Source organism: Actinomadura sp. K4S16, assembly GCF_008327685.1.
In the GTDB taxonomy this organism is placed as follows: domain Bacteria; phylum Actinomycetota; class Actinomycetes; order Streptosporangiales; family Streptosporangiaceae; genus Spirillospora.
The window spans coordinates 1,127,592-1,183,428 of record NZ_BDDE01000010.1 but is presented as its reverse complement, the minus strand read 5'-3'; the positions used below and the strand labels follow the sequence as shown (position 1 = coordinate 1,183,428).

53 protein-coding genes (2 of these 53 only partly in view) are annotated in these 55,837 nt (G+C 73.2%); 32 read left to right on the top strand and 21 right to left on the bottom strand.

What is annotated here, in order from left to right:
- Positions 1-1,236, bottom strand: partial view of a serine/threonine-protein kinase gene (locus K4S16_RS06255; protein ID WP_149257769.1) — the 5' portion only. It extends 1,149 nt beyond the left edge of the window; 1,236 of the gene's 2,385 nt are visible here — the first part of the coding sequence; it begins with the start codon at positions 1,234-1,236; the stop codon falls past the left edge of the window.
- Complete coding sequence (locus K4S16_RS06250; protein ID WP_235036599.1) at positions 1,233-2,483, bottom strand: hypothetical protein; 1,251 nt, start codon at positions 2,481-2,483, stop codon at positions 1,233-1,235. Before K4S16_RS06250 ends, K4S16_RS06255 begins: the two co-directional genes overlap by 4 nt.
- Positions 2,484-2,685: 202 nt before the next feature.
- On the opposite strand from K4S16_RS06250, the gene K4S16_RS06245 reads away from it, so the two are divergent.
- Positions 2,686-3,192: a YafY family protein gene (locus K4S16_RS06245; protein ID WP_149257768.1), complete on the top strand. Its 507-nt coding sequence runs from the start codon at positions 2,686-2,688 to the stop codon at positions 3,190-3,192.
- A 75-nt stretch (positions 3,193-3,267) separates the two neighbouring features.
- Here the strand turns inward: K4S16_RS06245 and K4S16_RS06240 are convergent, their stop codons facing one another.
- On the bottom strand, positions 3,268-4,398 hold the full coding sequence (locus K4S16_RS06240; protein WP_149257767.1) for a glutamate--cysteine ligase: 1,131 nt from the start codon (positions 4,396-4,398) through the stop codon (positions 3,268-3,270).
- Positions 4,399-4,513: 115 nt separating this feature from the next.
- On the opposite strand from K4S16_RS06240, the gene K4S16_RS06235 reads away from it, so the two are divergent.
- Positions 4,514-5,521, top strand: a complete 1,008-nt coding sequence (locus K4S16_RS06235) for a dihydrodipicolinate reductase (protein ID WP_149257766.1) — start codon at positions 4,514-4,516, stop codon at positions 5,519-5,521.
- Here K4S16_RS06235 and K4S16_RS06230 read toward each other — a convergent pair.
- Positions 5,496-6,290, bottom strand: a complete 795-nt coding sequence (locus K4S16_RS06230) for an alpha/beta fold hydrolase (protein ID WP_149257765.1) — start codon at positions 6,288-6,290, stop codon at positions 5,496-5,498. The two genes, K4S16_RS06235 and K4S16_RS06230, sit on opposite strands and share 26 nt — an antisense overlap.
- A 41-nt stretch (positions 6,291-6,331) precedes the next feature.
- Positions 6,332-7,975: a PucR family transcriptional regulator gene (locus tag K4S16_RS06225; RefSeq protein ID WP_149257764.1), complete on the bottom strand. Its 1,644-nt coding sequence runs from the start codon at positions 7,973-7,975 to the stop codon at positions 6,332-6,334.
- Between the two features lie 139 nt (positions 7,976-8,114).
- Here K4S16_RS06225 and K4S16_RS06220 point away from each other — a divergent pair, with 139 nt between their 5' ends.
- The 5 genes from K4S16_RS06220 (at position 8,115) to K4S16_RS06195 (ending at position 14,913) form a co-directional block, all read left to right on the top strand.
- Positions 8,115-9,458, top strand: a complete 1,344-nt coding sequence (locus K4S16_RS06220; protein ID WP_149257763.1) for an aspartate aminotransferase family protein — start codon at positions 8,115-8,117, stop codon at positions 9,456-9,458.
- A complete protein-coding gene (locus tag K4S16_RS06215) occupies positions 9,455-10,954 on the top strand; it encodes a CoA-acylating methylmalonate-semialdehyde dehydrogenase (protein ID WP_149257762.1) in 1,500 nt (499 codons plus the stop codon). Before K4S16_RS06220 ends, K4S16_RS06215 begins: the two co-directional genes overlap by 4 nt.
- A gap of 226 nt (positions 10,955-11,180) precedes the next feature.
- Positions 11,181-11,546, top strand: a complete 366-nt coding sequence (locus K4S16_RS06210; protein WP_149257761.1) for a hypothetical protein — start codon at positions 11,181-11,183, stop codon at positions 11,544-11,546.
- Positions 11,547-12,012: 466 nt separating this feature from the next.
- Positions 12,013-13,218, top strand: a complete 1,206-nt coding sequence (locus K4S16_RS06205) for an ABC transporter substrate-binding protein (protein ID WP_149257760.1) — start codon at positions 12,013-12,015, stop codon at positions 13,216-13,218.
- A gap of 714 nt (positions 13,219-13,932) precedes the next feature.
- Positions 13,933-14,913, top strand: coding sequence for a cell wall metabolism sensor histidine kinase WalK (locus tag K4S16_RS06195; protein WP_160160855.1), 981 nt, complete (start codon positions 13,933-13,935; stop codon positions 14,911-14,913).
- A 1-nt stretch (position 14,914) separates the two neighbouring features.
- Here K4S16_RS06195 and K4S16_RS06190 read toward each other — a convergent pair whose 3' ends face one another.
- On the bottom strand, positions 14,915-15,763 hold the full coding sequence (locus tag K4S16_RS06190) for an NAD(P)H-binding protein (protein ID WP_149257757.1): 849 nt from the start codon (positions 15,761-15,763) through the stop codon (positions 14,915-14,917).
- A gap of 103 nt (positions 15,764-15,866) precedes the next feature.
- On the opposite strand from K4S16_RS06190, the gene K4S16_RS06185 reads away from it, so the two are divergent.
- The 11 genes from K4S16_RS06185 (at position 15,867) to K4S16_RS06135 (ending at position 30,065) form a co-directional block, all read left to right on the top strand.
- Positions 15,867-16,268, top strand: a complete 402-nt coding sequence (locus K4S16_RS06185; RefSeq protein ID WP_235036598.1) for a helix-turn-helix domain-containing protein — start codon at positions 15,867-15,869, stop codon at positions 16,266-16,268.
- A gap of 48 nt (positions 16,269-16,316) precedes the next feature.
- Positions 16,317-17,534 carry a 1-deoxy-D-xylulose-5-phosphate reductoisomerase gene (gene dxr, locus K4S16_RS06180; protein WP_149257756.1) on the top strand — a complete coding sequence of 406 codons (1,218 nt, stop codon included), beginning with the start codon at positions 16,317-16,319 and terminating at the stop codon, positions 17,532-17,534.
- Positions 17,535-17,570: 36 nt separating this feature from the next.
- Positions 17,571-18,770 (top strand): RIP metalloprotease, encoded by a 1,200-nt coding sequence (locus tag K4S16_RS06175; protein WP_149257755.1) that lies wholly within the window; start codon positions 17,571-17,573, stop codon positions 18,768-18,770.
- A gap of 115 nt (positions 18,771-18,885) precedes the next feature.
- Positions 18,886-20,079, top strand: a complete 1,194-nt coding sequence (ispG, locus tag K4S16_RS06170; RefSeq protein WP_149257754.1) for a flavodoxin-dependent (E)-4-hydroxy-3-methylbut-2-enyl-diphosphate synthase — start codon at positions 18,886-18,888, stop codon at positions 20,077-20,079.
- Between the two features lie 292 nt (positions 20,080-20,371).
- The gene (locus K4S16_RS06165) at positions 20,372-22,027 is read left to right on the top strand and encodes an alpha/beta hydrolase (protein ID WP_149257753.1); all 1,656 of its coding nucleotides are present in this window, start codon (positions 20,372-20,374) and stop codon (positions 22,025-22,027) included.
- Between the two features lie 154 nt (positions 22,028-22,181).
- Positions 22,182-23,783 carry an alpha/beta hydrolase gene (locus K4S16_RS06160; protein ID WP_235036597.1) on the top strand — a complete coding sequence of 534 codons (1,602 nt, stop codon included), beginning with the start codon at positions 22,182-22,184 and terminating at the stop codon, positions 23,781-23,783.
- A gap of 242 nt (positions 23,784-24,025) precedes the next feature.
- Positions 24,026-25,624: an alpha/beta hydrolase gene (locus K4S16_RS06155; protein WP_149257752.1), complete on the top strand. Its 1,599-nt coding sequence runs from the start codon at positions 24,026-24,028 to the stop codon at positions 25,622-25,624.
- A 126-nt stretch (positions 25,625-25,750) separates the two neighbouring features.
- On the top strand, positions 25,751-26,593 hold the full coding sequence (locus tag K4S16_RS06150; protein WP_149258069.1) for a GNAT family N-acetyltransferase: 843 nt from the start codon (positions 25,751-25,753) through the stop codon (positions 26,591-26,593).
- Between the two features lie 95 nt (positions 26,594-26,688).
- The gene (locus K4S16_RS06145) at positions 26,689-27,603 is read left to right on the top strand and encodes a helix-turn-helix domain-containing protein (protein WP_149257751.1); all 915 of its coding nucleotides are present in this window, start codon (positions 26,689-26,691) and stop codon (positions 27,601-27,603) included.
- Between the two features lie 127 nt (positions 27,604-27,730).
- Positions 27,731-28,879, top strand: a complete 1,149-nt coding sequence (locus K4S16_RS06140; RefSeq protein ID WP_149257750.1) for a S8 family peptidase — start codon at positions 27,731-27,733, stop codon at positions 28,877-28,879.
- Between the two features lie 277 nt (positions 28,880-29,156).
- Positions 29,157-30,065, top strand: a complete 909-nt coding sequence (locus K4S16_RS06135; RefSeq protein ID WP_149257749.1) for a hypothetical protein — start codon at positions 29,157-29,159, stop codon at positions 30,063-30,065.
- 24 nt (positions 30,066-30,089) lie between these two features.
- Here the strand turns inward: K4S16_RS06135 and K4S16_RS06130 are convergent, their stop codons facing one another.
- Positions 30,090-30,506 carry a DUF3037 domain-containing protein gene (locus K4S16_RS06130; protein ID WP_268843211.1) on the bottom strand — a complete coding sequence of 139 codons (417 nt, stop codon included), beginning with the start codon at positions 30,504-30,506 and terminating at the stop codon, positions 30,090-30,092.
- Positions 30,503-31,330 carry a HipA family kinase gene (locus tag K4S16_RS06125; RefSeq protein WP_149257748.1) on the bottom strand — a complete coding sequence of 276 codons (828 nt, stop codon included), beginning with the start codon at positions 31,328-31,330 and terminating at the stop codon, positions 30,503-30,505. The genes K4S16_RS06130 and K4S16_RS06125 overlap by 4 nt, the downstream gene beginning before the upstream one ends.
- Positions 31,331-31,375: 45 nt before the next feature.
- On the opposite strand from K4S16_RS06125, the gene K4S16_RS06120 reads away from it, so the two are divergent.
- Genes K4S16_RS06120 through K4S16_RS06110 form a run of 3 tightly spaced genes read left to right on the top strand, consistent with a single transcriptional unit; the run spans position 31,376 to position 33,757 of the window.
- Complete coding sequence (locus K4S16_RS06120; protein ID WP_149257747.1) at positions 31,376-32,059, top strand: cyclase family protein; 684 nt, start codon at positions 31,376-31,378, stop codon at positions 32,057-32,059.
- A 59-nt stretch (positions 32,060-32,118) separates the two neighbouring features.
- Entirely contained in the window at positions 32,119-32,868 is a 750-nt protein-coding gene (locus K4S16_RS06115; RefSeq protein WP_149257746.1) for a hypothetical protein, read from the top strand.
- Positions 32,869-32,914: 46 nt separating this feature from the next.
- Positions 32,915-33,757: an LLM class F420-dependent oxidoreductase gene (locus K4S16_RS06110; protein WP_235036596.1), complete on the top strand. Its 843-nt coding sequence runs from the start codon at positions 32,915-32,917 to the stop codon at positions 33,755-33,757.
- A gap of 1 nt (position 33,758) precedes the next feature.
- Here K4S16_RS06110 and K4S16_RS06105 read toward each other — a convergent pair whose 3' ends face one another.
- Complete coding sequence (locus K4S16_RS06105; protein ID WP_149257745.1) at positions 33,759-34,439, bottom strand: DUF4870 domain-containing protein; 681 nt, start codon at positions 34,437-34,439, stop codon at positions 33,759-33,761.
- 178 nt (positions 34,440-34,617) lie between these two features.
- On the opposite strand from K4S16_RS06105, the gene K4S16_RS06100 reads away from it, so the two are divergent.
- Positions 34,618-35,250, top strand: coding sequence for a PaaI family thioesterase (locus tag K4S16_RS06100; RefSeq protein ID WP_160160854.1), 633 nt, complete (start codon positions 34,618-34,620; stop codon positions 35,248-35,250).
- On the opposite strand, the gene K4S16_RS06095 is transcribed toward K4S16_RS06100, so the two are convergent.
- Entirely contained in the window at positions 35,234-36,565 is a 1,332-nt protein-coding gene (locus tag K4S16_RS06095; RefSeq protein ID WP_149257743.1) for an MFS transporter, read from the bottom strand. The genes K4S16_RS06100 and K4S16_RS06095 overlap by 17 nt on opposite strands.
- A 122-nt stretch (positions 36,566-36,687) precedes the next feature.
- Positions 36,688-37,209 (bottom strand): hypothetical protein, encoded by a 522-nt coding sequence (locus tag K4S16_RS06090; protein ID WP_149257742.1) that lies wholly within the window; start codon positions 37,207-37,209, stop codon positions 36,688-36,690.
- Between the two features lie 27 nt (positions 37,210-37,236).
- On the opposite strand from K4S16_RS06090, the gene K4S16_RS06085 reads away from it, so the two are divergent.
- From K4S16_RS06085 to K4S16_RS06065, 5 genes are all read left to right on the top strand, one after another.
- Complete coding sequence (locus K4S16_RS06085) at positions 37,237-37,917, top strand: response regulator transcription factor (RefSeq protein WP_200841696.1); 681 nt, start codon at positions 37,237-37,239, stop codon at positions 37,915-37,917.
- Positions 37,914-39,257: a HAMP domain-containing sensor histidine kinase gene (locus tag K4S16_RS06080; protein WP_149257741.1), complete on the top strand. Its 1,344-nt coding sequence runs from the start codon at positions 37,914-37,916 to the stop codon at positions 39,255-39,257. Before K4S16_RS06085 ends, K4S16_RS06080 begins: the two co-directional genes overlap by 4 nt.
- Before the next feature lie 494 nt (positions 39,258-39,751).
- Positions 39,752-40,819 (top strand): multicopper oxidase family protein, encoded by a 1,068-nt coding sequence (locus tag K4S16_RS06075; RefSeq protein WP_149257740.1) that lies wholly within the window; start codon positions 39,752-39,754, stop codon positions 40,817-40,819.
- A gap of 216 nt (positions 40,820-41,035) precedes the next feature.
- Complete coding sequence (locus K4S16_RS44245; RefSeq protein ID WP_160160853.1) at positions 41,036-42,349, top strand: multicopper oxidase domain-containing protein; 1,314 nt, start codon at positions 41,036-41,038, stop codon at positions 42,347-42,349.
- A 21-nt stretch (positions 42,350-42,370) separates the two neighbouring features.
- Positions 42,371-42,817 carry a hypothetical protein gene (locus K4S16_RS06065; protein WP_149257738.1) on the top strand — a complete coding sequence of 149 codons (447 nt, stop codon included), beginning with the start codon at positions 42,371-42,373 and terminating at the stop codon, positions 42,815-42,817.
- 9 nt (positions 42,818-42,826) lie between these two features.
- On the opposite strand, the gene K4S16_RS06060 is transcribed toward K4S16_RS06065, so the two are convergent.
- Positions 42,827-43,582: a metalloregulator ArsR/SmtB family transcription factor gene (locus K4S16_RS06060; protein WP_149257737.1), complete on the bottom strand. Its 756-nt coding sequence runs from the start codon at positions 43,580-43,582 to the stop codon at positions 42,827-42,829.
- A 237-nt stretch (positions 43,583-43,819) separates the two neighbouring features.
- On the opposite strand from K4S16_RS06060, the gene K4S16_RS06055 reads away from it, so the two are divergent.
- Positions 43,820-44,008, top strand: coding sequence for a hypothetical protein (locus tag K4S16_RS06055; RefSeq protein WP_149257736.1), 189 nt, complete (start codon positions 43,820-43,822; stop codon positions 44,006-44,008).
- Here the strand turns inward: K4S16_RS06055 and K4S16_RS06050 are convergent.
- The 3 genes from K4S16_RS06050 to K4S16_RS06040 all read right to left on the bottom strand — a co-directional run bounded on the left by K4S16_RS06050 (position 44,005) and on the right by K4S16_RS06040 (position 46,060).
- Complete coding sequence (locus K4S16_RS06050) at positions 44,005-44,508, bottom strand: DinB family protein (protein WP_149257735.1); 504 nt, start codon at positions 44,506-44,508, stop codon at positions 44,005-44,007. The genes K4S16_RS06055 and K4S16_RS06050 overlap by 4 nt on opposite strands.
- 68 nt (positions 44,509-44,576) lie before the next feature.
- A complete protein-coding gene (locus tag K4S16_RS06045; protein WP_149257734.1) occupies positions 44,577-45,071 on the bottom strand; it encodes an SH3 domain-containing protein in 495 nt (164 codons plus the stop codon).
- A 428-nt stretch (positions 45,072-45,499) separates the two neighbouring features.
- Positions 45,500-46,060 carry a TetR/AcrR family transcriptional regulator gene (locus tag K4S16_RS06040; protein WP_149257733.1) on the bottom strand — a complete coding sequence of 187 codons (561 nt, stop codon included), beginning with the start codon at positions 46,058-46,060 and terminating at the stop codon, positions 45,500-45,502.
- A 72-nt stretch (positions 46,061-46,132) separates the two neighbouring features.
- Between K4S16_RS06040 and K4S16_RS06035 the strand changes: the two genes are divergently transcribed.
- A complete protein-coding gene (locus K4S16_RS06035) occupies positions 46,133-47,509 on the top strand; it encodes an amidase (protein WP_149257732.1) in 1,377 nt (458 codons plus the stop codon).
- 54 nt (positions 47,510-47,563) lie between these two features.
- Here K4S16_RS06035 and K4S16_RS06030 read toward each other — a convergent pair whose 3' ends face one another.
- The 5 genes from K4S16_RS06030 to K4S16_RS06010 all read right to left on the bottom strand — a co-directional run bounded on the left by K4S16_RS06030 (position 47,564) and on the right by K4S16_RS06010 (position 52,681).
- The gene (locus K4S16_RS06030) at positions 47,564-48,325 is read right to left on the bottom strand and encodes a glucose 1-dehydrogenase (protein WP_149257731.1); all 762 of its coding nucleotides are present in this window, start codon (positions 48,323-48,325) and stop codon (positions 47,564-47,566) included.
- 70 nt (positions 48,326-48,395) lie between these two features.
- The gene (locus K4S16_RS06025; protein ID WP_200841695.1) at positions 48,396-48,965 is read right to left on the bottom strand and encodes a TetR/AcrR family transcriptional regulator; all 570 of its coding nucleotides are present in this window, start codon (positions 48,963-48,965) and stop codon (positions 48,396-48,398) included.
- Between the two features lie 86 nt (positions 48,966-49,051).
- Positions 49,052-49,747, bottom strand: a complete 696-nt coding sequence (locus K4S16_RS06020; protein WP_149257730.1) for an endonuclease V — start codon at positions 49,745-49,747, stop codon at positions 49,052-49,054.
- Positions 49,748-49,768: 21 nt separating this feature from the next.
- Entirely contained in the window at positions 49,769-50,941 is a 1,173-nt protein-coding gene (locus K4S16_RS06015) for a serine hydrolase domain-containing protein (RefSeq protein ID WP_149257729.1), read from the bottom strand.
- A 69-nt stretch (positions 50,942-51,010) separates the two neighbouring features.
- Positions 51,011-52,681: a bifunctional lysylphosphatidylglycerol flippase/synthetase MprF gene (locus tag K4S16_RS06010; RefSeq protein WP_149257728.1), complete on the bottom strand. Its 1,671-nt coding sequence runs from the start codon at positions 52,679-52,681 to the stop codon at positions 51,011-51,013.
- A 166-nt stretch (positions 52,682-52,847) separates the two neighbouring features.
- On the opposite strand from K4S16_RS06010, the gene K4S16_RS06005 reads away from it, so the two are divergent.
- Positions 52,848-53,303 (top strand): flavodoxin family protein, encoded by a 456-nt coding sequence (locus K4S16_RS06005; protein WP_149257727.1) that lies wholly within the window; start codon positions 52,848-52,850, stop codon positions 53,301-53,303.
- Positions 53,304-53,333: 30 nt separating this feature from the next.
- Positions 53,334-53,633, top strand: coding sequence for a Dabb family protein (locus K4S16_RS06000; protein WP_149257726.1), 300 nt, complete (start codon positions 53,334-53,336; stop codon positions 53,631-53,633).
- Positions 53,634-53,819: 186 nt separating this feature from the next.
- On the opposite strand, the gene K4S16_RS05995 is transcribed toward K4S16_RS06000, so the two are convergent.
- Complete coding sequence (locus K4S16_RS05995) at positions 53,820-54,050, bottom strand: hypothetical protein (RefSeq protein WP_149257725.1); 231 nt, start codon at positions 54,048-54,050, stop codon at positions 53,820-53,822.
- 274 nt (positions 54,051-54,324) lie between these two features.
- Between K4S16_RS05995 and K4S16_RS05990 the strand changes: the two genes are divergently transcribed.
- Positions 54,325-55,837, top strand: the 5' portion of a protein-coding gene (locus K4S16_RS05990; protein WP_149257724.1) for an MMPL family transporter. Its footprint extends 629 nt past the window's final position; the window shows 1,513 of its 2,142 coding nt (coding positions 1-1,513); the start codon lies at positions 54,325-54,327; its stop codon lies beyond the right edge, outside the window.

Genomic DNA, 55,837 nt, shown 5'->3' with positions numbered 1-55,837 from the left:
CTCGCACGGCGGCAGCGAGTGGACGTACGCGCGGGTGTAGCCCTTGAAGGGGAAGCTCAGCACGGCGAGGGCGCGGCCGACCGTGTACAGGTCGGAGGAGACCGACGGGCCGGCGTCGGCGATTTCGGGGGCCTGGTAGCCGACCGTGCCGTAGATCGCGCCGTCCGGGTCGTCCAGCCGCCGCACCCCGCCGAGGTCGATCAGCCTGAGCTGCTCCTCGGACTGGATCACGTTGTCCGGCTTGAAGTCGCAGTAGACGAGGCCCTGCGCGTGCAGGTACTCGAACGCCCGCAGCACCTCCAGCCCGTAGGCGATGGCCTGCGCGAGGGGCAGGTGCTTCTCGCCGGACGGGTGCGGCTGGGCGAGCAGGATGTCCTTGAGCGACTGCCCGCCCACGTACTCCATGACGATGTAGCCGTCGCCGTCGTGCTGGACGAAGTTGTAGATCTTGACGATGTTGGGGTGCTCGACCTCCGCGAGGAACGCGCGCTCGGCCGCCGCCGCGGCCATCGCGTCGGCGTCGCCGCTGTCGAGCAGGCCCTTGAGGACGACCCAGCGGTCGCTGACGTTCTTGTCCTTGGCCAGGTAGATCCAGCCGAGCCCGCCGTGGGCGAGGCAGCCCAGCACGCTGTACTGGCCGCCGACGAGGTCGCCGGGGCTGAGCTTCGGGGTGAAGGAGAAGCGGGCGCCGCACTTGGGGCAGAAGCCCTCCGACCGGCCAGGCCGGTCGCCGCGCCCGCGGCCGACGGGCTCGCCGCAGCTGCTGCAGTACCGCTTGGCCTCCGCGACCTGCGGGTCGCTCATCACCGCGCTGGACGGGTCGCGGTAGGGGACGCGCGGCACCTCGACGAGCCCGGCGCCGAGCATGCCGCGGCGGCCGGACGAGCGGGTCGACCCGGTGCGGGTGCTGCCCGTCCGGGTGCTGCCGGTCGCCGTGCTCCCCGAGGTGGCCGCGCCGCCCGACGTGCCCGCGCCGCCCGACGTGCCCGTGCCCGGCACGCGCGCGGTGTGCGCGGGAGGCGAGCCGCACACGTCGCAGTAGCCGTCCATGATCGTGCCGCCGCACCCGGCCTGCCCGCACCGGTCGGGCCGCTCGGCGGACGGGCGCGGCGCCGGGACGCTCGCCGCGGGCGCGGCGGCCGCGGGAGCCGCCGGGGCCGCCGGGGGATTGCCGCAGACGTCGCAGTAGCCGTCCGCGATCGTGCCGCCGCACCCGGGCTGCGCGCACTGGCTCATCGATCCGCTCCCTTCGCCCGCGAGGTGACGGCCCGCTGGTACGCGGTCAGCGCCACGGTGGCCTTCCGCAGATCGCAGGGGGAGGTCCACAGCAGCTCGCGTGCCTGCTCGTAGGCCAGGGCCAGTTCGGGGTCCTCGGCGTGGCCGAGCCGTGCGGCCTTCACCCGGTAGGCCTGCAGGCGGCCGCGCAGCTCCTCGCGCCGGTCCAGCAGGCCCCGGATCAGGCCGGCGGTCTCGCGGGCCCGCGCGAGCGCCGCGTCCGCCGCGCGCTCCAGGTCGGCGACGCGCTCCGCGGCCTCGCGCCAGCCGCCGCCCCGCGCGGCGGCGCCCTGCCGGGGCCGGGTGACGGACGCGAGGCGGTCGGCGAGGGCGGCGGAGGCCTCGGGCAGGTCCGGCAGCGCGGACGTGGTGATCTTGGCGAGCACCTCGTCCCGCGCGGCGCGCGCCTCCGCCTCGGCCTCGCGCAGCAGGTCCAGGACGGCGGCGACGCCGCGGAGCCGGGCGGCGAACCCGTCGCGCAGCCGCTCCGCCTCCTCCAGACTCCGCCGCACCTCGGCGAAGCCGGAGCGGACCGCGTCCAGCCGCGCGGTGTCGGCGTGGCCGTCCCGCGCCAGCGCGAGCGGGTCGGCGCGCACGACCGCGGCGACGCTCTCCAACCCGTCGCGGAGCCTTTCGAACTCGGGGTCCGCGCCGCCGAGGGACTCCAGCAGCTCCTCGGCCGCCCGCCGCTCGGCCTCCACCTCGGCGAGCCGCGACAGCAGCGTCGACCAGACGGCGTCCAGCGCGGACACCGCCCGCGCGACGTCCTCGTACAGCGGCGTCATCCGGTCGACGGCCGCCCGCAGCGTCAGCCGCTCGCCGGACGGGACGGCCAGCAGCGTCCGCCGCTCCAGCGGCACCTCCGGAGCGGGCAGCTCCACCGACGGCCCCTCCAGGAGGCGGGTGAGCTCGGCGAGCCGCGCCTGCCCGGGTCTGCCGGGGCGGGACCACAGCTCCTCGGCGGCGGAGAGCGCGCGCCCGTAGAGGTCGAACAGGAGCCACAGGGAGGCCGCCCGCGACCGCACGTCGGACTGGACGCGCAGCGTCGCGCCGCGCAGCGTCGCCCCCTCCAGCAGCTGGTAGCCCTGATGGGCCTCCAGCTCCAGCAGGGCGGTGCCGATGCGCTCCCTCTCGTCGCGGAGGCGCGCGAGCATCCTGTCCGCCTCGTCCCGGCTCATCGGGGGCCGGTCCAGGCGCGGTTCACTCAACGCCGATCCACGGCTTGACCCATGTTCGCCCCTGATTCCCCCGAATAGAGCATGTTTTCCGAGCCTCAGTTTTCACCATGCGAGGCCGCCTTCTCAAGCGCGAAGCCGATCAACGCTCCGGACCGGCCCGCGGTGCGCCGCGCGCCGCGTCCACCCGCGCCGGGACCTCCAAAATGTCAGTGTTCGAACGTATGATCGAACCATGGCGAACGTTGCGACGCACCCCCAGTCCGCGCCTACCGTGCACACCGCACCCGCGCTCACGGCGGCGGAGATCGCCGCCCTCGCGCTCTCCCTCGCGCACCTCGGCGGCGGCCCGCAGGCCACCACCGCGCGCCGCGCCCTGCACACCCTCCTCGACGCCGCTCCGCACGACGACGTGGTCACCACCACGCTCGCCACCCTCACCGCGCCCCTGGACGCCTCCACCTCCGACCGGGCCCGCGTGATCGCCGCCGCCATCACCGAGCACCGCGTCGTCCGGCTCTGCTACGGCGACGCCGGCGCCAACGTCACGATCCGCGAGGTCGAGCCGGTCACCTGCCTCGTCCACCGCGACCACTGGTACCTCGTCGGCTGGTGCCGCATGCGCCGCGGCGTGCGCGCCTTCCGCTTCGACCGCATCCTCGCGGTCGAGTCCACCGGCCTGCTCGCCCGGCACCGGCGCGCCGACCGCTACCTGCCCTTCCAGAAGCGCCGCACGGCCTGACCGCACGGCCTGACCGCACCCCGGCGCCGGGGCCGCACGACCGCGGCTCCGGCGCCGATCCGCACCCGCCCTCCCTCAGACCGACACCGTCTCCTGGACGGCGGCGGTGACCACGCTCGGCACGTCACCGGTCCGGGCGTAGACGGCGCGCTGGAACCGGGCCCCGTTCCCGCGCTCCAGCACGCCGCGGAGGAGCTTGGTGACGGTGTCGAGGTCCCCTGCGCGGTCGAGCGCGGGGGACAGGTGGTCGAGCAGCGCCTCCACGACCTCGCGGGCGGGGGCGGCGAGGTGGGTGCGGGGGTGGACGAGTTGTTCGCGCAGGCCGGAGCGTCCGGCCCGCCACATCGCCAGGCGCATCAGGTCCGCGCGCACCGGGTCGGGCGGCTCGCCCCGGTGCCACGCGTCCGCGGCGGTCTCGACGAGCGCCCGGACCAGCGCGGCCGTCAGCACGGCGTCGTCGGCCTCCAGGCACACGTCCGCGACGCGGATCTCCACGGTCGGGTAGTGCCGGGACAGCCGGGCGTCGAAGTAGATCATGCCCTCGTCCACCAGGGCGCCGGTCGCGAGCAGCGCCTTGACGGTGGCCCGGTAGGCCTCCGCCGAACCGAACAGCTCGGTCGGGCCGCTGGACGGCCAGCGGCCCCAGACCTGGTGCCGCCAGCTGTCGGAGCCCGTGTCGGCGCCCTGCCAGAACGGGGAGTTCGCGCTGAGCGCGAGCAGCGGGGGCAGCCATGGCCGGATCCGGTCGAGGACGGCGACGCCCTCCTCCGCGGACTCGATGCCGACGTGCACGTGGCAGCCGCAGGTGAGCTGCTCGTCGGCGGTGGGGCCGTAGGCGTCGGCCATCCGCAGGTAGCGGTGCGACGGGGTCAGCGACGGGCGGACGCTGACCGGCGAGGTCGCCAGCGCGGCGACGGCGGCGCCCACCCCGGCCGCCGACTGGGCCGCCGCGATCCGCGCCGACCGGACGTGGTCGGACACCTCGTCCAGCGAGACGCAGACCGGGGTGGCCGTCTCCACCTGCTCGCGCTGGAGCTCGGTCTCCAGCGCCTTGGAGCGCCGCCCGCCGGTCAGGAACAGCTCGTCATGGCGGCGGGCGTAGTGGATCACGGAGCCGGAGAGTGCCTGGGGCGCGCCCGTGTCCGGGTCGACCAGGAGCAGTTCCTCTTCCACCCCGAACGTGCGTGCACCCGTGCGAAGTGTCACCAGATGTTCCTTCCCGGCCTGCACGGATGTACGTCCCCGGGGAGGGTCGTTCTGGCCGGACCGGCGTGCCTAGAATGCGCGCGGTCAACCGAGCGCTTGGTCAAAAGGTGGTGGTATGTCCTATCTCGTCGGCCAGTGGGGCACCGGGTCCGTCGGCAGGTCGGCGCTCGGAGCGCTGCTCGGGCACCCGGACCTCGAACTGGCCGGGGTCGTCGCCACCGACCCCCGGCACGCCGGCGTCGACGCGGCCGAGCTGGCCGGAAGCGGCCGCCCCGCCGGGATCCGCGCCACCGAGGACCCGGCGGCGCTCCTGGCCCGGCGCCCCCACGTCGTCTGCCACACGGCCTCCCGCGCCCGGGACGTGGCCGGGGAGCTGTGCCGCATCCTGGAGGCGGGCACCGGCGTGGTGTCGGACGCCCTGCCCTCGCTGGTCCATCCACCCTCCGCCGATCGGGCCCTCGTGCGCCGGCTGCGGTCCGCCTGCGCGACCGGCGGCGCCGCCTGCCTCACCCTCGCGCCCGGCCCGGTGGACGACGTGCTCCCGCTGCTGCTGAGCGGCGGCTGCCGCCGCGTGCACGGCGTCACGATCACCCGGTTCACCTGCGGGGACGACCCTGAGGCCGGCGACCGGTTCGGCTTTGGCGGCCCCCTCGGGCACCGTCCGCCGATCGTCCGGCCGGGCGGCCCGCGACGGACCTGGGGGCCGGTCGTGCGCCTCCTCGCCGAGCACCTGGCGGTGCCGCTGGACGACGTGCGCGAGACCTACGAGTCGTGCCCGGCGCCCGATGACGCCGGGCGCGTCGCCAAGGGGACCCTGGCCGGGCTGCGGTTCCAGGTGTCGGGACTGCTGCGCGGCCGTCCCGTGATCACCGTCGAGCACGTCGCCCGGCTGCGCGCGGACATCGCCCCGCACTGGCCCGCGCCGCCGTCCGGCGGGACGGAGGGCCACCGCGTCGAGATCGACGGCGAGCCGCCCTGGCGGATGGACCTCGCGGGGCCCGGCGCCGCCGAGTCCGCCGCGCTGCGCATGGCCAGCGCCGTGACCGCCGTGGCCGAGGCGCCGCCGGGCCTGCACACCCCGCTGACCCTGCCGGCGTTCACCGGCCGGCGCCGCCTCCGTTGAGCCACGCGGCGAGCAGGGTGCCGGTCTCCTCCCGGCGGTCGACGTAGAGCATGTGCCCGGCCTGGATCTCGCTGATCACGAGGCCGGGGCCGAGCGCTGCGCGCAGGTCGACCACGAACTCCGGCCGGACGAAGTCGGCCTCGGTCGCGATGACCAGGTGGGTGGGCATGTCAGCGGGCGGTGCGAGGTGGGGGCGGGCCATCTCCGAGTACGCGGTCACGGCGGCCGCGGGCTCGAACCGCCACCGCAGCCGCCCGTCCGGCCCGCGCTCCAGGTGCTCGGCGACCTCCTCGTCCACGGCCTCCGGGGGCGCCGCCGGCCAGCGCGCCGCCCGGTCGGCCCGCGCCTCGGCGGCGTCGGCGAAGGACGCCGGCGACAGGTGGGCGCGCGCCTCGCGGCCGGCCACCGCCGGGTCGAGGCCGATGGCCGGGTCCAGCAGCAGGAGGCGCCGCACCCGCCGCGGGGCGGTCCGCGCCAGATGCAGCGCGATCATCCCGCCGTAGGAGTGCCCGACGAGGTCGGCCCGCGCGACCCCCTCGGCGTCCATCACCGCCAGGACGTCGGCCACATGCCGCTCGACCGTCCACGGCGGCTCGTGCGTCGACCGCCCGTGGCCGCGCAGGTCGGGGGCGAGGACCGAGCGGTCCGGCAGGTACCGCTCGGCGGTCCGCCGCCAGCGCGCCCCGTGACCGCAGACCCCGTGGAGCATGACCACCGGCGCTCCGCCCGGGTCTCCGTACCGATGAACGTGCAGTACCGCGTCCGCCATGGCCTAAAGGGTAGGCGGGGCGGGGCCGCCGCGGACGGCCTTCACCGGTCACCGGCCCCGGACCAGGACCGTTCCCAGCGGACCGACGACAGGGCCAGCAGCGCCACATGGAGGGACACGCACGACTCCACGTCGTCGAGATCGGCGTCCAGGACCCGTTCGATGCGGCGGAGCCGCTCGTAGAAGGCGGGGCGGGACAGGTGCGCCTGCTGGGCGGCGACGGCCTTGTTCCGGCCGGACTCCAGGTAGAGCTCCAGGATGCGGGTGAGGTCGCTGCCGCGCTGGGCGTCGTACTCCAGGAGCGGGCCGAGCTCGCGCTCGACGAAGGTCTGCACGCGGACGTCGTCGCGGAGGAGGTGCAGCAGCCCGCGCAGGCGCAGGTCGGGCAGGCGGTAGAAGAGGCGGGCCCCGGAGCCGCGCGCCGCGACGTCGGCGACCTGCTCGGCCTCCAGGAAGGAGCGGCGGACGTCGCGGATCGTCTCCACCACCGAGCCGGCGGCCATGACGGTGTCGCCGGACTGCTCGCGGATCCGGGTGGCGACCTCGGTGAGGGCGGTCTCCACGTCGGCGCGGGCGGGCAGGGAGGCCAGCACGCCGACGCGGGCCTGCGGGCCGCCCTCGTCCAGGACGCCGACGAGCGCGGCGAGGCGCGCGTCCTTGCAGGCGGACGCGGCCGTCTCGGCGAGCTGCGACAGCTCTCCTACGGGCGGGGCGGTCCGCGTCAGGGCGGGGCCGCGGTGCCGGAGCACCGCGCCGAGCAGCCGGCGGCCGGACAGCGGGACCCCGAGGGCGCGGGCGCGGGCCGCCGCCTCCTGCGGGTCGGAGTAGGCGTGCGCGAGGATGCGGGCGATGATCGTCCCGTGCGCCTGGCGCTCGACGCTCTCGGCGTGCCGGTCGAGGAGCCGGCCGAGGGCGAGGGTGGTGGCGGCCCGCTCGATCAGCACGGTCTCGCGCGGGGTCGGCGGCGAGCCGAGGTCGATGATGAGCCGGCCCCAGTCCTCCCCCCGCGCGCCGACCATGGTGACCAGCCAGCCGGACGCCTCGTCGTAGCCGGTGCGGCGGCCGGGCCGGACGGCCCGCGACCGGGTCTCCCACGCCGACAGCAGCTCGGCCGGGTCGGCGCCGCCGGCGTCCGCGGCGAGGACCTGGTGGGCGAGGTTCTCCAGCACCACCGGGTGCCCGCCGAGCGCCGCCACCTGCCGGACGACCTCGTCGGTGGAGGCCCCCTCGACCGACAGCTGGGTGAAGATCTCGTGCAGCTGCTCGGAGGCGCGCAGCTCGGCGAACTGCTCCTGGACGATCCGGGCGTGCACCGACTCGGTGATGTCGACGAACGCGGGCTCGTGCGCCAGCACGATCACCGGCAGGCCGAACTCCTCGGCCGCGGCGATCAGGGCGGGCGGCAGCACGCTGGCGTAGCGCCGGCCCAGCTCGATCATCAGACCGCTGACGCCGACCTCGGCGAGGTCGGCGATGTAGGCGCGCAGCCGCTCCGGCTCGTCCGGCAGCGCGATCCCGGTGGTGAGGACGAGCTCGCCGCCGTGCAGCAGGTGCGCGATGTCGGTGACCTCGGCGACGTGCACCCAGCGGACCCGGTTGCCGGTGCGGTCCGCGCCCGCGACGACGTGCGGCTGGCCGCGGCGCACCGCGTCGAGCTGGAGGACGTCGTCGACAGTGGGCAGCATCACCGGCGATGATATCCGGACAGGGTGTCAGCAGCGCTGATGCCAGGGTGTCAGCCGCCAGCAGACCGTTAAGCGGAGCCCCGCGGTCCTGACACTCTGCGGGTGGCCGCGGCCGCCCGCGGGAAACCAGACTTGGGGCATGTCGGAACACGCGAACCTGCTCCGGCGCCACCGGGCGGTCATGCCGTCCTGGATGGCGCTCAACTACCGGGACCCCATCGAGATCGTCGGCGGCAAGGGCAACCGCGTGACCGACGCCGAGGGCAACACTTACCTCGACTTCTTCATCGGCATCCTGACGAACATGCTCGGGTACGACGTGCCCGAGGTCCGGGACGCGGTCGAGCGCCAGCTCGCCACCGGCGTGGTGCACACCTCCACCGCCTACCTGCTGCGCAGCCAGATCGAGCTGGCCGAGAAGATCGCCCGCCTGTCGGGCATCCCGGACGCGAAGGTGTTCTTCACCAACTCCGGGACCGAGGCCAACGAGACGGCGCTGCTGCTGGCCGCCTACGCGCGGCGCAGCAACCAGGTCCTCGCGATGCGGCAGAGCTACCACGGCCGGTCGTTCGCCGCGACGGGCGTCACCGGGAACCGCGGCTGGACGAACCTGCCGTACTCCCCGCTGGACGTCCACTTCCTGCACGGCGCCGACCGGCGGCTCCCGCAGTTCGCCGGGATGTCGGACGAGCAGTACATCGACGCGTGCACGCAGGACCTGCGGCACGTGCTCGCCACCGCGACCGGCGGCGACGTCGCCGCGCTCATCGCCGAGCCGATCCAGGGCGTGGGCGGCTTCACGATGCCGCCGGACGGCCTGTTCGCGGCCTACAAGCGCGTCCTCGACGAGCACGGGATCCTGTTCATCTCGGACGAGGTGCAGACGGGGTGGGGGCGGACGGGCCAGGGCTTCTGGGGGATCGACAACCACGGCGTGACCCCGGACGTGATGACGTTCGCCAAGGGCCTCGGGAACGGCTTCGCGGTCGGCGGCGTCGTCGCGCGCGGCGACCTCATGGACGGCCTCCACGCGGTCGGCATCTCCACGTTCGGCGGCAACCCGGTGTCGATGGCCGCCGCGAACGCCACGCTCGACTACGTCCTCGACCACGACCTGCGGGCCAACGCGGCCCGGCAGGGAGCGAAGATCATCGGGGGCCTGTCGGCGGCGGCCGGCCGGTTCCCGATCGTCGCGGACGTGCGGGGCAAGGGGCTGATGTTCGCGGTCGAGCTCGCCGATCCGGAGACCGGGGAGCCGAGCCCGCCGCTGGCCGCCGCGCTGATGGAGGCGGCCCGCGAGCGGGGGCTGCTGGTCGGCAAGGGCGGCCTGTACGGCAACGTGGTGCGCATGGCACCGCCGCTGACCCTGACCGGTGACGAGGCCGAGGAGGGCCTCGGCATCCTGGTCGCATCGCTGGAGGACGTGAACGGGACCGCCGTCGCCGCAGGGCGCGGCTCGTCCCCTCACCGGGAGGACGCATGACCAAGCATGTGACGCACTGGATCGGCGGGAAGCCGTTCGCCGGGGAGGGCGACCGGTGGGGCGAGATCTACGAGCCCGCGTCCGGCCGCGTGGCCGGGAGGGTCGGCCTCGCCGGGGACCGGGAGGTCGACGCGGCCGTGGCCGCCGCGAAGGCCGCCTTCCCCGCATGGCGGGACGCCTCGCTCTCGCAGCGCACGAAGGTGCTGTTCCGCTTCCGCGAGCTGGTCGACGCGCACCGCGCGGAGCTGGCGCGGCTGATCTCCGCCGAGCACGGCAAGGTGGTCTCCGACGCGGCCGGCGAGGTCGCCCGCGGACTGGAGGTCGTCGAGTTCGCCTGCGGCATCCCGCACCTGCTCAAGGGCGGGTTCTCCGAGAACGTCTCCTCGCGGGTGGACGCCTACTCGATCCTCCAGCCGGTCGGCGTGGCCGCCGGGATCACCCCGTTCAACTTCCCGGCGATGGTGCCGATGTGGATGTTCCCGGTCGCGATCGCGTGCGGGAACACGTTCGTGCTCAAGCCGTCCGAGAAGGACCCGTCGGCGTCGGTCCGGCTCGCGGAGCTGTGGGCCGAGGCGGGGCTGCCGGACGGCGTGTTCAACGTCGTCCACGGTGACAAGGCGGCGGTGGATGGACTGCTGCGCCATCCGGACGTGCGGGCCGTCAGCTTCGTCGGCTCCACTCCGATCGCCCGCTACATCTACGGGACGGCGGCGGCGAACGGCAAGCGGGTGCAGGCGCTCGGCGGCGCCAAGAACCACATGCTCGTGCTGCCGGACGCCGACCTCGACCTCGCGGCGGACGCCGCGGTGTCGGCCGGCTTCGGCTCGGCGGGGGAGCGGTGCATGGCGATCTCCGTCGTGGTCGCCGTGGACCCGGTCGGGGACGAGCTGACGGCCAGGATCAGGGAGCGCGTCGCCGGCCTCAAGATCGGCCCTGGCGACCACCCCGAGGCGCAGATGGGGCCGCTCGTCACGAAGGCGCACCGGGACAAGGTGGCCTCCTACCTGGACGGCGCCGTCGCCCAGGGCGCCACGCTCGCCGTCGACGGGCGCGACCCGGAGGTCCTTGGCGGCGCCGGCGGCGGGTTCTGGCTCGGCCCGGCCGTGCTCGACCACGTCACCCCGGACATGGACGCCTACAAGGACGAGATCTTCGGGCCGGTGCTGTCGGTCGTGCGGGCCGGCTCCTACGACGCGGCCATGGAGCTGATCTCCGCCAACCCGTACGGCAACGGGACCGCGATCTTCACCAACGACGGCGGGGCCGCGCGCCGCTTCCAGAACGAGGTGGAGGTCGGCATGGTCGGCGTGAACGTGCCGATCCCCGTGCCGATGGCCTACTACTCCTTCGGCGGGTGGAAGGACTCGCTGTTCGGCGACAGCCACGCCCACGGCATGGAGGGCGTGCACTTCTACACCCGGACGAAGGCCGTCACCGCCCGCTGGCTCGACCCGTCCCACGGCGGGGTGAACCTCGGCTTCCCCACGAGCGGCTGAGGAGCGGAGCGGGAATTACCTACCGAGCGCGTTTTACCGTTGTCAATTTCCGTCCGGGACGGCCGGGTGAATAATGGCTCCACCCCATTGACGGGGTCTGTGTCCGGCGACACAATCTGACTGTCTCCATTAATTGGGGAGAATTCAAAAGTCAGGGTCGGCAGTCAGAAACCCGTGGTCTCCGGGCCGCGGGCCGGTGGAGCCGGACGTGCAGGAGAGCCGCGCTATGACCGCAGGCGACCACGCCGCCGAGGTGGACGCCCTCGGAAGGCGATTCCCGGGCTGGACCATTTGGTTCGGCCTCTTCACCGGCCATTGGTGGGCGCTGCCGCCCAAGGACCGCGACGTCGGCGACTTCCTCGAGGCCGACACCCCGCAGCGGCTCATCGCGCGGATCGAGGTGGTCGCGGGCGCCGCGCCGACACGGCGGCCGGCCGGCGGGCCGGCGCCTCCGGGCGGCCGCGCGCGGCCGCCCCGCGACACCCGGCAGGACGTGCGGCGTCCCTCGAACCTCCTCCGTCTCGAGGGCGTCACACCGCCGCCGTCAGGCCGGGTACCGGTGATCGCGTGGCCGGGCGGCACCCCACGGTGATCCGCTGTTCCCCACCCCCCGCCACGCCCACCGGTGCCGCCGCGGCCCCGGGCAGGACGCCGGCCCGCGCCATATCCTCTCCAGCAACCTCCGTGTATGGCGCGGACGCCAGCACCCGTCGTCCCCCGGGGCCCCGGTGGTCTCCCGCTCACCGGCTCGGCCGGAATACGCATTGAAGAGTGCGGAAATGGTCATGGTGTTCTCACCTTCCGGAAAGTAGACCGGTCGGCGAAAGAGTCGCGATCTTCGGTAATTCCGGCCATGGAGGCCCCGGGTCGGCGGGAAAGTTCCGCCAGAGCGCCGATCACGTCGTCCGTATCCGCGACGACGCGCGCAATGGCGGCCGGAGGCGCCGAGAGGCGGCGCGCGGCGCCGGGGCGGATGCGTCCGGCCGTGCCGGAGACGCTACGCTGCGCCGACGGGCCCGTTCACGAGGGGGAGGGCCCTGGCACGGATCGGGAGCGACATGCGGCTGACGGCCACGGCACGGGTCAAGGCGGCGACGGCCCTGGCGGCGGCCGCGGCGCTCGCCGCCGCGGCGCTCGGCGGCTGCAGCGGCGGGGACGACAAGCCCGTCGGCGTCGCCAAGGTGATGAGCACCCTCGGCCCCGGCGAGGGGGCCCTGAACCTCCTCACGCTGCCCGGCTCGGTGGAGAGCGGCGCCACCGACCCGCGCGTGGACTGGGTCACCCCCTTCCAGGAGCGCACCGGCTGCAAGATCGGGATGAAGGTCGTCAAGACGCCCGAGGAGATGGCCGACCTCATGCGCGACGGGAACCGCCGCTACGACGGCGTCGCCGCGCCGCCGGAGGTCGCCGGGCGGCTGGTCGAGGAGAACCAGGTCGTCCCGATCAACCCCGACCTCGTGGACGGCTACAAGAAGCTCGAACCGAAGCTGCGCAAGCTCCTGGAACGCGACGGCAAGCACTACGGCCTTCCGTACGTGTGGGGCTCCAACCTGCTGATGTACGACACCCGGACCGTCCCGCCGCCGGCGGGCTGGGCCGCGCTGTTCGACCCCGCCCAGGCCCGCCGCTACGCCGGGAGGATCGTCATGCGGGACAGCCCGCTCGCGATCGCCGAGGCCGCGCTCTACCTCAAGGGCAGGCAGCGCAAGCTCAAGATCCGCGACCCGTACTCGCTGACGCCGGCGCAGCTCGCCGCCGCCGGCCGGGTCCTGGCCGCGCAGCGCCCGTTCGTGGGGGAGTACTGGGACCGTCCGGCCGACGCCGTCAGCGCGTTCGCCGGAGGTCGGGCGGTGCTCGGCCAGGCGTGGCCCTACCACCTGGACGTGCTGAACCGCGCGTCCCGGCCCGTCCAGGGCGTCATCCCGGCCGAGGGCGCGACCGGATGGATGGACGCGTGGATGATCGGCGCCCGCGCGGAGCACCCCAACTGCATGTACCAGTGGCTCCAGTGGACGGCCTCGCCGGACGTCCAGCAGCAGGTCGCCGAGTGGACCGGGGTCGCGCCCGCCAACCCGCAGGCGTGCTCGGGCGACCGCCTCAAGTCAGGGTTCTGCGCCGCCTACCACGTCGGCGACCGCGGCTACCTGGGAAAGATCATCTTTGCGCACGCGCCGTCGAAGGCGTGCGGCGGCGGGTCTGACAAGAAGGACTGCACGGACTACGCCGAGTGGACGCGGACCTGGATCCAGGCCACCAAGGCCTGAGGTCCGCCGGAGAGTCTCTCCGGCGTGCCCGACCGCCCCCAGTCGGGCACGCCTGACGGGTGGTCCCGGACTTCCCCCCGAAACGCCCGGGTCACCCTCTCCCTGGAGAGATCTCCATGACAGCGGCGCCGTGCGCCGCCGTCCGCGCCGGTGGCGGCTCCTCCACCGCCGGCCCGGCGCCCGTGAGCGGCTCCCGGGGGCCCCGCCGTGCGCGGGGTACCGGCGGGGCGGGTGCGCAGTCGTCGCACGCGAACACCCCGGACGAGTCCGGCAGGCGGCCGACGCGGACGCGCGGCCGGGGCCACCTCTTGCGGCAGACGACGCAGGCGTCGCCCAGGCGCTGGGCTGTGCTCAACCCCCGCGGGTCGACGACCCGCTCGCCCGTTTGGCCCATGTCTCCATCCCCCCGGTGGGAGTCGCCATCACGTGTCTCCTTTATAGGCGGGGGAGCGTGTTGTGGCTGTTACGGAAGGTGAAAAGGGCGGCAAAGCCTTACGTGTCGCCCCGCCGTCCGCGAGCCACCGGGGCTATGCGCGGCGCCGAGGCACGCGTCGACGCCCCGGCCGCGGGGCCGCCGGCCAGGCTATGCGGACCCCGACCGGGCGCTTTGCCCGCCTTTGGAGGGTGGTTGCGTACAAAGGAGGCATGTCGGCCAGGAACGTCGATGATCGGCGAGTCCGGCCGCACAGGCCCCGCCCCCTTCGGGCGCGTGTGATGTCGGCGCCGTTCACCGCACTCGGCTCCCTGCTGGTGGCCGCGATAGCCTTGGCGGCCGCCGCCCTTCACGTGCTCGCCGGCGTCGGCCGCCCAGGGGTGCTCGCGGCCGTCATGGCCGGGCTCGCGGCGGTGGCCGTCGGGTCGGCCCGGTGGGGGGTCGCGCACTCCGCGCGCGGGTCGCTCCGCCCGGTGGAGCGGCTCCGGCGGGAGCTGGACAGGCTCACCGAGGACGGCGCGAGCGGCCGCGTCGCCGTCCCGGCGACCGGCGACGAGATCGAGCGCCTGGCCGAGCGCGTCAACGAGCTGCTCGGCCGCCTGGAACGCGCGGTCCTGCAGCGGCGCGCGTTCGTCTCCGACGCCTCGCACGAGCTGCGCACGCCGATCGCCGGGCTGCGCACCCGCATCGAACTGGCCCTCTCCGCCCCCGACGACGGCGAAGCCGCGGACACCCTGCGGCAGTCGCTCGCCGACATCGACCGGCTGCACCGCATCGTCGAGGACCTCCTCGTCCTCGCCCGCATCGACTCCGGCGACCTCCCCGTCCGGGAGCCCGTCGACCTCGGGGCGCTGGTCGAGGCGGAGGCGGCGCGCCGCACCCCGCCGGTCCCGACGGTCGTCAAGGCCGAGCCGGGCCTCGTCGTCGCGGGCGACCGGCAGCGCCTCGCCCGTGCGGTGGGCAGCCTGCTCGCCAACGCCGAGCGCTACGCCGCCGCGCAGATCGAGGTCGAGGCGCGCGCGGACGGCGACGGGGCCGTCGTCGAGGTGCACGACGACGGCCCGGGCATCCCGCCCGCCGACCGGGACCGCGTCTTCGAGCGCTTCGCCCGGCTCGACCCCGCCCGCAGCCGCGACAAGGGCGGCAGCGGCCTCGGCCTGCCGATCGCGCGGGAGATCGCCCGGGCCCACGGCGGGACCGTGCGGGTCGCCGACGGCGCCTACGGCGCCCGCCTCGTGCTCCGGCTCCCGCTGGCCCGCTGACTCACCGGAACGCGGCGACGTTCTCCTCGGCCCACCGCGCGAACGACCTGGCCGGGCGCCCGAGCACCTTCTCCACGTCGGGGCTGACGCGCCGTTCGGCCGCGGTGGGCTCGCCCAGGATGTCCAGGGTGCCGTCCACGACCGGCGCGGGCATGAACGCCAGCATCTGCTCCCGGGCCTCCTCCCGGGTCTGCTCCGCGAACGCCACCGGCTCGCCCAGCGCCTCGCCGATCGCCCGGGCCCGCTCCCGCGGCGAGACCGGGGCGGGCCCGGTGAGCTCGTAGACGCGGTCCTCGTGTCCGTCCTCCCGCAGGACGGCGGCCGCGACCTCGGCGATGTCGGCCGGGTGGACGAACGGCAGCGCGACGTCGGCGAACGGCGCGGCGGCCGCACGGTGGGCGCGGATCGGCGCCGCCCACGCGAACGCGTTGCTGTCGAAGCCGCCCGGCCGCAGGATCGTCCAGCCGAGGCCCGACTCCCGCACGGCGTCCTCGAACGCCCTGAGGTGGCTGTGGCTGTGCGCCGTCGGGCGCGTTCCGGCGCCCTGCGACGACATCAGCACGACCCGCTCCACGCCCGCGGACTTCACGACGTCCAGGACGGCGCGCGGGTCCAGGTCCTCAGGCGAGCCGAGCAGGGGCCCGGCGATGAGCAGGAAGAGCGCGTCCGCTCCGTCCAGGACGGGCCGGAGGGTCTCCGGCTCGGCGAGGTCGGCCGCGCGGTGCGCGACGCCCTCGGGCAGATCGCCGGGATCGGTGCGCGACACCGCCAGCACCCGCTCGCCCGCCTCCGCCAGCGCCCGCACGAGCGGCCGTCCGACGTTCCCCGTGGCGCCCATGACAACGATCATTGCTTTCTCCTCCTGAGCTGCACTGGCGCCGCCGGAGGGCGGCGCCGTCGCGGTGCGACCCGGCGAAGCTAGCATCCTGGATATAGTAGGTACCTAGAAGAAAGTGACTACCCGGGAGGTCGCCATGGTGGACGCCAGGACCGAGGAGGCGCTCGACCCCGAGCTGGCCTGTCCGATCGCCCCGGTGGTCGACCTCGTCTTCAGCCGCTGGACGACGCCGATCCTCTGGACGCTGCACGAGTACGGGCGCCAGCGGTTCGTGGAGCTGCAGCGCCGCATCGGCACGATCACGCCGAAGGTGCTGACCCAGCGCCTCCGGCAGATGGAGCGCGACGGGCTCGTGGTCCGCACCTACCACCCGGAGGTGCCGCCGCGCGTCGAGTACGAGATCAGCGAGCTGGGGCGCAGCCTCGCGCCGCTCTTCGCGGCGCTCGCGGAGTGGTCCGCCGAGAACATGGAGAAGGTCGAGCGGGCGCGGCGCGCCCACGACGGGGACGGCGGCTGAGCGGCCCGCGCGGTCCCGGCGCGTCCGATGCCCGACAATGGACGCGTGATGCCTTCTTCAAGCCCCGACGCGGCCGCCCGCGAGCTGGTCGTCCTCGGCTCCACCGGATCGATCGGCACCCAGGCGCTCGACGTGGTCCGCCGCAATCCCGGCCGGTTCCGGGTGGCGGGGCTCGCGGCGGGCGGCGGGCGGGTCGAGCTGCTGGCCGAGCAGGCGCTGGAGTTCCGTCCCGACGTCGTCGCCGTGGCCAAGGCGTCCGCGGCACAGGATCTCCAGCTCGCCTTCTACGCCGAGGCCAAGCGGCGCGGCTACGCCTCCGGCGCCTACCCCATCCCCAAGATCGTGGCGGGCCCGGACGCGGTCGCCGAGGTCGCCGCCTGGCCGTGCGACGTGGTGCTGAACGGGGTGACCGGCGCGCTCGGCCTCGCCTCGACGCTGGCCGCGCTGGACGCGGGTCGCACGCTCGCCCTCGCCAACAAGGAGTCGCTCATCGTCGGGGGCCCCCTCGTGCAGGAGCGGGCGCGGCCGGGGCAGATCGTCCCCGTCGACTCCGAGCACTCGGCGCTCGCCCAGTGCCTGCGCGGCGGGCGGGCCGAGGAGGTGCGGCGGCTCGTGCTCACCGCGAGCGGCGGGCCCTTCCGCGGGCGCGGGCGCGACGAGCTGGCGGACGTCACCCCGGAGCAGGCGCTGAACCACCCGACCTGGGACATGGGCCCGGTCGTCACGATCAACTCCGCGACCCTGGTCAACAAGGGCCTGGAGGTCATCGAGGCGCACCTGCTCTTCGACATCCCGATGGACCGCATCGAGGTCATGGTGCACCCGCAGTCGTTCATCCACTCGATGGTCGAGTTCGTCGACGGCTCCACGCTGGCGCAGGCAAGCCCGCCCGACATGCGGCTGCCGATCGCGCTCGGGATGGACTGGCCCGACCGGGTGCCGGACGCCGCGCCCGGCGTCGACTGGACCATGGCGCACACCTGGGAGCTGTTCCCGCTCGACGACGAGGCGTTCCCGGCCGTCGCGCTGGCGCGCCGCGCCGGCGAGCTGGGCGGGACGGTCCCCGCCGTCTACAACGCCGCCAACGAGGAATGCGTGGACGCGTTCCGCGCGGAACGGCTCCCGTTCCTCGGGATAGTCGACACTGTCGCGCGGGTAATGGAGGAGCACGGTTCGGGCACCACCGGCGGCCTGACGCTCGACGACGTCCTCGCGGCGGACGCGTGGGCGCGGACCAGGGCCAGGGAGCTGACCGCAACCGCCTGACCCGGGGACCCGCCTCGGGAGGAACCCGGAGGGGCGATGGCCTTCTTCCTCGGCGCGGTGGCCTTCGTGGTGGCACTGCTGGTGTCGGTGATGCTCCACGAGGGCGGGCACCTGCTCACCGCCAAGCGGTTCGGGATGAAGGCCACGCAGTACTTCGTGGGGTTCGGCCCGACCCTGTGGTCCACCCGCCGGGGCGAGACCGAGTACGGCGTGAAGGCGATCCCGCTGGGCGGCTTCGTCAAGATCGTCGGCTACACGCCGCTGGAGGAGATCAGCCCGGCCGACCGGCCGCGCGCGTTCTACCGGCAGCCCGCCGGCCGCCGCGCCGTCGTCATCGCCGCCGGGGTGGTCGCCAACTTCGCCTTCGCGTTCCTGCTGCTGATGGCGATGGCCATGACGGTCGGGGTGCGGGAGTCCGGCACGGTGACCAGCACCGTCGACCAGGTGACGAGCTGCGTGCCCGCCTCGCTGTCCGGCGGCTGCGGCGGGGACCGGCCGCCCTCCCCGGCCGCGCGGGCCGGCCTGCGCCCGGGCGACCGCGTCGTCTCCTTCAACGGCACCCCGGTCTCCGACTGGAACGACCTCACCAGGGCGATCGACGCGGCGAAGCCGGGCCAGACCGTCACCGTGGTGGTCGCGCGTCCGGGCGCGGCGCGGCCGGTGGCGCTGCCGGTCACGCTCGCGGACGTGGACGGGCGGCCGTTCGTCGGCATGGCGGCGAAGGTCGTCGGCGCCGGGTACGAGCGGACCGGGCCGCTCAACGCGGCCGTGTTCGCCGGGCAGGGCATCGGCCGCACCCTCGCGGGCGTCGGGCGGGCCGCGGCGGACCTGCCGTCCGCCGTCCCGAAGCTTTTCTCGCCCGAGCGGGGGAGCACGCCCGGCGGCCAGGTCGGCAGCGTGGTCGGCGCGACCGAGGTGTCGGGGCAGATCTTCTCCTCGCAGAGCTCCGCCCGCGACAAGCTGACGCTGTACCTGTCGCTCGTCGTCTCGGTGAACATCTTCCTCGGCGCGCTCAACGTCCTGCCCCTGCTTCCGCTGGACGGCGGGCACCTCGCGGTCGTCGCCTACGAGCGGGCACGGGCGGGCGTGAACCGGGTCAGGGGGCGGCCGGATCCGGGCACGGTGGACATGACCCGGCTCATGCCCTTGACATACCTGGCCATCCTGCTGCTGGTGGGGTTCGGTGTGCTGCTGATCCTCGCCGACCTCCTCAACCCCCTCCGACTACCGGAATGACACACGATGTTTACCGAGTGTGGTCATATGGTCACACTGTTGGACGACGGGTGCCGTCAACTCAGCCGCGCGGGGCACCTAGGCTTTGTACGGGGCCGAAAACATGAGGAGAGGGATGAGCGTTTCACTGGGAATGCCGAGCGTCCGCGGCGATGGCGACGGGCAGGGGGCGCCCGATCCGATCGCGCCCCGCCGCAAGTCCCGGCAGATCATGGTCGGTGACGTACCGGTCGGCGGCGACGCCCCGGTGTCGGTGCAGTCGATGACCACCACCCTCACCGCCGACGTGAACGCCACGCTCCAGCAGATCGCGGAACTGACCGCGTCCGGATGCCAGATCGTCCGCGTCGCGGTGCCGTCGCAGGACGACGCCGAAGCGCTGCCGGCGATCGCGCGCAAGTCGCCGATCCCCGTCATCGCCGACATCCACTTCCAGCCGAAGTACGTGTTCGCGGCGATCGACGCGGGCTGCGCGGCCGTCCGGGTCAACCCGGGCAACATCAAGAAGTTCGACGACAAGGTCGGCGAGATCGCCCGCGCCGCCAAGGGCGCGGGCGTGCCGATCCGCATCGGGGTCAACGCCGGTTCGCTGGACAAGCGGCTGCTGGAGAAGTACGGCAAGGCCACCCCCGACGCGCTGGTGGAGTCGGCGCTGTGGGAGTGCTCGCTGTTCGAGGAGCACGACTTCCGCGACATCAAGATCTCGGTCAAGCACAACGACCCGGTCGTGATGATCGAGGCGTACCGCAAGCTCGCGGCGGCCTGCGACTACCCGCTGCACCTCGGCGTCACCGAGGCGGGCCCGGCGTTCCAGGGCACGATCAAGTCGGCCGTCGCGTTCGGCGCGCTGCTCGCGGAGGGCATCGGCGACACCATCCGGGTCTCGCTGTCCGCGCCGCCGGTCGAGGAGGTCAAGGTCGGCACGGCGATCCTGGAGTCGCTGGGGCTGCGCAAGCGCGGCCTGGAGATCGTCTCCTGCCCGTCCTGCGGCCGCGCGCAGGTGGACGTGTACTCGCTCGCCGAGCAGGTGACCGCCGGCCTGAAGGACTTCCCGGTCCCGCTGCGCGTCGCGGTGATGGGCTGCGTGGTGAACGGTCCCGGCGAGGCCCGCGAGGCCGACCTCGGCGTCGCGTCCGGCAACGGCAAGGGCCAGATCTTCGTCAAGGGACAGGTCGTCAAGACCGTCCCCGAGGCGCAGATCGTCGAGACCCTGATCGAGGAGGCGATGCGCATCGCCGACGAGATGGGCATCGAGATCGACGAGAACGGCGCGGTCTCCGGACCGGGCGCCGACGTGGTGGTCGGCTGACGAAGCGGCCTGCCGGCGGCGCGCCTGCCGGCCGGCGCCGCGGGCCGGCGCCGTAGCGAAACCCCAGAGCCCCGGGTCTGCGACCCGGGGCTTTCGCATGTCCGGAACCCGTGTCGCAGGCGGGCATCCGGGACCGGAACGTCCGCAGATATCACAGAGTTCCGCTGATCTTGTCACGATTCAGCATCCACTGTGATGGGCCCCTGTCGGGTCGGAAGTCGGAACCGCCACAATCTTCGCTCATTGACCCGTATGTCTGACTCAACCGAGAGTCGGCGCGATAGGGGGATATGTGAAGAGGACTGTTGTCGTGGCCGCGGTGGCCGGGCTCGGTCTCACCGGTCTCGCCGCCACAAGCGCGCAGGCCGCGAGCCCCTCCGCCGGAACGGCCGGAGGATTCAACCCCGCCGCGGCCCAGTGGCACGCCTGCCCCGCGGACTTCGTCCAGACGGTGCACGACTACTACGACGCGCTGTACCCGGTCTCCAAGATCGTGCAGTGCGCCGAGCTGTCGGTGCCGATGGACTACTCCAAGCCGAACGGCAAGAAGATCACGATCCAGCTCACCAAGACGCCCCACACCGGATCCGGTCCGGCCAAGGGCGACATCGTGGTCAACCCGGGCGGCCCGGGCGGCGGCGGCGCCCTGTTCGGACCTCGCGTGTTCGCGCAGAACTCCGCCCCGATGCGCGAGGCGTACAACGTCATCGGCTTCGACCCGCGCGGCGTCGGGATGAGCGTCCCGGCGCTCACCTGCGACCCGAACTACACCAACGCCCCGCGCCCGGACTACGGCACCGGCGACCGCAAGTCGGTCAGCACGTGGCTGAAGCTGTCCAAGGGCTACGCCGAGGCGTGCGGCAAGGCCGACACGACCGGGCTGCTGAACCACGTCAAGACGATCGACTCGGTCAACGACATGGAGTCGATCCGCAAGGCGCTGGGCAACGACAAGCTCGACTACTACGGCGCCTCGTACGGCACCTACCTCGGCTCCGCGTACGCGACCGTGTACCCGAAGCGCGTGGACAAGATGGTGCTGGACGGCAACGTCGGCCCGTCCGACGTCTGGTACGACGCCAACCTCAACCAGGACGTCGCCTTCGACAAGAACATCGAGTACTACTTCGGCTGGATCGCCAAGTACGACTCGGTGTACCACCTCGGCAGCACGCAGCGCCAGGTCCATGACTTCTTCTACGGCCTGCGAAACAAGCTCAAGTCGAACCCGGCCTACGCCACCTTCGACGGGCAGGAGTACGCCGTCGGCCCCGACGAGCTGACCGACGTCCTGCTCAACGCCGGCTACCGCCGCAGCCAGGCCATCTGGCACGGCTACGCCGCCGGGCTCGCCGCCTACAAGACCGGCGACACCTCCACCTTCGTCGGGACCTTCGGTTCCCCGACGTCCGGCGGTGCCGACGACAACGGCTACGTGATGTACGCCGCGACCGAGTGCACCGACGTGCAGTGGCCGCTGAGCTGGAAGAAGTGGCAGCGGGACAACGACCGTGTGAACCGCAAGCACCCGTTCATGACGTGGAGCAACGCCTGGTTCAACGCGCCGTGCCTGTTCTGGCCCGCCAAGGCCGGCAAGCCGGTGAACATCGGCCACACCCGCGACCTGCCGAACAACATCCTCATGTTCCAGTCGACCGCGGACGCGGCCACGCCGTACGCGGGCGCGCTGGAACTGCACCGCAGGCTCAAGGGCTCGCGCCTGGTCGTCCAGGACGGCGACCGCACGCACTGCATCGTGCACCGCGGCTCCGCCCAGGTGGACGCCTACTTCGACGCCTACTTCCTGCGGGGAGAGCGTCCGGCGGCGCGCACCGTCCACGTCCCGCAGCTCGGTGACCCGAAGCCGCCGTCCACGGCGACCGCGCGGACGCTGAGCGGCACGGGCTCGCTGAAGGCCGCGCAGCTGAAGTCCGACGTCATCCGCTGACGCCGGTCGCAGGTCATGCGGACCGGACCCCGGGGAGCGATCCCCGGGGTCCGGCATGGCCGGCCACACGCAGGAAATCCGCATTCCGCTACGCATCGGCGGCACCCCCCTCCGGCATGGCGCCGGCCCGGAGTCGCCGATCTGAGGGGGTCAAGTGAAAAGGATCGTTCTCGTCGCGACCGCTGCGGTCGTGGCGGCGGGCGGGGCGGGGTACGCCGTCTCCGCCAGCGCGGACACCGGGCGGTCCGGTGCCGCCAAGGTCGCGGCCACGGGCATCGACTGGGGCAAGTGCGAGGTCAGCGGCCCGAATGACCCGATGAACAAGGCGCAGTGCGCCCAGGTCGAGGTGCCCCTCGACTACAGCCGGCCCAACGGCCGCAAGATCTCCATCGCGGTGTCGCGCTTCAAGCACACCGACGACAAGAACTACCAGGGCACCCTGTTCGTGAACCCGGGCGGCCCGGGCGGCTCCGGCCTCCAGTACGCGCCGGCCCTCGCCCGCTGGATCGGCGGCACCGGGCACGCGGACGTCGCCGCCAAGTACGACATCATCGGCTTCGACCCGCGCGGCGTCGGCTCCAGCAAGCCCGCGCTGACCTGCGACCCGCACTTCTCCGACCCGATCCGGCCGGACTACGTCCCCTCCTCCGCCAAGGAGGAGAAGGCCTGGATCGCCAAGTCGAGGAAGTACGCGCAGGACTGCGCGAAGAAGTTCGGCTGGCTGCTGCCGCACATGCGCACCACCGACGCCGCGCGCGACGTCGACGCGATCCGCGCCGCGCTCGGCCAGGACAAGATCAGCTGGTACGGCTTCTCGTACGGCACCTACTTCGGCGCCACCTACGCCACGCTCTTCCCCAAGCGCGTGAACCGGATGGTGCTGGACGGCAACGTCAACCCGAAGACGGTCTGGTACGACGCCCAGCTGGAGCAGGACAAGGCCTTCGAGCACAACATGAAGGCCTGGTGGGCCTGGATGGCCAAGTACGACTCGCTCTACCACCTCGGCAAGACCGAGAAGGCGGTCGAGGCCAAGTACTACGCCGTCCGCGCCGCCGCGAAGAAGGCGCCGATCGGCGGCCAGATGGGGCCGGACGAGCTGGACGACACGGTGCTGTCCGCCGGCTACAACACGGGCTACTACATCCCGTTCGCGCAGGCGCTCTCGGCGTGGGTCAACGACAACGACGCCTCCGGCCTCCTCGACTGGATGAGCCCCGGCGGCGACGACAACGGCTTCGCCGTCTACAACGCCGTCCAGGCCGCCGACGCCCGGTGGCCGCGCAACTGGAGCAAGTGGCACCACGACGCCGCGAAGCTCTACCGGCAGGGCTACCGGTTCAACACCTGGAGCAACGTCTGGTTCAACGCCCCGATCGCCTTCTGGCCGTTCCAGGGCGGGCCGGAGTTCAAGCTGAAGGGCGCCAAGGGCCTTGCCGGGATGCTGCTCGTCCAGTCCACCCAGGACGCGGCCACCCCGGTCGCGGGCGGCCTGGAGATGCACAAGGTCTTCCCGTCCTCGCGCCTGGTGTTCGAGGTCGGCGGAAAGACCCACGCCAACACGCTCAACGGCAACGCGTGCCTGGACGACAAGGTCGCGGCGTACCTCGACACCGGCGCGCTGCCGGCGAGCCACCGCGGTCCGGACGCCTACTGCAAGGCCGTCCCGGTGCTGAACGACCCCGACCCGACGGCCATGACCGCGAAGGCCGCGCGGGCCTCCGCGGGCAAGGACCTTCCGGTCGGACGCCCGTAGCGTTCAGTGGCACAGCGTTCAGTGGCACAGCGCTCGGGCGCATGGCGCTCGGGTAGCCCCGGGTAGCACGGCACCCGGGTAGCGCGCCGTCGCGCGGCGCGCCCGGCCCGCCCCCTCTCCGGGGCAGGCCGGGCGCGCCGCGTTCGCTTTTCGGGACTTGTCGGGGGTGGTCTCGTTTGGGGGTGGAATCGCGCGATCCCGGGATGCGCGACTCCGGGCCGTCCCACCGGTAGAAAGCGAAGGTGCTGACCGACGCTGGAAAGAGGGCCGTGGCGGTGACGGCGGCCGTCGCGGCCGCGCTCGCGGTCGCCGGGGCCGCCGCACTGGGGGCGCCCGTGGCCGCCGCGCCCGCGCCCCCTCCCGAGCCGAGGCCCGCCGGCCTCGCCTGGAAGCCCTGCCCCGCCAAGGACCCGGTGGAGGGCGCCCGGCTCAAGGGCCTGCAGTGCGCGTCCCTCCGGGTGCCGCTCGACCACGCCGACCCGGCCGGCGAGCAGATCACCCTCGGACTCACCCGCGCCCCGCACACCGCGCCGCGGTCCCAGGGCGTGGTGCTGCTCAACCGGGGCGGGCCCGGCGCGCACGGGCGCGACCTGCCCGCCTTCTTCACGGACTCGCTGCCGAAGCGGGTCGCCGCGTCCTACGACTGGATCGGCTTCGACCCGCGCGGCGTCGGCGCCAGCGAGCCCGAACTCGTCTGCGACCCGAAGTACCAGAACCCGGGCCGCGCCCGCCCCGACGCCGTCCCCGCGAGCGCGGCGGAGGAGGAGGCCTGGAAGGACGGGGCCCGGCGGTACGCCGACGACTGCGCCCGCCGGTACGGCAGGATCCTTCCGCACATGGGCACCGCCGACTGGGCCCGCGACATGGACGCCGTCCGCGCCGCCCTCGGCCAGCAGAAGATCAACTACTTCGGCTACTCGTACGGCACGTACCTCGGCGCGGTGTACGCGACGATGTACCCGCAGCGGGTCCGCCGCATGGTGCTCGACAGCGTCGTCCGGCCGAGCGGGGTCTGGTACGGCGACAACCTCGACCAGAACGTCGCCTTCGAGAAGCGCATCAACGCGTACTTCGCCTGGATCGCCCGCCACCACGCGGCCTACCGGCTCGGGGGCTCCGGAGCCGAGGTCGCCGCCGCCTACGCCAGGGTGCGGGCCGAGCTCAAGGCCAAGCCGCTCGACGGGCGGATCGGGCCCTCCGAGCTGGACGACGTGTTCCTCGCCGACGGCTACGGCGACTACGGCTGGGCCGCGCACGCGAGGGCGCTGTCGGCCTACGCCGTCCGGCACGACCCGGCGCCGCTGCGCAAGGCGTGGCAGCCCCCGTCGCGGCTCGAGCAGAACAACTACACGGTCTACAGCGCCGTCCAGTGCCGCGACGCCGCCTGGCCGCGCGACTGGGGGCGCTGGCACGCCGACAGCGAGCGCCTCTACCGCCAGGGCTACCGTTTCGAGACCTGGAGCAACACCTGGTACAACGCGCCCTGCGCCTTCTGGGGGATTCCCGGCGGCCCGCCGCCGCGGGTGGAGGGCGGCCCCGCGCTGCCGCCGATCCTGATGGTGCAGGCCACCGAGGACGCCGCGACCCCGTATCCGGGCGCGCTTGAGATGCACGGCCTGTTCCCGACGTCCCGGCTGCTCGTCCAGGCCGGCGGGCACAACCACGGCGTCTCGCTGTCCGATGACAAGTGCGTCGACGGGGCCGTCGCCGCCTATCTCGACGCCGGGAGGCTCCCCGCGAGCCGGCCCGGACCGGACCAGAGCTGCACGGCCGGGCCCGAGCCCGCCGCGGCCAAGGCGGCCAAGGCGGACCGGGCGGAGCAGGCGGCGGCCCACCGGTGACCCGCCGCTGATCCGCCGCCGGACGGGCCTGTGACCGAGGGCGCGGAGGTGCGCGGCCTCGGGACGGCATAGGCTTGTCCACGTGGAGCTTTCAGTGGTGAGGCCCGGGGGCCGGTAGCCGTGCGGATGCTGGGCTCGATGCCGGTGCGCGTGCTGGACGACCGGTACCGTGCGGAGGCCCTCGCGATCCTGGACGCCGACCCGGTGTCCAACGTGTTCGTCAGTTCCCGCGTGCACGCCGCGGGGCTCGATCCGCGCCGCCTCGGCGCCCAGATGTGGGGCTACCTGCGCGAGGGCCGGCTCGTCTCGCTGTGCTACTCGGGCGCCAACCTCATCCCGGTCGCGGCCGGGCCGGAGGCGGTCCGGGCGTTCGCCGAGCGGGCCCAGGCCCAGGGGCGGCGCTGCTCGTCCATCGTCGGGCCCGTCGACGCGGTCGGGGAGCTGTGGGAGATCCTGGCGCCCTACTGGGGGCCGCCGAGGGCCGTCCGCGCCGAGCAGCCGGTGATGGCGACCTCCACCGTCCCGGACGTGCCCGCCGACCCCGGCGTGCGCCGGGTCCGGATGGAGGAGTTCGACATCGTCTACCCGGCCTGCGTGGCAATGTTCACCGAAGAGGTCGGGGTGTCGCCCAACGCCGGCGACGGAGGCGTGCTCTACCGGGCCCGCGTCGCCGAGCTGATCCGCGACGGCCGCGCTTTCGCCCGGATCGAGGACGGCCGCGTGATGTTCAAGGCCGAGGTCGGCGCCGTCATCCCGCTGGCCTGCCAGGTGCAGGGCGTGTGGGTGCCCCCCGACCTGCGGGGGCGGGGCCTGTCGGAGACCGGGATGTCGGCGGTGGTGCGGGAGGCGCTGCACAGCATCGCGCCGACCGTCTCGCTGTACGTCAACGACTACAACACGCGGGCGCGGGCGGCCTACCGCCGGGTGGGGTTCACCGAGTCGGGCTCGTTTATGTCGATTCTGTTCTGAAACGCTCCTTTCCTGGGATTCTCAGGTGATTGTCATTACGTGCCTGATCTGCCCTGGTCTCTGATTCGATCTTCCCTGCCGGGTACCATCCCGCCGTGGAGTTCGCCGGGGCACTGCGGCAGGCGATCCAGTCGAGCGGGCTGACCCTGGAGCGGATCCGCCACCGGCTCGGCCGGCGCGGCCTCACGGTCAGCGTGGCCACCCTCAGCTACTGGCAGCGGGGCCGCAGCAGACCGCGCTCGCGCACCGTGGTCGTCGCGCTGGAGGAGATCCTCCAGGTGCCGTCCGGCACCCTCACCGAGCTGCTGGACGACCCCGCGCACGCCGTCGCGCCCGTCCGGGGGCCCGCCGCGCGCGGCGGGGGCGGCGCCGGGCAGCCGAACGCGGGGGAGCGCGGCCGGGGCGTCCGGGACCTGTGGCCCGATCCCGAACGCTACGCCTGCCTGGTGGGCCAGCTCGACCGGTCCGGCGACCACCGGCTCGAACGTCTCAGCGTCCACGACGTCTTCCGGCTGGACGAGGCCCGCCGGTCCTGGACGCTGTCGGTGCGGACCGTCCTGCGGGCGGTGGGCGACGACATCGACCGCGTGGTCTGCGTCCACCAGACGGGCAACGGGGCGGGCGGCGACCCGGCCGGGCTGGTGGACGTGCGGTACTGCCGCCCGGGCCGGATCCGCGCCGAGGGCGGGCTGGTGGCGTTCGAGCTGGTCTTCGACCGGGTGCTGTCGACGGGGGACACGGCGGTCGTCGAGTACGAGCTCGGTCCGGTGGGGCAGCCCGCACCCGACAGCTACGACCGGCGCTTCTCCCACCCGGTCCACGACTACGTGGCGCTCGTCCAGTTCGACGGCGACCGGCTGCCCGCGCGCTGCTACGGCTTCACGGCCGAGGGCTCCTCGTCCCCGCGCAGGCGGCTCGGCGAGCTGTGGATCGGCACCTCGGGCAGCGCGAACCTCGCGGTCGGGGCCGTCAGGCGCGGCATCGTCGGCATCGAGTGGGAGTGGCATTAACAGCTGAAATCCAGTCGGCGTCGAAATGTTGACGCTTTCTCGCGTTCTCGCAGAGCATTCACATCGATCGGCTTCGTGACCCCGGCCTCCCCCTGTGGCCGGGGTGCCCCCCACGAACGGAGTTTCGATGAAGAAGCCCCTGCTCGCGGCCCTCGCCGCGGCGCCCCTCGCCGCCGTCCTCGCCACCCCCGCCCAGGCCGTGACCCCCAACGCGCCGCTCACCCTCGCCGCCCCGGGCCAGGGCGTCGCCGGCCAGTACATCGTGACGCTGAAGTCCGGTGTGTCGGTCGGCGCCACCGTGTCCAAGCGCGGGATCAGCACCACCCACCGCTTCGGCAAGGTGCTGAACGGATTCGCCGCCAAGCTCAGCTCCGACCAGCTCACGAAGCTGCGCCGCACGCCCGGCGTCGCGTCGATCGAGCAGGACGCGGTCGTCCGCGCCGACACCACGCAGTCGAACCCGCCGTCGTGGGGCATCGACCGCATCGACCAGACCGCCCTCCCGCTGTCGAAGAGCTACACCTACAACTCGACCGGCGCGGGCGTGTACGCCTACATCATCGACACCGGCATCTACACCTCGCACCCGCAGTTCGGCGGGCGCGCGTCCAACGTGTACGACGCGACCGGCGGCAACGGCGTCGACTGCAACGGCCACGGGACGCACGTCGCCGGGACGGTCGGCTCCACCTCCTACGGCGTCGCCAAGAACGTCTACCTGCGCGGTGTCCGCGTGCTGAACTGCCAGGGCAGCGGCACGTACTCCGGCGTCATCGCGGGCATGAACTGGGTGGCGAGCAACCACTCCAACCCGGCGGTGGCCAACATGTCGCTCGGCGGCGGCTACTCCTCCTCGGTGAACTCCGCCGCCAACAGCCTCGCGAGCTCCGGCGTCTTCCTCGCCGTCGCCGCGGGCAACGACAACGGCAACGCCTGCAACTACTCGCCGGCGAGCGCGGCGAACGCGACGACCGTCGCGGCGAGCACGAGCAGCGACGCGAAGGCCTCCTACAGCAACTACGGGTCCTGCGTCGACCTGTACGGACCGGGGACGTCCATCACCTCGACCTGGCTGAACGGCGGGACGAACACCATCAGCGGCACCTCGATGGCCACCCCGCACGTCACCGGTGTCGCCGCCCTCTACAAGGCCGCGAACGGCAACGCCTCCTACAGCACCATCCGCAGCTGGCTGACCTCCAACGCGGTCAGCGGCGTGATCAGCGGCAACCCGTCCGGGACGCCGAACCGCCTGCTCAACAAGCGCAGCCTCTGACAGGGCCTCCGGGTCCGGTCCGCGCCGGCGGACCCGGGAATCCGGCACCCCGCCCGCCGTGCGAGCGGCGGGCGGGGACCGGATCACGTCGGTAGGATTCATCGCCACGGCGCGACCGGGCCCCGGTGACCGCTTCGGCGGAAGCCGGGGCCGACGGTTGTGACAGTTTGCCTGTTGGCATCCCGCCCGCGGAGCCTTACAGTGAGCGCGGAAGTTGCAATTGCGGTAGTCAAGGCCGTTTTGCGGGGGCCGGCCGGAGCCGATCCGGAGGCCGAGCATGCAGAGTGTCGCAGAGGACGATCTTCTCCAGGTCCTCCAGTACGGGCCGTTCAACGTCGCCCTGCACGCCGCCATCCAGGCGCGCGGACTGAGCCTCGACTCGCTGCGGCGCCGCCTGGAGGAGCAGGGCATCGCGGTCAGCCTGTCCACCCTGAGCTACTGGCAGCGCGGCCGGACCCGGCCCGAGCGCGCAGACTCCCTGCGCGCCGTCCGCGGCCTGGAGACCATCCTCGAGCTGCCGCGGCACTCCCTGCTGACGCTGCTCAGGCCGACCACCGACCGTCCCGCCGGGCCCTGGCTGCCGGTCGAGGAGCTGTGCCCCGAGCCCGGCGTCCGCGACCTGCTGGACGAGATCGGCGACCGCGGCGAGCGGCAGCTCACCGGCCTCAGCCTGCACGACCAGTACATCATCGGGCGGCGGCGGGAACTGCGCGAGGTCCGGGTCCGCGCGGTGTTCCAGGCCCAGCAGCGCGGCGTGGACCGCTGGATCGCCGTCTACCACCACCCGCAGGGCGTGCTGCCCTCGTCGCGCACCGTGCGCGGGTGCCGGTTCGGCCGCGTCCGGATGGACGAGGCGAGCGGCCTCATCGCCGCCGAGCTGCTGTTCGACCGGGCGCTCGGCCGCGGCGAGACCTACCTGCTGGAGTACGGCTTCGGGTTCGAGGAGACCGGCCCGCCCGTGACCGAGGAGGGCCGCGGCTTCCGCACCCCGCAGCACGAGTACCTCATCGAGATCCGGTTCCATCCGGCGGCGCTGCCCGCCCGCTGCTACCGGACGTGGCGCCCCGACGGGCACACCGCGCTGAAGGACACCGCCGACCTGCGGCTGTCCAGCTACCAGAGCGTCCACTTCATCGAGTTCGGGATGGCCGCCGGCTACCACGGCATCCGCTGGGAGTGGACCTGATCCGAAGCCGGGCCAGGCCGGCCGCTACCGGACCAGCAGGTCGAGGAGCCGGTCGAGTTCGGCGGCCGGGTCGCCGGTGAGCCCGGCGTGCACCGGGCCCGGCTGCACGATCGTGCTGCGCGGCGCGGTCAGCCACCGGAACCGCGAGCCGGGGGCCTCCTTCGCGGCCTGGCCGGCGCGCTCCCCGCCGCAGCAGACCGCGTCCACCGCGTTGAGGGCGGCCCGGACGCCCGCCAGGTCGAGCGCCGGGTCCAGGGCGAGCAGGCGCCGCTCGTCGAGGTGGGTGCGGCACCCGAGGTAGTCGAGGGCGCGGCAGTACACGACCACGCCGACGTTCATGGACTCGCCCCGCTCGACGCGCGGGACGACGCGCAGCGCGGCGTACTCGAACACCGTGGGCTCGGCCGCCGTCCTGATGTTGGTCGTCCTGCCGGAGGTCACGAGGCGCCTCCGAGCCAGCCGGGACGGTTCTGGCCGCGCCGGGCGGAGGTGTCCGGGCGGTGGCCGCTGACGTCGAGGCCGGGCAGCCAGTCGCGCGGCTTCCCGGCGCGCGGCAGCAGGATGTCGACGTAGGCGTCGCGGAGCGCCTGCGGGTCGGCGAAGCCGGGCTCGCCCTCCAGCCAGTGGTCGGGCACGAGGTCGGCGACCTCGCGCAGCAGCCCCTCGGTGATCCTGGGGGCGAGCTCCGCCTCGGCCTCCTCCAGCCGGGTCGCGTACGGGGTCAGCACGTGGTCGTCCACGTCGTACGGGCCGGAGAACAGCCGGGCCGCGTTGGACCACGCGTGGTGGAAGATCAGGCTCGCGCCGTGGTCGATGAGCCACACGTCGCCGTGCCACACGAGCATGTTCGGGTTGCGCCAGCTGCGGTCGACGTTGCCGATGAACGCGTCGAACCACAGCACCCGGGAGGCGAAGCCGGGGTCGGGGCTCCAGCCGAGCGGGTCGAAGCCGAGCGAGCCGGGCAGGAAGTCGACGCCGAGGTTCCAGCCGGGGCTGGCCTTCAGCAGGTCCTGCACGTCGGGGTCGGGCTCGTGCCGTCCGATCGCCGGGTCCAGGTCGATGAGCACCTGCTCGGGCACCCGCAGGCCGAGGCGGCGCGCCAGCTCGCCGGCGATCACCTCGGCGATCAGCGCCTTGCGGCCCTGCCCGGCCCCGTGGAACTTCATGACGTAGGTGCCGAGGTCGTCGGCCTCGACGACGCCCGGAAGCGATCCGCCCTCGCGGAGCGGCGTCACGTAGCGGATGGCGGTCACATGTGGCAACACGCCGCAACGCTACCGGGTGGGGGTGCGGCCGGGATAATCGACTACATGGGCGTTGAGCTGCTCGACCTGTCGGTGCCGATCACCACGGGCATGCCGGTCTACCCGGGCGACCCCGAGGTGGAGGCCGTCCCGGCCCTCACGGTCGCGGAGGCGGGCGTGAACGTGCTCCGGCTGCACCTGGGGTCGCAGACCGGCACGCACGTGGACGCCCCGTTCCACATCGACGACGCGCTGCCGAGGCTGGACGAACTGCCGCTGGCGCGGTTCACCGGTCCGGCCGTGGTGATGGACGTGCGGGGCCTGCCGCCCCGCGCGCCGATCCCGCCGGACGCAGTCCCGGCGGGTCTCGCGCCGGGCGACGTCCTGCTCATCGCGACGGGCTGGTCGGAGCGCTGGGGGACCGCCGACTACCTGGCCCACCCCTATCCGGCGCCCGAGACGGCGGAGGCCATCGTCGCCGCGGGCGTGCTGACGGTGGGCATCGACGCGCTCAGCGTGGACCGCACCCCGCCGCCCGGCTCGGACGACTTCTCGCTCGCCGCCCACCGCGTCCTCTGCGGCGCCGGAGCGGTGATCGCGGAGAACCTGACCGGTCTCGGCCGCCTCGCCGACGCCCAGGCGGCGGGCTGCGCGATCGACGTCTCCCTGTTCCCGCTGGCCCTGGCGGGCGCGGACGGAGCCCCCGTCCGGGCCGTCGCGCGCGTGGACGACCGGGCCGTCCTTGTCTGAGAGCGCGCCCGCGCCGTCCGGCCCATACTGGGGACCGGCCGACGGGAGGATGTGGACGGATGCGGGTGGAGTGGGCGACGGACCAGGGCAGCCCAGAGCGGCCCAACGAGGACTTCGTGGCGGCCGCCGCCGGAGCGGTCGTGGTGCTCGACGGCTGCGGGCTGCCCCTCGGCACCGACCTCGGCTGCGCGCACGGAACCGCCTGGTACTCCCGGTCGCTCGGCACCCGGCTCCTGGCGCGGCTGCTCGAGGGGTTCGGGCCGCAGGCCGGCCCGCCGGTGGGGCCGCCCGAGGGCGCGCACCGGCCCGGCGCCCGGCCGCTGGTCGCGCGGCTCGCCGGGGCGATCGCGGACGTGGCCGCCGCGCACCGGGCCACCTGCGACCTGCGGGTCCCGACGACCCCGGCGGCGACCGTGCTCGCGCTGCGGCGGCGGGGCGACCTGGTCGACTACCTGGTGCTCGCCGACTCGACCGTCCTGCTGGACGGCCGCGACGGCCTGCGGGAGATCACCGGGGGCCGCGACTACGCCGCCGCGGACCCGGCCGTGGCCGACGCCGCGATCACCGGCACGGTGCCGGCCGCCGACCTGCGCCGCGCGTTCCTGCTGACCGACGGCGCGACGCGCCTCGCCGACATGTTCGGCGCCACCGGCTGGGCAGGGCTGGCGGCGCTGGCCGCCGACCGGGGGCCCGCGGCGCTGATCGAGCGGACGCGGGAGGCCGAGCGCACCGACCCCCGGGCCGTCCGCTGGCCGCGGGGCAAGGTCCACGACGACGCCACCGCGGCCGTCTGCGATCTCGGCGGCTGAGCCGCGCCGAGCTATCGCTTGGTCACGCCGATAGGCTGCGGGGACCTTGACGGAGGGACCCGGCATGCGCCTCGGCATCACGATGTTCGCGACCGACCTGACCATGGCGCCGCACGAGCTGGCCGGGGAGGCGGAGGCGCGCGGGTTCGCCTCCCTCTACCTCCCCGAGCACACCCACATCCCCGTGTCCCGCGCCACCCCGGCGCCGACGGGCGCCGAGACCCTGCCCGAGGAGTACTCCCGCACCCTCGACCCGCTCGTGTCGCTCGCCGCGGCCGCCGTCACGACCGAGCGGATCGTCCTCGGCACCGGCGTCCTGCTGCCCGCCCAGCGCGAGCCGATCGTCACCGCCAAGGCCGTCGCCACCCTCGACCGGCTTGCCCCCGGACGGGTCGTGCTCGGCATCGGCTACGGGTGGAACGCCGAGGAGGGCGCGGACCACGGCGTCCCGTGGAAGCGGCGGAGGGCCGTGGCGCGCGAGCACGTCCTCGCCATGCGGGCCCTCTGGACGGACGAGGAGGCGTCCTTCGAGGGGGAGTTCGTGAGCTTCGCCGCTAGCCGTGCGTGGCCCAAGCCGTCCCGCCGCGTCCCCGTGCTGCTCGGCGGCGCCCCCGGCCCCACCCTGTTCGCGCACATCGCCGAGTACGGGGACGGGTGGATGCCGATCGGCGGCGCGGGCGTCCGCGAGGCCCTGCCCGCGCTGCGCCGCGCCTGCGAGGACGCGGGCCGCGACCCGGTGCCCGTGATCCCGTTCGGGACGCTGCCCACCCCGGGGAAGCTCGACCACTACGCCTCGCTCGGGATCGAGGAGGTCGTGCTGCGCGTCCCCGCGGGCGGCCGCGACGCGGTCCTGCCGGTGCTGGACGAGTACGCCCGCGCCCACCTGTGAGCTAGCGGATCATGCGGAAGCAGAAGAACGTCGGGAACCGGTAGTACTGCCCCTTGCCGGCCTTCACCGCGCCGAGGATGAGGAACACCCAGCCCCCGATCAGCACCTCCAGGTACGGGAGGATGAGCGGGACGAGGAACGCGGGCTCCTTCATCACGATGGCCGGCGGGGCGCAGAGCGCAGCCACGGCCAGCAGGTGGATGAGCATCGTGAGCTGGTAGTTCATCGACTGCGCCGCGTGGAACCGGGTGAACGGCGAGGTGTTCTTCTTCACCAGGTAGATGACCAGCGGCGGGATGAAGCCGATCAGCACGTTCCCGACGTAGGCGAAGATCGCCCAGGTCGTCTCCTCGCCCGGGTTCTGCGCGGCGTACGGGACGCCGGGAGGGCCGTACCCGTAGCGCGGGTCGTACGCGGCGCCGGGCTGCGCACCGGGCGGCGGACCCGGCGGCAGGCCGGGCTGCCCGGGCGGCTGGCCGTAGGCGCCGTAATAGGGCGGCGGCTGCTGGGGAGGCGGCGGCTGGTCGGAGGGCGGCGCCTGGTCGAACGAGGGCGGCTGGTCGAACGAGGGCGGCTGGTCCGAAGACGGCGCCTTGTCGAACGACGGCGCCTTGTCGAACGACGGGGGCTGGTCGGAAGGCGGGGGCTGGTCGGAAGGCGGCGGTGGGGGCTGGTCCGTCACGGGGCGTCCTCATGTCCTCGTCGAGTGTCCCTGCAGGGGATACGCAGGAATCTATAGGAGCCGGGCGCGCCCGCGCGGCGACCGCTCAGCGGGACCGGTGTCCGGACCGGTCGCCCGCATCTTCTAGAATTTCGTTCGGCCAATGGGGCGAGGGGGCATGCCCCGCGAGGAGGCTGAGTTGAGCGAGATCCCGATGGACCGGCCCGTGCTGGGGGACGACGAGGCCGCGGCGCTGACGGGTCTCGCCGCCCGCGTGCGCGAACTCGCCGAGGCCACCGTCCTCACCGCCGCCGGGGCCGCCGAGGCCGCCGCGGTGGCGGACGAGATCGCGGCGCTGACCGCCCGGCTCTCCGCCGAGCGCCGCGACGCGCCGCCGTTCGCCACGCCCGGCGAGACCCGCATGGACCGCCAGATCGCCAACCCCGTCGCCGGGGCGCTCAACCCCCTCGCGCCGCCGATCGTCCTGGAGGCCGACTCGGACGGCATCGTCCGCGGCACGTTCACGCTCGGCGCCGTCTACGAGGGCCCGCCCTCGTACGTGCACGGCGGCGTCTCCGCGATGGTGCTCGACCAGGCGCTCGGCATGGCGGCGGCCGCCAGCGGCAACCCGGGCATGACCGCGACCCTGGAGACGCGCTACCGGCGCCCCACCCCGCTCGGCGTCCCGCTCCAGGTGGAGGCGAAGGCGAGCCGGGTGGAGGGGCGCAAGGTCTACGCGTCCGGGACGATCAGCGCGCCGGACGGGCGCGTCACGGTCGAGGCGACCGCGATGTTCATCATGCCGCAGCGGTTCGTCACGTCGCAGTACTGACCTCCGTCCGGTCCGGGACCGGCGCGGGCAGCAGGGCGAGCGCACCGAGGGTCAGCACCGAGGCCACGATCATGCTGATCGAGATGGCCTGCCAGCCGTAGTCGTGCAGCAGCCACGTCGCGAGCAGCGGCGCGGGGCCGCCCGCGAACACCGAGGCGAGCTGGTAGCCGATGCCCGCCCCGCCGTACCGCAGCCGCGTGGGGAACGTCGAGGCGATCAGCGACGCCTGCGGCCCGTACTGGACGGCGTGCGGGATCTGCGCCACCACCACCGCGACGACGACCAGCGCCGCGATCTCGGTGTTGAGCAGCGCGAAGTACGGGAACGCGAACAGCGCCACGCAGATCGAGCCGGCCGCGTACACCCGCCGGGGCCCTATGCGGTCGCCGAGATGCCCGGCGGCGGGGATCGTGAACAGCTCCAGCGCGGCCGCCGCCGTCACCGCGCTGAGCGCGAGCCCCTGCGCCATGTCGAGGTGCTTGTGCACGTAGGTCAGCGCGAACGAGGTGAACAGGTAGAACGGCATCTGCTCCGAGCAGCGCAGCAGCGCGCTCAGGATGATCTCCTTGGGGTGGCGCCTGACGACCTCGACGACCGGTACCCGGGCGACCTCGTCGCGCTTGACGACCTCGGCGAACAGCGGCGTCTCCATCACCCGGACCCGCACCCACAGCCCGATCGCGACGAGGACGAGGCTGAACAGGAACGGGATGCGCCATGCCCAGGCGCGGAACGCCTCGTCCGCGGAGAGGGCGATGGCGGTCATCATGCCGGTGCCGAGGATGAGCCCGATCGGGACGCCGAGCTGCGGCAGGCTCGCCATCAGCCCGCGCCGTTCCCGGTCGCCCCACTCCATCGACAGCAGCACCGAGCCGCTCCACTCGCCGCCGACCGCGATGCCCTGCAGGATCCGCAGGAACACCAGCAGGGCGGGCGCGGCCCAGCCGATCGTCTCGGTGCCCGGCAGCACGCCGATCAGCGCGCTCGACACGCCCATCAGCACGAGCGTGACGATCAGCGTGGCCTTGCGGCCGAGCCGGTCGCCCCAGTGCCCGAAGACCGCCGCGCCCACCGGACGGGCCGCGAAGCCCACCGCGTAGGTCGCGAACGCCGACAGCGTGCCCGCGTAGTCGCTCGACTCGGGGAAGAAGACGTCCTTGAAGACGATGGCCGCGGCGGTGTTGTAGAGGAAGAAGTCGTACCACTCGATGGAGGTGCCGATCACGCTCGCGGCGGCGGCCTTGCGGACCTGCGCGCGGCGCTCCTCGGCGTCCGCGGCGCCGGCGCGCCCGGCCTCTCCGGGATCCAGAACCATGGGAGCCGTTGACCTTTCCGACCGCCCCCGCCGGTCCCAGCGATTTGACCCACTGTTTCCCGCTGGGTTCGCCGCCGAAACCGTCGCGGCACGAAACGGTCGACAAACCGGTGGATCCCCGCTCAGTACTCGTAGACCTTGACGGTCGGGGCGTGCTGGTACCAGGACGCGATGATCGACGAGGTGTGCTCGTCGGACAGGAAGTCGACGCGCAGCCAGCCCTCGGTCTGCGTCACGCGCGTCTCGTAGCCGGGGTTGGGGGTCGCCGACACCAGGCGCACCCGGTCCTTCTCGATCGACATCGCCGCGCTTCCGCCGCGCGTGGCGTAGCTGCGCACGTGGTCGGTCGGCTTGGGCGAGGCGGAGCCGTCCGGCCTGCCGGGCGGCGCCTTCGGGGTCTTGGACGGCCGGGGCCCCTGGTCCTGGCCCGTCGGCGGACTCGACCGCGCGGTGGGCGACCCGATGCCCGTCGGTCCCGGCGGCGGGGACGGGCTGGAATGGATCACCGGCCCGGCGATCGGCGGCGGGGCCGACCGGTCCGACACCGCGCTGCGCACGACGCCGCGCACCCCGAGCCAGGAGAGCGCCACCGCGAGCGCGGTCACCCCGGCCCATGGGGCAACATACGACATCGCGCGACGCATGGGCACATGGTGGCATACGGTTCCGCCATGGCGAGTGTGTTGGTGGTCGAGGACGACGCGAACGTCCGGACCGCCTTGATCAGGGAGCTGAGCGTCCGGTCGCACGTCGTGCGCAGCGTCGGGACCGCGATGGACGCGCTGCGCGAGGTCACGCAGTCCCCGCCCGACGTCGTCGTGCTCGACCTCGGGCTGCCCGACCTCGACGGAGCCGAGGTGCTGAAGATGCTGCGCGGCATCTCCGACGTGCCGGTCATCATCGCGACCGCGCGCGACGACGAGCCCGAGATCGTCCGGTTACTGAACGCGGGCGCCGACGACTACCTCATCAAGCCGTTCTCCATCGAGCACCTCAGCGCCCGGCTCGCCGCGGTGCTGCGCAGGTCCGCGCGGTCCGGGCCCACCGCGGAGCTCAGCGTGGGCGGCCTGCACATCGACCTCGACCGCCGGGAGGCGCTACTGGACGGCAAGCCGCTGGAGCTGACCCGCCGCGAGTTCGACCTGCTGGCCTACCTCGCCGCCCGTCCCGGCCGGGTCGTCGCGCGGCGCGAGCTGCTCGCCGAGGTGTGGCGGCAGGCCTACGGCGACGACCAGACCATCGACGTCCACCTGTCCTGGCTGCGCCGCAAGCTGGGCGAGACCGCCGCCGCCCCCCGCTACCTGCACACGGTCCGCGGGGTCGGGGTCCGGCTGGCCGACCCGGGCGCATGAGGCGGACGCTCGTCCTGGTGTCGCTGGCGGTCACCTCGATGGTCGCCCTGGCGTTCCTCATCCCGCTCGCCCTCACCGTCCGGGAGATCGCCCGCGACCGCGCGCTGACCACCGCCGAGCGGCAGGCCAGCGCGCTCGGCCCCGTCCTCGTCGTCACCGAGGACCCGGCCGCGCTCGAACGCGCCGTCGCCAGCACCCAGGCCGGCGCGGCCGGGCGGATGACCGTGCACATGCCGGACGGCGGGCTCGTCCCGAAGAACCCCCGCACCGAGAACGCCGCCCGGCCCGACCAACTCGCCGAGGCCGGGCGGCGCGGCCGCTCGTACACCGCGCGCCTGGAAGGCGGGTACGCGCTGCTCCAGCCGGTGTCGCTGGACGCGGGCCGTACCGCCGTCGTCGAGGTGTTCCTGCCCGACGAGGACCTGTCGCGCGGCGTCTGGAAGGCGTGGCTCGTCATGACGACGGTCGCCGCCGCGCTCGTCGCCGGGTCCGTCGCCGTCGCCGACCGGCTGGGCGCGCGCATGATCCGCTCCACCCGCCGCCTCGCCGAGGCGGCGGGCGCGTTCGGCGACGGGGAGCTGTCGGTGCGGATCGAGCCGGACGGGCCGCCCGAGCTGGTCGAGGCGGGCCTGGCGTTCAACGCGATGGCCGACCACGTCGTCCAGCTGCTGTCGGCCGAGCGGGAGATGGCGGCCGACCTGTCGCACCGGCTCCGCACCCCGCTCGCCGCCCTCCGCCTCAACGTCGAGGCCCTCGGGGACGGGCACGTCGCCGAGCAGACCCGGGAGGCCGTCGACCGGATCGAGCGCGAGGTCGACCAGATCATCCGGACCGTCCGGCGGCCCACCGGACGGGGCAGCTGCGACGCCTCCAAGGTGCTGCGCGACCGGGTCGCGTTCTGGTCCGTCCTCGCCGAGGACGAGGGGCGCTCCTGCGAGCTGATCGGCGCCGAGGGCCCCGCGCCGCTGCCGATCCCGGGCACCGAGCTCGCCGCCGCCGTGGACGCGCTGCTCGGCAACGTCTTCCGGCACACGGCCGAGGGCACCGGCTTCGTCGTCACCCTCCACCAGGGGCAGGGCGTCACCGGCATCCTCGTCGCCGACGGCGGCCCCGGCATATCCGACCCGGACGCGGCGCTGAAGCGGGGTAGCAGCGGCGGCGGCTCCACCGGCCTCGGCCTGGACATCGCCCGCCGCGCCGCCGAGTCGACCGGCGGCTACCTGCGCATCCACCGGAGCGTCCTCGGCGGCGCCCAGGTGCAGATGTGGTTCCGGACGAGGTGGCTGCCGCCGGCCCGCCGCTCCCGCCGCCTCGTCCGCCGCCGCCACTCCCGCACCTGACCGGCGCCCGGTATGCCGGGCATGGAGCCGCCTGCGCCCGGAGCCGGCAAGGTCGCCGCCGGGGCCGTGCCCCTCCTCCTCTGTCGGAGGGTTGCGCCGGGCGAGGGTGCCCCGTGTGGCCGCGGGGCCCGCGGTGAACCTTGTGAGTCGGTGCAGCTGTTGCGGGTAAAAACTAGTTCTTTTGAAAAAACGTGCCTTGATCGGGTCCCCGTTCGCCTTGCCCGCCGACCGGAGTGAGACGGACAGACCTCCGGTCGGTTCGCGGCCCATGAGGCAGTTTGTGACTCCAGGTTTATAGAGCATGCCTCTAAGTGACTTGCTGTCGCAAGTCACTCGCTTCAACTGCCGGGGATCGTTCATCTGAACCGGCTCCTCGGCCTCTGGCCCGGTGCTCGACTGTGCGACGCCTCACACACCCTCCTCTGGACTGTGTCCATTTTTACCTATAAAAACTATCTCACTAGTAAAAACTGGGCCCGGAAGGGGTCGGCAGGATGGATGGTGCAAGATCGAAAGCGCTGATCGCCGCGCTGGCGTTCGCGGTGGCGCTGACCGTGTCACTGTGGACGATTCCACGCGAAGGCGGCGCCGCGGCGGGGACGTCGCATTCGGCCGGGACGTCGGACCCGGCCGGGGCCGCGGGTCATGATGCGACCTCACCCGACGGCGCGGCCACCCACGGCGGATCCGACGGGTGGAAGGCCATGGACGAGGCCATGGCGAAGCGTGACAAGAGCTTCCCCGCGGCGACCGAAGGGCAGGGAGGGCAGGTACTGGCGCCCAAGGTGCTGCCGGACGGAACCAAGGAGTTCCGGCTGACGGCCAAGCCCGTCAGGTGGGAGGTGGAGCCGGGGAAGGTCGTGGACGCGTGGGCTTTCAACGGCATGGTGCCGGGCCCGACGATCCGCGCCGACGTGGGAGACAAGGTCCGCATCGTCGTGAAGAACGAGTTGCCCGAGCCGACCAGCGTCCACTGGCACGGCATTCAGTTGCCCAACAAGATGGACGGCGTCCCCAGCGTCACCCAGGACTCGATCAAGCCCGGCGGCACCTTCACCTACGCCTTCCCGGTGACGCGGATCGCCGATTCCTGGTACCACTCCCACTACAACGGCACCAAGCAGGTGAGCAGCGGGCTGTGGGGCGCGATCCAGTTCGGCGAGATCCCGACCCCGAACAAGGAGAAGGTGGCCCAGAAGCACATCATTCAGATCCAGGACGCCGGCGCGATCGGAATGACGCTCAACGGCAAGTCCTTCCCCGCCACCACCCCGTTGAAGGCCCGCCTGAACGACTGGGTCGAGGTCACCTATGTCAACGCGGGCAGCATGGCGCATCCGATGCACCTGCACGGTGTGGACCAGGTGGTGATAGCCAAGGACGGGTTCCCCCTGGAACAGACCTACAAGGCCGACACGCTCAACGTCGCACCCGGAGAGCGCTACACCGTCCTGATCCACGCCGACCAGCCCGGCAAATGGATCTGGCACTGCCATATCTTCTCCCACTCCGAAGGCTCCCAGGGCATGTTCGGACTGGTCATGGAGATGCAGGTCACGTGAGGTGAGCGCGGCCGCCGCCCACGGCCCATGACCGTCCCTTTCCCCTCTCTCGCACATTCGGAGTGAGCAATGTCAACAACCCCTGCGCCGGATCACCCGGCCCCCGACAGAGGGACGCACGCGGCCCTCTCTCATGGCCGCCGGGTCACGGCCCTCAGCGGACTCCTGCCCGCCATCAGCGCCGCACTCGCGCTGGGACTGATCGTCGGGCTCCTCATGGTCAGCGCATCCCCCGGTCACGGCCCCCACCGGCTGGCCTCGGCTGCGGGCGGCGCCGCCTCCTCGGCCGGGGGCGTGGACGCGGCCCTCCCCGGAGCGGGAAAGAAGGTCACCCTCGAGTTCGAAGAGGGCGACATGTACATCAAGCCGAACAAGGTCACGGTTCCGGCCGGTGCCGATGTCACCGTGAAGGTCGTCAACAAGGGCAGCCAGCCGCACACCCTCAACCTGGAAGGCAGAAACGGCGGACAGCTCGAACCGGGCACGTCCGCGACCCAGCACTGGGGCGTGCTCACCGAGTCGACCCAGGCATGGTGCGTCATCCCCGGGCACAAGGACGCCGGCATGCTCGTCGAGATCACCGTGACCGGCGGAAAGACCACGTCCACCGCGGCGGCGGGCGGCGGCGCGGCCGTGGCCGCCGACGACGGAAACGCGAAGATCGACCCGGCCGCGAAGCCTCCGGCCGGCTGGAAGGCGCACGATCCGACGGCGCCGGTCAACGACGGCAAGGACGTCCACGAGGCCACCTTCACCGTCACCGAGAAGGAGATGGAGGTGGCACCCGGGGTCAAACAGGTGCGGTGGACCTTCAACGGGACCGCGCCCGGCCCCACCCTGCGCGGCAAGGTCGGTGACACCTTCAAGATCACACTTGTCAACAGGGGGACGATGGCGCACTCCATCGACTTCCACGCCTCGAAGGTCGCGCCGAACGTCCAGATGAGGACCATCAAACCCGGCGAGTCGCTGGTCTACGAGTTCGAGGCCCAGTTCTCCGGGATCTTCACCTACCACTGCGGTGCCGACCCGATGATCTACCACATGGGGAACGGCATGTACGGGGCACTGATCGTCGACCCGCCGGACCTCGGCAAGGTCGACAAGGAACTGGTGCTGGTCCAGTCGGAGCTGTACCTCGGGCCGCAGGGCAAGCCCGGCGACCTGAAGAAGATGCTGGCCGGCCGGAACGACGCCGTGGTGCTCAACGGCTACCACAACCAGTACGTCCATTCCCCGATCAAGGTGAAGCCCGGTGAACGCGTCAGGGTGTGGGTCGATGACAGCGGCCCCAACGAGAACATCGCCTTCCACGTCGTCGGGACCATCTTCGACACGGTGTGGAAGGAAGGCCAGTACACCCTGCGGCGGGGCAACCCGGAGAAGGGCGGGTCACAGGTACTCGACCTGCAGCCCACCCAGGGCGGCTTCGTCGAGTTCACCCTTCCGGACGCCGGCACCTACCCCTTCCTCGGTCACAAGATGATGAACATGGCCAACGGAGGCCTCGGCCTCTTCCAGGTCGGCTGACCCGACACCAAGGAGGCGACCATGACCACGCTGCTCGAAGCCAGAAGCAAGGGAGCGGGCCTGCGATCGCAAGCCCTGTACAGGCGGTACGCCGCGATCGGCTCGTTCGTCGCGGCGCTCGTCCACTACGCCGTCGTCCCGGAGCACTTGGACGAATGGTGGGCGCAGGGCGTGTTCTTCAGCGCCATCGGCATGTTCCAGCTCATCTGGGCCGTGCTGGTGTACACCGGTGACGAGCGCCCGATGCTGCTGTCCGGGCTGCTCGTCAACCTCGGCGCCCTCACCTTGTGGGCGGTGACCCGTACGGCGGGGCTGCCCTTCGGGCCCGAGGCAGGGGAGGCAGAGGCGGTCGGTGTCCTCGACGTCATCAGCGTCGTGATCGAGGTCGCGGTGGTCGCCGCGATCCTGGTCGCCCTGTTCGGTCGGCGGACGGCCGTTCGGGACGAGCCCGGCGAGCAGAGCCTCTGACACCTGTGATCAGTCGGCGGTCGGACGTCCGATCGGTTCGACCGGCCCGCCGTCACCTTCCGTGGACGGCTTCCCCTCGCGGCGAAGATAAGCCAGGCAGAGGTGCGGCGCGATCATGGGGTCCAGCCGATCCGCGATCAGCGGCACGTCCATCTGGGCGAGTGCCCCCTGGATCAGGCCCAGATGCAGGGAGCACGCGACGTCCGCGTGCTGGTCGGCGATATCACCGAAGGCGCAATTGTGCACCCGGAGCCGGATCTCCTCCGGATCCGGGTGCTCGGCGTCGTGTTCGAACTCCGGACTGAAGCCCATGCCGGCCATCAGGCGGTTGAGCCGCTCGAGAGCGTCCGCGAGACGGAGGCGCTGGAACGGTGCGGGAGCATCGGTGAGATAGCGTCCCCACGCACGGCCGGTCTCGATCGCGGCCTCGCGCGGATCGGGCAGCATGCCGGCGACGAGACTTGCGAGCATCCCCGCGAGCAGCCGGTAGCTCCGCCTCCCGTCGTCGCCTGCCGCCCGGTACATCGAACGCGGACGTCCGGGCCGGCCGCGATCCTCGGTCACCCGCTCCACCAAGCCCGACTCGACCAGACCGTCGAGATGGAAACGCGTTGTGCTGGGATGCAGCCCGGCCCGCTCGGCGATCTCCCGTATGCCGAGTGGTCCGGAGCCCGCGGTCCTGATCAACTGGAGGACCCGGGCGCGGCTGTCGCCGAGGGTCGCCTCCGCCGAGGGTTCCGTGTCCACCCAAGCGTCGCCGTCCATGTGACGAGTTTATGCATACCCGCTAGTGCAAATAGGTCAGGAAACCGGCGTGGGCCGCTCATCGGCTGCTGCGGTACAGAGTGGTCGCGGGTCTGAGCTAGGAATCAGGCGGGATCACGCATGAGAAGACGCCGGGGAAGCGCGTGACCTCTGAGGGACGTAGGGCAGGCATAGAGTCGCCTTAAATCCGCCTTAACCAGGGTGGGGACGCCGCGGAGCGCACCTACCGTGACCGGCATGAGACGCCCCCGCCCCCAGTACGTCGCCGCCGGCCTCATCGGCGTCGTCGGCCTCGTCGTCGCCGTCCTCATCGCCGTCGCGGGAATCGTCGCCAGCGGGAACGTGCCCACCGCACCCAGCTCGTACACGATCCGGGTGGTGGGCCTCGCGGACCCGCACGACCTCACCCACGCGCCCGGGGGCTAGCCCTCCTCGCGGACGTGGTCACCGGTCGCGCCGTCGAGCAGTTCGCGGAGGATGTCCATGTGGCCGGCGTGCCGCGCCGTCTCCTCGACCATGTGGATCAGCACCCACCGCAGGGAGACCTCGGCGCCGTGCCAGGCGGTGCCCCGGTCCTCGAGGCCCAGCTCCTCGATGACCTTGTCGGACGCGGCCCGCGCCCGCCCGTAGAACGCGGCGATGCCCTCGATGGTCTCGCCGGGCTCGATCCTGAGGTCGGCCTCCGGGTCGTCGTCGCTGAACGGAAGCGGCTCGGTCTCCCGCCCGAACGTCCTGGAGAACCAGTCGTACTCGACCGCGGCGAGGTGCTTGGTCAGGCCGAGCAGGCTCGTGCCGGACGGGGTCATGGGGCGCCGCGCCTGCTCCTCGTCCAGGCCGTCCAGCTTCCACAGGACCACGTCCCGATGCCGGTCGAGGGCGGCCTTCAGACTTTCCTTCTCATCACCGGTGTACGGCACTTCTTCCATGCGGGGACGCTATCAGCGCGACCGAACCGGGCCGGAGTCCTGGGGACGCCGGCCCGGTGAGCTTGCGGTCAGCAGTTGAAGTACTTGACGTACCACTTACCGACGGTGTCCCCGTTGTCCGGGCCGAGTTTGTAGTCGGCGATCCAGCGGTGGGGAGTCATCATGACCCACAGGTAGCCGTCCCTGCGCTCGATGGTGTCCCAGTCGGTCTTGACCTTGGAGTCCCTCGCCAGGACGCCGACCACCGGGTAGTCGAGGCTCGGCCCGGTGCGGACGTTGAGCCCGTTCTCCGGCAGGACCTCCCCGTAGCACCAGTGGGCGCGCCCCCCGTCGCGGGCGAGGAGCCGGTTCATCGCCTCGGCCGCGCCCTGCGGCCCGACCTCGATGGCGCCCGGACCGTGGCCCTCCTCCTGCGGCTGCGAAGGGCTGGGATGGGCCGCGTGTGACCCGTTCTGGCCCGGAACCGGCGGCGGCGCGGCCGAGGCGGCCGCGCCGAGCCCGAGCGCACCGCCGGTGAGCGCCGTAGCGGCCGCGGCGACGCCGAGCTTCATCCTTACGTGCATCTGAAACCTCCCCCTTGAGGCGGCGGACTTACACCAGCATGTTACCCAGAGTCATGCCAGATGTGCAGAGAGTCGCGAAGCCACTTCTTACTCCCCCGACCCGGGCACCCCCACCCGCCCCCCACAGCCGAGTTCCCACCCGTCCGCGCAGGTGAACGACTCCAGCCCACCCTCCCCGACCACCCTCAGACGGGGCGTGAATAAGGGTGGCTCAGGGGTTCCCTAAGTGAGGCTTAAAGGGGTTCTGGTGGGGGGTGGGGCGGCTTAGCGTTGCGGGTGTCAGATCGGAGACACGGCGGAGGTGCACAGGCGGAGAGCGCAGAGCGAGACGTCGGCTGAGGTTCCGACTGAGGTTCCTGATTGAGACAGGTTTCTGGCCCGCACGGCCCCGTAACCCCGCTCTGGGGCCGTGCGGGCCAGAAGTCTTTTCAGGGGCGGGGGAGGGCGCCGAGCAGGAGCAGGCGGAAGGCGTCGGCGGTGCCCGTGGCGGTGGTGTCGCCGGTGGCGAGGCGGCGGACGGCGAGGCCGTAGAGCATCGCGACGACCGCGGGGGCGTGGCGTTCGGCGTCCGGGATGCCGAGGGCGGTCAGGATGGCGGCGGCCAGGCGGTCGTAGGCCTCGACGGAGCGCGTGGAGGTCTCGCGGAGGGCCGGGTTGCGGGCGGCGTGCAGGTGGAGTTCGAGGTTCGCGAGCTGCTCGGGGTCGTGGGTGACGCCGAGGACGGCCTTCTCGACCTCGTCGGCGGCCTCGACGGGCGCGATGCCCGACTCGGCGAGGGCCTGGACGTAGGCGGTGATGCGGGCGATCTCCTGCTCGACGAAGGTGTGCAGCGCCTCGCGGAGCAGGTCCTCCTGGCTGGGGAAGTGGTAGGTCAGGGAGCCGAGGGAGACGCCGGCCGCGCGGGCGACGGCCCTGTTGGTCACGGCGCCGATGCCCTGCTCGCCGATCAGGCGGAGGGTGGCGTGGAGGATCTGGTCGCGGGCGCTCATCGAAGCACAGTCTTCCCTAGTACCGGTGGCTTCAGTATCGTTCGTTCGAACGAACGATAGCGGGAGGCTGCTGTGGAAGCGGGACTGGCCGGGCAGGCGGAGGCGCTGGCGAAGGGGGAGGTCTCCTCGAGCGACCTGGTGGAGGAGAGCCTGGAGGCCATCGGCCGGCAGGAGTCGCTCGGCGCGTTCCGGGTGGTGCGGGCCGAGGCGGCCGCGCAGGAGGCGCTGGAGGCCGACAAGCGGCTGGCGGACGGGGAGCGGCTGCCGCTGCTCGGGGTGCCCGTCGCCATCAAGGACGACACGGACCTGGCGGGGGAGACCACGCCCTTCGCGGTCGCGGCGGACCACCGGCCGGTGACGCGGGACGGGGAGGTCGTGCGCAAGCTGCGGGCGGCCGGGGCCGTCATCGTGGGGAAGACGACGACGTGCGAGCTCGGGCTGTGGCCGTTCAGCGAGTCGCGCGAGTACGGGATCGCGCGGAACCCGTGGAACCCCGACTACTCGCCCGGCGGGTCGTCGGGCGGGTCGGCGGCGGCCGTGGCGGCGGGCATGGTCGCGGCGGCGGTCGGTTCCGACGGGGCCGGTTCGGTCCGCATCCCGGCGGCGTGGACGGGCCTGGTCGGCATCAAGCCCCAGCGCGGGCGGGTGTCCGCCTATCCGCAGACGGATCCGTTCAACGGGATCACCGTGTGGGGGCCGCTGGCGCGGACCGTGGGGGACGCCGCCCTGCTGCTCGACGTGCTGACCGGCAGCCACCCCGAGGACGTCTACCAGCTCGACCCGCCCATCACCTCGTTCGCCGAGGCGGCGAAGCGGGAGCCGGGCAGGCTGCGGATCGCCGTGTCCTACCGGACGGCCCTCGGGGTCAGCGGGAGGCTCGACCCGCAGATCCGGTCGGCGGTGGAGCGGCTCGCGCGGAGGCTGACCGCCCTCGGGCACAAGGTGTTCCCCGCCGACCCCGACTACGGGCCGGTGGCGCTCGGGCTCGTCCCGCGCGGGACGGCCGGTGTCGCCGACTGGCTGGAGTCCCTGCCCGACCCGCGGCCCGATCCCCGGACGGAGGCCGAGGCGCGGATCGGGCGGGTCCTCGGCCGGCGGCTGCTGCCCCTGGCGAAGCGGATGGACCCGTACCTGAGGAGGCGGGTCGGGCGCATCTTCCAGGTCGCGGACGTGGTGATGACGCCCACGACCGCGCAGCCGCCGTTGCGCGTCGGGGCCTTCGACGGGGCCGGCTACCAGAAGACGCAGTCGGGTGTCGCGGCCGCGTGCCCGTACGCGTGGACGTGGAACGTCCTGGGATGGCCCGGGGTGAACGTGCCGGCGGGGTTCACGAAGAACGGGCTGCCGATCGGCGCCCAGCTGCTCGGGCACGACTCCGACGAGGCGACGCTCATCTCGCTCGCGGCGCAGCTGGAGTCGGTCGAAGGATGGGCCGAGCGGCGCCCCTAGGCCCCGCGAACGGGCCGCCGGTGCGTGCGAGCAGGCACCGGCGGCCTGCCGCGCTCAGTAGCCGGCGCCCGTGAGCATGCCGCCGTCGACCAGGACCTCGCTGCCGGTGCAGTAGGTCGAGTCGTCCGAGGCGAGGAAGACGACCAGCCCGGTGATCTCCTGCGCCTTGCCCATGCGCCCGAGGGGCAGCGCCTTCATGAACGCGTCGGCGCTGTCGGCCGTGGCCGAGACGATGTCGTCCTGCATGGTGAGGGGCGTCAGCACGCCGCCGGGGTGGATGGAGTTCACGCGGATGCCGTACCGGCCGAGCTCGCGGGCGGCGGACTTGGTCAGCCCGCGGACGCCGAACTTGCTCGCGCTGTAGGCGGCGAGGCCGGCCGCGCCGATGAAGCCCTCGGTCGAGGAGACGTTGACGATCGAGCCGCCGCCCGCCGCGCGCATCGGGGCGGTCACCGTCTTCACGCCGAGCCACTGGCCGACGAGGTTCACGTCCAGGATCTGGCGGAACTCCTCGACCGCCATGTTCTCGATGGTCTTGTGCCGGAGGATCCCGGCGTTGTTGACCAGGACGTTCAGCGCCCCGAACGTCTCGGTCGCGGTCTGGACGGCACGCTGCCAGTCCTCCTCCCGGGACACGTCCATCCGGACGAAGCGGACGTCGTCCCCGAGGTCGGCGGCCAGCTTGGCGCCCTCCTCCTCCAGGACGTCGCCGAACACCACCTTGGCGCCCTCGTCCAGGAACCGGCGGACGTGCGCCTTGCCCATGCCGCGCGCGCCACCGGTGATCAGCGCCACCTTGCCGTCAAGCTGCCCCATCAACGCTCCTCGTCGCCCGTTGCCTCCCGGCCAACCTAGCGAACGCTTGGTCAACCGAACAAGGCGGCCCCTATCCCGCGCGCAGCCCCCCGAACAGCAGCGCGAGCATCCGGTCGGCGTATCCGCCCGGGTCGGGGGTGCGCTCGGACGCCACGCCGATCGCGTTCGCGAGCCGCAGCAGGTCGCCCGGGTCGATCTCGGCGCGGACCGCCCCGGCCAGCTGGGCCCGCTCCAGCAGCCGGCCGAGCGCGGCGCGGATCGCGGTGGCCGCGGCGCCGAGCCCGGTGTCCGCCCACTCCGCGCCCATCGCCTCGATGATCAGGGTGCAGGTGCCGCGCGGGGTCGCCGCGCCCGCCAGGTAGGTGCGCAGCCAGCGGCCGAGCGCGGCCTCGGGGTCGGGTTCGGCGAGCAGCGCCTCGGCGTGCCCGAGCAGCCCGTCGATCCGCTCGCGCAGGACGGCGTGCAGCAGCGCGTCCCGGGTGGGGAAGTGGCGGTAGAGCGTTCCCGAGCCGACGCCCGCCCGCTTGGCGATGTCGTCGAGGGACGCGCCCGTGCCGTGCTCGGTGAAGGCGGTGCGGGCCGTCGTGACGAGTCGTTCGTAGTTGCGGCGGGCGTCGGCCCGCATCGGCCGGGTCTCCATGGGCACCGTCCAGCGGTCGCGGGTGGCCTGACGCGGCCCCCGGCCTGCTTCTTTGGACGAGCGTGCCATCTGACGGGCCGGATGCGCTACCCGGAGCGCGCGGCGAGTGCGTCCCGCGACAGCCGGTCGGCCCTGCGCGTCGTCTCCGGCAGCCGGTACTCGGGGGTCAGGGCGAGGACGGCGCGGCACGCGGCGTCGAGGCCGGCCCGGTGCCCGACGGACACGAACACCGGCTTCACCCCGTCCCGGGTCCGCAGCACCCGGCCGACCGTCTCGCCGCCGTCCACCAGCGGGCTCGCGTCGCCGCGCCGCGGCCCCGGCTGCTCGTACGCGCCGACGAACGCGGTCTTGCCGACGCCGATGGACGGCAGGCCGGTCAGCACGCCGAGGTGGCAGGCCAGCCCGAAGCGGCGCGGGTGCGCGATCCCGAATCCGTCGCAGACGAGCAGGTCGGGCGTGGTCTCCAGGGCGCGGAGGGCCTCCAGCAGCGTGGGCAGCTCCCGGAAGGCGAACAGGCCCGGGACGTAGGGGAACGCGGCAGTCCCCACGGCGACCGACTCCTCCACGACCTCCAGCGTCGCCGCGTCCAGGACGACCGCGGCGGCGGCCAGCCGGTCGCCGGAGCCGCCGCCGTCGCCCGCGTAGGACACGTCCAGGCCCGCGACCGTGCGCGGCGCGGCCGGCCCCGGGACGTCCAGTTCGAGCATCGGGCGCAGCCGGTCCTGGATCGCCTCGGCCTCCGCGGGTGTTGCCGGCCAGGGATGCAGCTCGCGTACGTCCATGGCCCGGACGCTACCGTCCCGTCACGCCAGCGAGGCGTACGCCGCCTGCGTCAGCCGGTACGCGCGCAGGTCGCCGGACGCCTGGTCGCCCATCAGGTTCGGCAGGTAGGCGAGCGCCAGCCCGGCCTCGGGGTCGCCGAGGCCGATCGAGCCGCCCGCGCCGGTGTGGCCGAACGCCGACTCCCGGCCCGCCCGCGGAGTGAAGAAGGTCTGCGACGGGCGCATGAAGCCGAGGCCGAAGGAGCTCCGCACCAGCAGCGTGCGGTCGGGGCCGCCGACGCGCGGGCGGACGGCCTCGCGCAGCGTGTCGGGACGCAGGATCCGGCCCGCGACGAGGTCGCGGTAGAAGCCGGCGAGCGCGGGCGCGGTCGCCGTCATCCCGGCGGCCGGCCATCCGGCGCGCAGCACGACCGGGTTGTTGTAGCCGCCCTTGCCCGGGTCCGGGTTGTTCAGCGACCGGTTCATCAGGCTCCCCGGATCGAGGTAGGCCTCGGCGAGCCGGGTCAGGACGTCGGGCTCGGTGGTCTTGGGCGCGTCGGCCCCGCCGCCCGAGCGCCGGCCCGACGACAGCCTCGCGGCCCGCTCGATCACCGAGTCCGGGGCCCCCACCCACAGGTCGAGGTCGCGGGCGAACGCGTCCTTCACGAACGCGCCGACCGTCCGGCCACCGGAGTGGCGGCGGACGATCTCACCGGCCAGCCAGCCGTAGGTGAGCGCGTGGTAGCCGTGGGCCTCGCCCGGCGCCCACTCGGGCTCCTGCGCGGCCAGCTCGGCCGCGCGGGCGGGGGCGTCCGCGGCCTCCTCGGCCGGGACGGGGCGCGCGAACGCGGGCAGGCCCGCCTGGTGCGACAGCAGGTGCGCGGCCGTCGCGCCGTCCTTGCCCGCGGCGCCGAACTCCGGCCACCAGTCCGTCACCGGGCCGTCCACCTCGTAGGCGCCGCGCTCGGCGAGCAGCAGCGCGGCCGCGGCCGTCACCGCCTTGGTGCAGGAGAACCCGAAGCAGGGCGTGTCGGGCTGCCACGCGCGGCCGGTGCGGCGGTCGGCGACACCGCCCCACAGGTCGACGACCTTGCGGTCGCCCGCGTAGACGGCCACGGCTGCGCCGAGCTCGCGGCCCTCGGCGAAGTTCGCTTCGAACACCTCGCGGACGCCGGCGAACGCCGGATCGCAGTGGCCCTGCACCGTGCTGCTCATGCGCGATCCTCTCAGGCGGGGGCCTCCATAGAATCACGTTCTAGGACGCCCCGCCGAACCGGGATCGCCTCAGTACCGGCCCAGGTGGTGGACGGGTTCGGTGACGGGGCCGGCGGCCCGCTGGGCGGGACGCGTCCGGCCGAACTCCAGCGTGAGCAGCGCCGCCGCCAGCCACGCGATGTCGAACCAGGACCGGAAGACCACGTTGCGCGGCGTGTAGGACGGCCTGAACTTCTTGTCGAACAGGTACAGCGACTCGACCGCGATCCACGGGTCGAGCAGGTGCAGGGCCCGGTAGCCGGCCTTCTCCAGCGGCCCGCGCTCGTCGGCGTCCAGCAGCTCGCGGAAGGCGGCGAAGTTCAGCGAGACGAGCCCGTGCCCGCGCCGGGCCGCGTACTCGATCATCTCGACGATGAGGCGCTCGTTCACGCCGTTCGGGCCGCCGGGGGTGCGGCGCATCGCGTCCAGGCTGATGCCCTCGCCCGCGGTGACGTAGCGCTGGAACGCGATGGGCTCCTTGTCCTCGTCGTAGGCGACGGCGACGACCGCGCCCGGGTGGTACCCGGTGAGCAGCTCGTCCAGGTTCATGGAGAAGCCGCGCTCGGCCGCACCGCCGAGGGACCGGGACGCGACGTCCAGCAGCTTCTCGCGGAGGGCGGGCGTGAGCTCCCGCTCCGGGAGGATCTCCGACGAGACGCCGAAGTTCTCGGTGCGCTTGACGGCCTGCCGGACGTTGCGCATCTTCCGCCCCGACAGCGTGAACTCGCCGGGACGGATGACGACCTCGTCGCCGAAGCCGATCGAGCGGCACGGCCCCCAGGCGGGCAGCAGGGCGTCGCTCGCGCCGAGGACGGCCGGACGCCAGCCCGTCGTCCGGCACATCGCGAGGAAGGCCCGCACGGCGTCGGCGTGCGAGGCGGGGTCGCCGACCGGGTCGCCGCCCGCGACCGCCATGCCGAACAGGACCCGGTAGCCGATCGCGGCGCGGCCGTCCGCGCTGAACACGTACGCCTTGTCGCGCCGCAGCGCGAACGGGGAGAGGGTGTCGGAGCCGGGATGCAGGACGAGGCCCGCGACGCGGACGCGCTCGGCCTCGTCGCCGGGCGGGGGCGCCGGGTCGGGCGCCAGGAGGGTGATGACCAGCACGAGCAGCCCCGCCGCGCCGGCGAGGCCGAGCACGCCCGGCAGCCAGGACGCCCCGTCCATGGGCGCGCCGGTGGCGCCGAGGCCGCTCGCGACGTCGCCGACCGACCGCACCGACACCCCGCCGAAGAGCAGCGACACCGCGGTCGCGGCGGCGAGTAGCAGCGCGCCGGTCTTCACGGCCGCGCGGACGCGCTCGGGATGCGGGCGCACCGGGAAGCGGTCGCGCTCCAGCCACAGCCCGCCGAGGACGGCGGCGAGCAGGGGCAGCCGCCACAGCGGGTCGTCGCCGGACACGACGGCGAGCAGCCCGAGGACCACCAGCGTGGCGAGGCCGTACCAGGCGGCGCGGCGCCGCAGCAGCACGCCGCGGGCGACCAGCGCGAGCGCGAGGGCCAGCACGACGGCGTGCTCCGGCCTGAGCGGGCTCCCGGTGACGAGCTGCGACAGCCGTCCGAGGACGTGCGGGGATCCGGAGAACGCGGGCACCGCGATCAGCGCGGCGACCAGGGCCGCGGTCAGCGCGAGCGGCCAGACGGGCCGCGCATGGGGCGGCGCCCCCGGCCCGCCCTTGCGGGAAGACTCGTCCGTCAGCACGAAGCACACCTCCGCTGAGCCCCCAACCAAGATCTTCCGGAACTCATTCCCGGGTTCGGTCGTTCCTATGGGGCCTGAAATCAGCGTACGGCCGAATCCCCAGGCCGGGCGCTTCAACTCGGCCATACCCGGCCGGGGGCGGTAGGACACCGCTAGCCTCGGAGTGATGAAGAGGCTCCTGCTCGTCCACCACACGCCGTCGCCGTCCGTCCAGGCGATGTTCGAGGCGGTGCGCGCCGGCGCGTCGACCGACGAGATCGAGGGCGTGGAGGTCGTGTCGCGCGCGGCCCTGACCGCCTCCGCCGTGGACGTCCTGGAGGCGGACGGCTACCTCCTGGGCTCCCCGGTCAACCTCGGCTACCTGTCCGGGGCGTTGAAGCACTTCTTCGACCAGATCTACTACCCGTGCCTGGAGGAGACGGTCCGCCGCCCGTTCGGGGCCTTCCTGCACGGCAACAACGACGCCACCGGCGCCGTGCGGGCCCTGGACTCCATCACCACGGGGCTGAAGTGGAAGGCCGTCCAGCCGCACGTGGTGGTGACGGGCGAGCCGAGCAAGGCCGACCTGGAGGCGTGCTGGGAACTCGGCGCGGTCACGGCTGCGGAGCTCGGTGACGTCTGAGACGGGTGGGGCGCCTGTAGCGTGCCGACCATGAGTGGTTTCCGGCACATAGCGCTGTTCAGATGGATCGAAGGCACGACGACCGGCCAGCAGGACGAGGTGGCGGCGAAGCTGCGCGGGCTGCCCGGCGCGATCCCGGAGATCCGGGAGTACAGCGTGGGCGCGGACGCGGGGCTCAACCCCGGGGCATACGACTTCGCGGTGGTCGCGGACTTCGCGGACCGGGACGCCTACCTCGCCTACCGCGACAACCCCCTGCACCGGGCGACGGTCAACGACTACATCACGCCGATCACGGCGGAGCGCGCGTCCATCCAGTACGAGTTGTAAGCGGTACGGAATGCAACGCTCCAGCTCAGGGGGCGGCCCGCCGGAGCGCGCGGCGGCGGCGCCGGCGGGCCGCCCGATACTGCAACCGAGCAAGCGCTTGTGCTGAAAGACTTTTCGGGTTAGTTTCCTCAGAGACGCCCGCTGGGAACGGATCGCGCCCCGTTCCCGGCGGGCGGCGAGCCGAGGTCACCCCCACCTGCGCAGACTCATGATCTCTTCGCGGAGCTGCTGCGCGGACGGCGCCTCCAGCAGCCGCGGGCCCTCGCGCAGCGGCACCATCGCCCACCAGGACCCGGTCGCCTCGCCGTACCAGACCCGCACGCCGGGGAACTGCTCCTGAAGGGTGCGCGCGGTGGCCGCGCGCAGGGCCGCGGGCGTGGGCTCGTCGCGACCGGCGGCCCCTTGGTCAGCCGTCATGCCGCCCTCCCCCCGTAGACCTCTCCCATACCAGCGTCCCCACGGACCAAAGCGTCACCCCTACTCGGCAAATCGTGACTAAGCACACTATGGGCCTTCTGGGCGCCGAACCATGGGATACCGCGCCGGATGTACGCCGCCAGATGTAGCGGGCGCCCACGGGTGAGGCCGTCCGCCGGATGCCCGGGGCCCGACCTGGAGAGGACGCTGGGCGCGACAGCACATCCCCAGGTGCGGCGCGACCGCGGAAGGCGCGTCCGCGGAGGCGGTACCCATGAGACTCGCAAGACTTGCCCGGTTCTGCTACCGGAGACGGCGACTGACGGTGGCGGGCTGGATCGTCGGGACGATCGCCGTCATGGCGCTGGGATTCGGCTTCGCCGCCGAGCCCCTGAACGACTTCTCGGGCGGCGGCTCCGACGCGGCGAAGGCGTCGGACCTGCTGGAGCAGCACTTCCCGCAGCGCAGCGGCGACTCCATCACGCTGGCGGTGCGCGCCGAGGGCGGCCTCCGGGACCCGGAGGTGAAGGCGCGGGTCGAGCAGGCGATCGACAGGCTCGGCAGGACGCCGCACGTCGCGTCGGTGTCGTCGCCCTACGAGGCGCCCGGGCAGATCTCCCGGGACGGGAGGACGGCGTTCGCGACGGGCGGCCTCGACATCTCGTCCGACGACATGCCCCGGGACGACGTGATCGCGCTCCTGGACGACGTGCGCACCGACTCCGGACCCGTCCGGATCCAACTCGGCGGATCGGCGGTCGACGCCGCCGAGACGCCGGGCGGCGGCCCGTCCGAGGGCATCGGCGTGCTCGCCGCCGTCGTGATCCTGCTGATCGCGTTCGGGTCGGTGCTCGCCATGGGCCTGCCGATCGTGACCGCGCTGTTCGGCATCGGCACCGGCCTCGCGCTGATCATGCTGCTCGGGCACCTGCTGCCCGCGCCCGCGTTCAGCCCCATCGTCGCGGCGCTCATCGGGCTCGGCGTCGGCATCGACTACGCGCTGTTCATCGTCACCCGCCACCGGGAGGAGATGCACGCCGGCGCGGACCCCGAGGAGGCGGCGGTCACCGCCGTCACCACCGCCGGGCGGGCCGTGCTGTTCGCCGGCACCACCGTGGTGATCGCGCTGATGGGCCTGTTCGTCATGCAGCAGAAGCTGCTCAACGGCGTCGCGGTCGCGGCCGGCGTCGCCGTGCTGATGACGATGCTCGCCTCCGTGACGCTGCTGCCCGCGCTGCTCGGCTTCGCCGGGCACGCCATCGACCGGTTCCGCGTCCCGGGTCTCGGCCGGGCCCGCCGCCCGCTGGCCGAGCGCTGGGCGCGGGTCGTCCAGGCGCACCCGGTGCTCGCCGGCCTGTGCGCGGCCGCCGTCCTGCTGGTCCTCGCCGTGCCCGCGCTGTCGATGCGGCTGAGCCTGCCGGACTCCAGCACCCAGCCGCACGACCACTCCGGCTACCAGGCGAGCCGGATCATGGCGGAGGGGTTCGGGCCCGGGACCGCCGCGCCGCTGATCGTCGTCACCGAGGGCGGCGGGCTCGCTGAGGCGGGACGGATCGCCGACGCGGTCGGGAGGACGCCGGGCGTCGCGGCCGTCCAGCCGCCTCGTCCCAGCCGGGACGGGAAGGCCACGATCGTCATGGCGTTCCCGAAGACCGGCCCGCACGACGAGCGGACGTCCGACCTCGTCCACACGCTGCGCGACGACGTCATCCCCGGCGCCGTCGCCGGGACGAGCGCCCGCGCCTACGTCGGCGGACCGAACGCCGCCTCGATCGACTTCGCCGAGA

What these genes read in the sequence shown, in the direction of transcription:
- K4S16_RS06245 (WP_149257768.1), top strand. Translation starts at nt 2,686, where the DNA reads ATGGCGAACGTTGCGACGCACCCCCAGTCCGCGCCTACCGTGCACACC.
- K4S16_RS06235 (WP_149257766.1), top strand. Translation starts at nt 4,514, where the DNA reads ATGTCCTATCTCGTCGGCCAGTGGGGCACCGGGTCCGTCGGCAGGTCG.
- K4S16_RS06230 (WP_149257765.1), bottom strand. Translation starts at nt 6,290, where the DNA reads ATGGCGGACGCGGTACTGCACGTTCATCGGTACGGAGACCCGGGCGGA.
- K4S16_RS06225 (WP_149257764.1), bottom strand. Translation starts at nt 7,975, where the DNA reads ATGCTGCCCACTGTCGACGACGTCCTCCAGCTCGACGCGGTGCGCCGC.
- K4S16_RS06220 (WP_149257763.1), top strand. Translation starts at nt 8,115, where the DNA reads ATGTCGGAACACGCGAACCTGCTCCGGCGCCACCGGGCGGTCATGCCG.
- K4S16_RS06215 (WP_149257762.1), top strand. Translation starts at nt 9,455, where the DNA reads ATGACCAAGCATGTGACGCACTGGATCGGCGGGAAGCCGTTCGCCGGG.
- K4S16_RS06210 (WP_149257761.1), top strand. Translation starts at nt 11,181, where the DNA reads ATGACCGCAGGCGACCACGCCGCCGAGGTGGACGCCCTCGGAAGGCGA.
- K4S16_RS06205 (WP_149257760.1), top strand. Translation starts at nt 12,013, where the DNA reads ATGCGGCTGACGGCCACGGCACGGGTCAAGGCGGCGACGGCCCTGGCG.
- K4S16_RS06195 (WP_160160855.1), top strand. Translation starts at nt 13,933, where the DNA reads ATGTCGGCGCCGTTCACCGCACTCGGCTCCCTGCTGGTGGCCGCGATA.
- K4S16_RS06190 (WP_149257757.1), bottom strand. Translation starts at nt 15,763, where the DNA reads ATGATCGTTGTCATGGGCGCCACGGGGAACGTCGGACGGCCGCTCGTG.
- dxr (WP_149257756.1), top strand. Translation starts at nt 16,317, where the DNA reads ATGCCTTCTTCAAGCCCCGACGCGGCCGCCCGCGAGCTGGTCGTCCTC.
- K4S16_RS06175 (WP_149257755.1), top strand. Translation starts at nt 17,571, where the DNA reads ATGGCCTTCTTCCTCGGCGCGGTGGCCTTCGTGGTGGCACTGCTGGTG.
- ispG (WP_149257754.1), top strand. Translation starts at nt 18,886, where the DNA reads ATGAGCGTTTCACTGGGAATGCCGAGCGTCCGCGGCGATGGCGACGGG.
- K4S16_RS06150 (WP_149258069.1), top strand. Translation starts at nt 25,751, where the DNA reads ATGCTGGGCTCGATGCCGGTGCGCGTGCTGGACGACCGGTACCGTGCG.
- K4S16_RS06140 (WP_149257750.1), top strand. Translation starts at nt 27,731, where the DNA reads ATGAAGAAGCCCCTGCTCGCGGCCCTCGCCGCGGCGCCCCTCGCCGCC.
- K4S16_RS06135 (WP_149257749.1), top strand. Translation starts at nt 29,157, where the DNA reads ATGCAGAGTGTCGCAGAGGACGATCTTCTCCAGGTCCTCCAGTACGGG.
- K4S16_RS06120 (WP_149257747.1), top strand. Translation starts at nt 31,376, where the DNA reads ATGGGCGTTGAGCTGCTCGACCTGTCGGTGCCGATCACCACGGGCATG.
- K4S16_RS06115 (WP_149257746.1), top strand. Translation starts at nt 32,119, where the DNA reads ATGCGGGTGGAGTGGGCGACGGACCAGGGCAGCCCAGAGCGGCCCAAC.
- K4S16_RS06095 (WP_149257743.1), bottom strand. Translation starts at nt 36,565, where the DNA reads ATGGTTCTGGATCCCGGAGAGGCCGGGCGCGCCGGCGCCGCGGACGCC.
- K4S16_RS06090 (WP_149257742.1), bottom strand. Translation starts at nt 37,209, where the DNA reads ATGCGTCGCGCGATGTCGTATGTTGCCCCATGGGCCGGGGTGACCGCG.
- K4S16_RS06085 (WP_200841696.1), top strand. Translation starts at nt 37,237, where the DNA reads ATGGCGAGTGTGTTGGTGGTCGAGGACGACGCGAACGTCCGGACCGCC.
- K4S16_RS06080 (WP_149257741.1), top strand. Translation starts at nt 37,914, where the DNA reads ATGAGGCGGACGCTCGTCCTGGTGTCGCTGGCGGTCACCTCGATGGTC.
- K4S16_RS06075 (WP_149257740.1), top strand. Translation starts at nt 39,752, where the DNA reads ATGGATGGTGCAAGATCGAAAGCGCTGATCGCCGCGCTGGCGTTCGCG.
- K4S16_RS44245 (WP_160160853.1), top strand. Translation starts at nt 41,036, where the DNA reads ATGGTCAGCGCATCCCCCGGTCACGGCCCCCACCGGCTGGCCTCGGCT.
- K4S16_RS06065 (WP_149257738.1), top strand. Translation starts at nt 42,371, where the DNA reads ATGACCACGCTGCTCGAAGCCAGAAGCAAGGGAGCGGGCCTGCGATCG.
- K4S16_RS06060 (WP_149257737.1), bottom strand. Translation starts at nt 43,582, where the DNA reads ATGGACGGCGACGCTTGGGTGGACACGGAACCCTCGGCGGAGGCGACC.
- K4S16_RS06055 (WP_149257736.1), top strand. Translation starts at nt 43,820, where the DNA reads ATGAGACGCCCCCGCCCCCAGTACGTCGCCGCCGGCCTCATCGGCGTC.
- K4S16_RS06050 (WP_149257735.1), bottom strand. Translation starts at nt 44,508, where the DNA reads ATGGAAGAAGTGCCGTACACCGGTGATGAGAAGGAAAGTCTGAAGGCC.
- K4S16_RS06045 (WP_149257734.1), bottom strand. Translation starts at nt 45,071, where the DNA reads ATGCACGTAAGGATGAAGCTCGGCGTCGCCGCGGCCGCTACGGCGCTC.
- K4S16_RS06040 (WP_149257733.1), bottom strand. Translation starts at nt 46,060, where the DNA reads ATGAGCGCCCGCGACCAGATCCTCCACGCCACCCTCCGCCTGATCGGC.
- K4S16_RS06030 (WP_149257731.1), bottom strand. Translation starts at nt 48,325, where the DNA reads ATGGGGCAGCTTGACGGCAAGGTGGCGCTGATCACCGGTGGCGCGCGC.
- K4S16_RS06025 (WP_200841695.1), bottom strand. Translation starts at nt 48,965, where the DNA reads ATGGAGACCCGGCCGATGCGGGCCGACGCCCGCCGCAACTACGAACGA.
- K4S16_RS06020 (WP_149257730.1), bottom strand. Translation starts at nt 49,747, where the DNA reads ATGGACGTACGCGAGCTGCATCCCTGGCCGGCAACACCCGCGGAGGCC.
- K4S16_RS06015 (WP_149257729.1), bottom strand. Translation starts at nt 50,941, where the DNA reads ATGAGCAGCACGGTGCAGGGCCACTGCGATCCGGCGTTCGCCGGCGTC.
- K4S16_RS06005 (WP_149257727.1), top strand. Translation starts at nt 52,848, where the DNA reads ATGAAGAGGCTCCTGCTCGTCCACCACACGCCGTCGCCGTCCGTCCAG.
- K4S16_RS06000 (WP_149257726.1), top strand. Translation starts at nt 53,334, where the DNA reads ATGAGTGGTTTCCGGCACATAGCGCTGTTCAGATGGATCGAAGGCACG.
- K4S16_RS05995 (WP_149257725.1), bottom strand. Translation starts at nt 54,050, where the DNA reads ATGACGGCTGACCAAGGGGCCGCCGGTCGCGACGAGCCCACGCCCGCG.